Genomic DNA, 51,081 nt, shown 5'->3' on the forward strand with positions numbered 1-51,081 from the left:
CTTACCCATACTGGTACGAAGAGTTTTCTTGCTGTGACCGTTACGACTGTTGTCGGTAGCCTTGTTCTTAACGTCATACGGCTCGTATCCAAGCTCGGAATCAAGCTCTGATTCAAGGCTACCTTCCATAAATCCGGCAAGTGCCTCCTTGAAAAGTTCCTGAATATCGTCCATGCTCTGAATATTCGCTGCCGAAAGAAAATCACTTATTAGCTCTCTTCTTGCTCGCTGCTCTTCTGTTTCATTTCTTCGTCTTCTGCTCATAATTAAAACCTCCAAAGTAGTGTCTCTTCTATTATACACTACTTTGGAGGTTTACACAAATTTTTGGATAGACTCTTTCAAGCATCAGATCGACTTTGAAGGACGTGTGCCGAGTCTGAATATAATTTTTCACAATCGGTTTAATTTTCACCTATCTTCCTCTCCTTCAAAACCTCGCAGTTAGCACCGCACCTTTTTATTCCTTCATAAACAACATTTTTGTAAAACGAAGATTCATCAGCGAAACGACTAAACTGCTCATATGACTTCACAGTCACACAGACAGTTATATCGTGTTCAAGACTAAGATCACTGTCCAGCTTAACAATAGTCTTGCTTTGTTTGCGAATTTCCTCATCAGTCAGATCGACTGTCAGAAGAATATCAACATCGGATTCTTCGTCTTGATCTCCCCTGGCATATGAACCATAAAGATATCCGTTTATCAGTGCTTCACCAAAAACGCCTTTTACTCGCTCCATTGCTTCATCAAGAATTTCAAGAGCATCTTGTTGTGTATGCATATTAAATACCTTCCTGTTCCTCGCAGAACAGTCCGAACACAAAAAGTGCGGACTGTCCGTAAAGACCCGTTTCATCATCAGCAAAACTGCCACCGGTTGCAGATGTGTAGAATTTATCCATTGCTTCAATTTCGGTGATATGGTATTTTTTCGATACCATATTTACTATATTGGGAACAATAATTGACCTTATGTTTGAATGGTCAGAGATCAGATTATTATCATATTGTTTGCTGAATTCATTATCTAAATACTCATCTATAAACTGCATCAAATATTCCGTTCCCATACCATGCAGATCATCATAGTCATTTTCCAGCAGCTCGATCAGTTTTTCACGTTTAAAAAGCTGATATACCACATCACCGGTTTTGCCTGTATGTTTCGCATATTGTTCTATGCAAAACGTTATAAATGATATTATGTTCATTTATCTATCCTCTTAGCAGATAATGCTTTACACATTTCAAACCAACTTATAATATGCACATTCATTATTAACACATCATTTAACGCACGAGTGTGTTAGATTAAAAGTATTAAATCGCACTTCGAGCGTTAAATCAAGTCCTTTGTGATGAATTTTACGCACGATTTAACACACGTTTTTAAGTGAGTACCAAATCATGATATAATGACAGTCTTTTATCCGTTCCTGATATTCAAGTAAATCGCATGTATATTTTGATATTTTTATTTCATCACCAAGTTCAGTAGGTTATGTAACAACATACACAGCGATATCTTCAGAATAATTATTTATCAGCTCATTCAACTTATTATCATCACAGAACAGGAAGACAGCATTATCACTCATCCTTATTACAGAATCAAATGATAACACCGAAGCCGACTTGTGGTGTCAGCTTCGGGATATTTTTATATGCTGGTTTCTTTGAGCCGATAAGTTCTGTTGCGGTTGGCACCCTCGGCAACAACGATACCGTCTGCGATGAGGGAGTTCAAAAGATTTTTTACTCTTGTGGTTTTTACACCAAGAAGCTCTGTGAGCTCGGATGATCTGACATTTACATGATCTGTCAGATACTCGATAATAGTTTCTTTCTGTAGTTCAGTGACTTTCTTTTTATCGTCACTTTTTATCGTCACCTTTTTATCGTCACCGACGATAACAGTATCATCATTTGAAACGGAAAGAGACATAGTTATTCTAGCCGGCTCGAAATTCTCAGTAATTATCGGAGCTTCCCAGCCCTGCTTGTCCCAGATACTGTAAATATTGGGTATACCGCTGCCGGCACGCTCACCTATATCTATAAGGTTGAACATCTTGATAAGTGTGGTGTTTCTCGGGTCGGAGATACCGCCGCTTTTTGCGTCCTCAATGGCAATACGGAAATTGCCGGGATTCGAGAACGTGATAACGTCCTTTTTCTTGATTATTACAAGACCCTGCCTGCCGTAATAATCTGCATTGATTATGCAGTTAGCAAGCGCTTCACGCAGGGCAGTATGAACGGGTGTATCGTCAATGCGCTCGCCATTTTTGATCTTGAATGGAGTTTTAATATCCTGAGCAATTCGGTTGTAGACCTTAAAATAAAAGTCATAAACATTGCCGCTCCATTCACCCGATGATGAAACTATTCTGTCAGTCCAGCGAGTTGTATCATCAAAATGCTCCTGATAATCGAGAAAATAGTTCGGGAACTCCTTGACGATCTCGTACTCGTGACCGAACATCAGCAGACCCGCGACCGTCGGATAACGCTTTCCGTCTTTTCCCCTACTGACCGCTCCCAGCTTGTATAGGAAATCTTCGTCCTCCAAATCTTCCCAAACGTGACCGGGACGGGAGTGCCACATACGGATACGGTAGCTTCGGATACTGTCGTAATCGAAAACGTCCATATCCATGTTTTCAAGCACAAGCATATCCTGCGATCTGCTCGCCGCGTCGCGCATCATCGCCTGCACTTCGTCCTTTGTGCAGTGATAGTCGCCCTCGCCGTTGCGACGATAAGTCCCCGAGAGCGGATTACCGTCGATAAATATCGGCTTGTCTGGACGCTCGGCACGAGGCACCCTGATAACAACGATGGTCTTGCCGTCAACGTTCTCGGTCTGAACGTCTTTTTCAGTGAGAATATTTAAGCTGACCTTGTTCGGGTTATTTATTATCCTCCAAAATTCTTCGATAAGATATATCGGGTCGGGCAGTTCGACCGCATGAAGCGATTTATCTTTGAGTTCCTCGACGCCAAGCAGGATAACTCCGCCCAGCGTATTAGCGAACGCAGAGTATGTCTCCCAAATGCTGTTAGGCAGACCTCCGAGTGCTTTCTTGGCTTCTATACGGTTGTTCTCACGGTATTTTTCTAAGTGGTTTAGATCTATCATTTTGTCACCTGCTTATAATAGTTTCTTAGTTGTGGTTTTTCACAACTCGCAAGAATATACTGACATACCCTTGTACTTATACGTTAAAATCAATGATGCAGATCATAACAACGGACAAAATCACCTTGAAATTTTTCATGTTCCGCCTGTGAATTTGCAGGTATAAGTAGGAGGACTTTTTTATGAGCAGATATAAGAGTGAACAGACAGCATACGATCCACTGAAAAAGAAATACGTTCCGTTATGGCGCTTGGACACCAACACTGTGACCGTCACTCACTTCAACAGTGATACGCTTGCTGTCGAGAGCAAGACATACAGCACTGATTTCATCAGGTATCATCTTCATTTCTCTGACAGCCATTGCCCTGACAGGCTTCGCAGACTCGTCAACGATGGCAGGATAGAGCAGTACCTTGATGATATGGAACTGAAAGTCAGTGAAGCTATCTCCTGTCAGGTGAAGCTTTGGAAACAGACTGACAGCTGCTATCAGAAAGCTGTTCTCAGCGGTGATGCTGAGAAGATGCTCGGTCTTGAAAACTGCTTTATCAGTATGGCGAGAAAAGCAGTGTTTGAGTGTATGGTTTATATCTAAGAGCTAACGGCTGTGCCTTCGGGTGCAGCCGATTTTAATCATATCAGCTTAAAACGAATATCATCCTCCTAACATCTCTTCAAAAAAAGTTGTAAGCTCATTAATTTCGGGATTATTAGAAGAAAATAAAAAGTCAACTATAATGTTTACTAAATCACTTTCCGTTTTTCTAATCTGCTCTAATTCATTTTTAAGAACACCATAAAGTGTTTTCCCATTACTAATTTTGTCCAAATCAGTATATACAGAATTTTTTACATCTATAGCATATTTCTTTGTAATAACGTCTAATGATTTTTGCTGAAACAAATAATCATTTAATTCTCTGAACAAAGCTGTATCTACATTTTTGATTAATTTTTCCAACAAAAATTTTTCTAGACTTTTTACAGGTAAATAATGGGGTGGATTTGTGAAACCTATTTTTTCTTTCCTCATAAAACTGGAAACTTGATTCTTAATATCTCTATCCAAAACAATGAGGATTTTTGTTGTACTCAATGCCAAATTAGACCTTATGGTATCAAATGCAAATCTCAGAACTTGTGTCCAACCTCCAACAGAGATAACTAACACTCTCTTGTTGGAAAGCAATCTTTTTTCCCTGAGAATTTTATCGATAATCTTTTTAGCCAAATCATCCTCTACCATTATGATATAATCATGTCCATAGTTTGATGATTCGAGATTTCTTGTCGCATATACTGGATAGCATGGATTGATACTCTCTAATTTTCCATCTATATGACGTTGTAAATAATATATGTTTTCAGTGGAAATGCTCCTAATCAACTCAATAGAATGCGTAGAGAATAATACAACCGTATTATAATTTTCTGCAATATTATTTAGAAAAAAAACTAGTCTTCTGAGAGATGAAGAATGTAAGGCTAACTCAACTTCATCAAGGAACATAAAAGCTGGTGCTGTTCCACGTACTTCTTTCTGCAATCTTCTTTCTATTGAGCTTAAAATGGTCAATAATAGGTTTTCACCAGTTGACATATTTAATTGGCTTATCAATGAGCCTTTATTCTCATAATAATATGCAGGGCGCTTTAAGTTCATGCTTCTTGCTTCATCATTTTTCAGCATATAAAGTGTACTATAATAGTTTTCATCATCATGAAGTATGATACCTAAATTTTTTGCTACAAAATCAGAAGCTTCAATTAATTGCTCTTTTTTTATCGATGCTAATTTTCCCAACGATGAAGAGTATTGACTAAGAAACGTCGTAAATACGCGGGGTTTATGACCAGACAAGCAAGATTTACGACCAACTTACGACCGAATTGTTGAGGACACGTTTGATATGAAATTAATAATCCCGAAGCCGACTATTGTGGTTGGCTTCGGGATTTTTATGTTGCTTGTTTTCTTTGAGCAGATAGGTTCTGTTGCGGTTGGCACCCTCGCAACAACGGTACCGTCAGCGATATAGCAAAAGAATATGTAATTAAATATTATAAAGCAGACTCTAATGAATTGCTCCATAAGCCTGCTTTAATACATTTAGATATTCAATTATTTGGTAACTATATTAAGCAGCGACTGATAACTGTCAATAACATCATAAACAACATTATCACTGCTTATAGCCTTGAAATGCTCCCTTGCACAATGTATCTTGCCTTTTTCAATATCACGGAGCTGCATTGAAGACATGGAGCCTTTGGTCTCCGCAATGAAATAGATATGCTTGACCTCACCCTCATAGAAAGCTATCGCCCAGTCGGGATTGTACTTGCCGACAGGTGTGGAAATATAGAAACCGTTCGGCAGCTTGACATATACTGCAACAGCCTTGTTTGTATCAAGCTCCGTTGCGAAATCATGCTCATTAGTGCTGTCATAAACGATGTGATCGTAGAGGTGCTTCTGAGCTTTCATTGCATTAACATTCAGCTTGCCCTTTATAGTAGGCTCTGTGAACACTTCCGTGCCGTAATGGTCATCAAGAGCGTGATAGGTGATATGCTCAATAATAGCCGTCGCTTTCTGCTCATTGATAAGCTGGGCAGATTTGAGTATGAATTCTTCGGGATTATACTTGTACTGCTCAAAAACCATAGGTTGAATTCCAGTCAATATATGAACAATGTCTTTTCTTGTAAGACCTGTTTCTGCAACCAGCTTGCCGACAAGATCATATTTTACGCTCTTGTTTGCAGTGATAGCTCTTGTTTCGGTAGCAGACTCGTTTTTCTTCATGGATTCGCCCTTTTCAAGCTCCGCCTTAGACTTGATGCTTTCCATTGAGCCAGTTTCAATTTTATAGAATATCTTCTGAACTCTCAGCTTATCGTTCAAAACGTTTATTGCATTTTTGATAAGCTCCTCAGTCTCGAAATCAACTACATATACTGACTTAGAATTGATTTTCTCCCACAGTGCCTTAAATTCGGGCATAGCGAGCTTTTTATCATCGACTTTAAGCTCAACATTATTCTTACGGGCATCTTCGGGCTGAATTGCTTTTTCATCATAAATGCTTTCGATGATCTCTATAACAGCAGGGGCGCTGTCGGCTACTTCCTCTGCTACCTTGATCTCATTGTTAGCCTTATCTTCATAGTATTTGTCAGTAAGCTGTCCGCGCTTGATATAACCGTTGGAGATCATATCTTCATAGATAGCCTGTGCAAGATCGTCATCAATGACCTGAGTGTTGCCCTTATCATCGCTGATCTCTCTGCCTTTGAACAGATCAGCGGTAACAGCCTTCGGTCTGTATGCGACTGCTTCTGCAATTTCACTCTGTAAGCCCTTTGCAAAGCTGTCATAGCTTTCACTTGCGATAACCGTCAGAACATTGATATTATGTACTTCGTTTCCGAGTACACCAATGTCCATTCTGTCACCGTCCTCATTGACGCAAAGTCGCAGACCTCTGCCGACTTCCTGTCTCTTGCGCACTTCACTTGTGGACTGTTTCAAGGTACATATTTGGAACACGTTAGGGTTGTCCCAGCCTTCACGGAGAGCCGAGTGTGAGAAGATAAAACGAACAGGCGAACGCTTCGGGTCACGGTCAAGGAGCAGTTCCTTATTCTTCATGATAAGATCATACGCCGATACATCGTCCGAGGTCTGTTCTTTCTTGTCGATCTTACCGTCGGTCAGCTTTCCTTTTTTATCAACGGAGAAATATCCGGCATGGGTGCTGTTCGCAGAAATTGCATCAAGATAGCGTATATAATCGTCATTCTCGCCAAGCTCCATCTGATAATTATCAATAACAGCCTTGTATTCTTCCTCAAACATATCAGCATAGATACCGTTCACAGGCTGTCCCGATTCATCGTACTGCTTGTATTTTGCAACTTCATCTATGAAGAACAGCGACAGCACCTTGATTCCCTTATGGAAAAGCTGTCTTTCACGCTCAATATGTGATACAATTGTTTCGTGTATCTGGATACGGCGTATCTGTTCTTCGTCTATGCTGCCCATAATATCACCGAGGAACAGCTTTTTGCCGTTCAGGAACTCAATATGATCGTCCCTTGCGTCGATACGGGAAACAGTGTAACCGTTCTTGTATTCTTCAAGCTGCCCCGACTGGTCATAGAGGTTGAATCCTTCGTTGACGGTTTTGCTGACTTGACGGACACCTGTTTTCCCCTTGACATCAAAGCGGATAGTTGCAGTCGGGTTCGCTCCCGAAACGTTGATACTTTCAAGGAAAACAAAGCCCTCTGTACCCGTTGTGCCGCTTGCGCTGATACCCTTGACCGCTATCTTCTTGACGAGCTTTTTGTTATAGGCTTCAAGTGCATCAAGGCGGAATATCATGTTATAAATACTGTCCGACTTGTGGGTTGCAGAATAACGGAGAGTACAAAGTGGGTGAAACTCTTTCAGACGCTCCTTAGTTTGTTTGCCCTCGACCGACTGCGGCTCATCTATGATAAGCACGGGATTTGTCTTTGCGATAATGTCAATAGGGCGGCGGCTGCGGAACTCATCAAGTTTCATATAGATACGCCTTGCGTCCTTACCCTTTGCATTAAACGCCTGCGAATTGATTATCATGACGTTGATGTTACTGTCACTTGCAAATCGGTCAATCTCGGTCAGGCGAGCAGAATTGTAGATGAAAAAGCGTATCTTCTTGCCGTATTCCTCCGCAAAATGCTCCTGCGTGATCTGGAATGACTTATACACTCCCTCACGGATCGCAACGCTCGGCACGACCACAATAAACTTCGACCAGCCGTAAGCCTTGTTCAGCTCATACATGGTCTTGATGTAGGTGTAGGTCTTGCCGACACCTGTTTCCATTTCGATAGTGAGGTTATACCTGCCCTCCAGCTTGTCCGAGGGCTTTATCTGATTGGTGCGCTGTATCTTGCGGATATGTTCAAGGATAACACCGTCAGTCAGGGCAGGAATTAGCTTCTGATTTGACCAACCTATAAATTCTTCGTCGGTATCGGTCAGGCGAGTTTCCGCACCTCTGTCTATCATGTATGTAGGCGTGAGATAAGGCTGTCCTGCAAAGACGTCCACAACAGCTTTTGCGGCATCAGCCTGGAATTTCTGGTGTTTGAATTGTAGTTTCATAAAAAACTCCTTATAATGATCATTATTTTTCAAGTTCGATCATCATATTATCTAGCTTGTCATATAAATAGTCGGAAGGATCCTCGTTGTCTTTCTTCTTTTTTAACATTTTTACCATATCATCATTAGATAAGAGTATAATCAGTTTTCCTTCTTCGCGCAATACTCCTTTTGCTGCTTTATAGGAATTTTCCGTATCATTTCCTTCAACAGCAATTATAATCGCAACGTTCCGAAAAGCTTTGGAATATAAATATCTTGCTGTTGTGTATACTTCTTTCTGTGTAATTGGATTAGAGTAGTTCTTGTACTCAAAAATAATGTATTTGCTGTTAAAATATTCTTCAATAAAATGCCAAAATGCACTGGTGATATTCTCTCTTATTCGACAAACCGTATCAAAGCGATACAGATTATCATTTGATGTTTTTTGAGTACCCCATAAACACAAATGATCTTCAAACAATAGCATTAGTGCTTCACAACATACTTTTTCATATGTGGTAAAGTCTTTTTGTTGCCCAGATTGAAAAATTTTGATATACTCATCGCATTTTGATTCTACCTCGTTCGCTATCTTTTCTTGACTACCTAAAGCATTATAATCTTCTGAAACACTTGATAGAAGAGGGGGCTTGGGACTTAGCTGTTCCAATGAAACGTCAGTAAATTGTGCCAGCTTACTTTTCAGTTCGTATGTATTAGCAAAGAAAAGCAAATTTTCAATAGTCCATATATATATTATCTTATCGTTAACTTTTATCGAGTTTTCACATACTAAACATGATGTGGGAACTACTATAATGAATTCCTCTTTTATCGCGTGATTAAATGCCATCATCCTATATGCGGCATTACGAAGACTGGAGTTAGCAATTGAATTCGAGCGATAGTATTTTACATCAACGATATATCTGATGCCGTCTTTGCTCATAATAAAATCATAGGAAGCGGTACCACGGGATACTTCTATATTAAATCCAGCATTTTTGAATAGTTCGATTACATACGATTCAAATTCCCTATAATCGGGACGTTCGACAATTTTCATTTCAAAATCTCCTTTCAGATAACCTTCACTCTCGTATCGGGAGACAGCATCTTAAATATCTCGCTGACATTTATCTTTGACGGGCTGTCCGCAAAGCTGTCATCACGGAAAACAACTCTCAGCGGCTGACGTTTTGCGATAGTTTTTATCACGCTCTCGCTGATATTCTTATCGAAGCAGGCAATAAGGTCGCCGTCATTGTAGGTATGCACCGTCACGCCCTCTATTTGCTCGGAACTGTACGGCATAGAAAGCGGCAAGCCCCAGTCAAGCAGACATCCGAACAGCAAGTCAAGGTCATTCCTGTCATTTTTGATATTGCTTATAACACCTGCAATCGTAGTCTGCGTTGTTTCGGCGGGAGTATAATAAATGTCTTTCATATTTGTTTCATCGAGTTTCAGCACACGGAAACCTATATCAAGATCATCTGCAATCATTCTATTGCCATTTTTATATTCATCTGTATCTGTCCAGTGCGCACTTGAATTTTTGGTCTGTAAGTCACGGATAAGCAAGCCTTTTTCTGATAATTCTGCTTTTATTTTAGCACCTGCACGGCGGAGCCGCTCCTTGCCGATCTCACAGATATTCTTATAGCCTGCCTTATATGCTTCACTGTCCTCAGATGTTTTTTCGGGAACCTGAACCATGATGTACTTGCGTTTCCCTCCGTCTTCTGCGTTTAACTGCATAACGGCATGAGCGGTTGTTGCGCTACCACTGAAAAAATCCAAAACCACATCATTCTTTGAAACAAACATACTAACCAAGTATTTTAATAAAATAACGGGTTTAGGATAATCAAAGAATTTTCCAAAAGACCCTAATTCATCCAACTCAGCTGTAGCTTTTTGTGTGCCTCCTAAATTTGTAAGTACAGAAATTACATGACTTTGAAAATCACTTCTTTTCTTTATGCATTCTATAGCTCCTGTCTTAGAAATAGTAAATGTTGATTGCTGCCCCTTAGTATCAATAACATAATTAAAACCATTTGAGATAAACTCAAGTAATTGAGATTTTGCAGCCCATCCACTTGTTGCGATAACGCTGTTTTTTAATTTATAGTTTTCACATATAATATTTGTTGAATATTGTGGGAAATTAATACTTGATACATCAATAACCCCGTTTTCAAAATCACAAGGGAATCCTTCTGGAATTATAACGTCTGATATAGGATTTTTAGGTCCATTCTTAACAATTGTATTTCTAATAATGTCCTTTTTTAATTTGCTTGAATCAGAAATATTAGGATCTATTACAGGTGGGTGCAGTACTTTATTTTCATTTTTAGCATAAACAAGTATATATTCATGACAAACTTTAATCCTTGCTTGATTATCAAAATTACCATCTGTACGCCAGCATAAATTTGCAATTAAATTTGTACGTCCAAATACCTCATTACATACATTTCTTAGATTTTCAATCTCATAATCATTAATTGAAATAAAAATAACACCATCCTCAGTGAGCAAATTCCTAGCAAGCATAAGTCGAGAATAAATCATACTGCACCAATCAGAATGATATCTTCCTGTGGTGGCAGAATTTTCTCTTTTAAAATTCACATTTCCGTCTTCGTCAAAATATCCTATTCCTTCGTTATAATCCTCATTATCCATTATAAATGAGTCTGGATATATAAAGTCATGTCCTGTATTATATGGCGGATTAACTGTTATCTGGACTATTGAGACGAAAAACCACACATAACTGCACATTAACGTCAAGTACACAGTGTTCAGCGTTGAATCGCCGCATGGATTGTATCGCTTTATCGAGAGGGTGTCAAGGCTGAAATGCACGCAAGCGGCCTTGACACCCTCTCGATAAAGCGATGAGAGTAACCATGCGATTCAAAGCAGAAAAATGTGTTTAAGCATTTATAAATACCTAGAGTACTTATCATGATATTAGTCCAGATAACAATATATATTATCTTAATGCTATTAAGATAGCTTTCCTGCAAGAGTTTCAAAACTTTAAGATTATCGCCCTCGATATAGAGATTTTCGGTGGTGTCCCAGTTTACGCTACCGCTGCTGCAATAAGGGTTACCATCACTGTCTTTACCTGTAGGAACAGTTTCATCATTTATAACAGGACGCAGTGTCTTGCGGATAGGACGGTTAGCCTCAGCGATAGCCGCCTTTTTTCCAACCCATGTAAATTCGTATGCTTCATCGCCCTCGGCAACATCTTCCGAAAGCATAGCACGGAGCATATCAAAGTTTATCGCCTTTTTCAGCTTGCCATTCTCGTCAGCCGTTTCCGTTATGCAGTTTGGAAACAGGGCGGCGATCTTTTCAATGTTCGCCACTGTCAGATTCGGGGATTCCATTTTCATCTTATCCATAACAAACTCCTCCTCTATTCACCTATAAGGCTTTGACCCTGTTGTATAAAGATAATAATTCCGTAATGTCCATATCAAGTAACGGCTCATACATAAATGAATTAAGATGTATGTTTTCAGGTGTCATGATACTAACTTCATTTAAAATCATTTTTTTATCGTCTGTCCCGAACTGCTTATATCCATCAAAAAGTGTATGGGTTTGATTAGTTGCGCTATTGACGAACGATAAAAAGTCAGAACTTGTTCCTGTAACTTGATGTTTATCCTTGTCTTTCCACGACAAACTGTTTGAATATGCTGAAATTTGGCTTTTCATAAATATTTCAGCTTTATGTCTGATACCTATTGCAAGAATGATTTTATTCTCCAGTTCTGCGTCTGAAACCGAAATTTTATCACATTCAGTAAAAATAGCATCAATCACTTTAACGCTTTTATTGATTTCAGGCTTAAAATCATTTGCATCTATATATTCCTTGTAAATTGGTTCTATGTCAGCAAAAGTGATACTATAAGTATCGTGTTTTTCATGCAGTAAAGATGTCATATACAGAAAATCCTCACCTTGTCCGCATATATTTCTGTCTTTGCCGTATTCTATTAGATTTCTTACAAAAGGTATTAATGCAAGTACATATTTTAAACTTGCTTGATTAGCCCAATATTTAAAAGGTTGGTTTTGATATTTTTCCTGATATAGATTTATTTCATGATTTCCAAAGTTTGCAAACAATTTGTTAGTACGATCTATGTTCAAACGACTTGATACTGTTCGATAGAAATCATAATTGTGTGAAAGAATCAACAAATAGAAATTTGATTCTTTTGCCATTTCATATAGGTACTCAATAATTGCATATTTATTTTTGTAATCGAAAGAATCTGCTATATCATCAACAATAATGATGACCTCTTTACTTCTTTTCTTTAACTGCTCAATATCAAATATAATATTCAACAGATATAAGGCACGCTTCTCACCCTGACTAAGCGTATCAAGCTCATCAAGTTCGCTACGATTAACAGTTTTATGTTCTGAGCCGCGTGTGAAATTGAATTTAACCTGCGGAACGCTTTCGCCTATTACTGCGCCTTTTAAATTATCTACTGACATTGAGAATGGAACAGTAAATCTCTGGTCGAATATATCCAAAGCGTGTTTCCATTCAGTATCATCAACGCTAACAGCATCAATAGCATCAGATAGGAGTTTATATTTGCTTATCAGTTCGTTCAACAGACTCTCATTTTTCTTTAAATATGTTAACCACAGTATTTTACGCAACATATCCAGTTTATCTTTTGAAAGATACTCAATTATTTCAGGATGAGTTTCTATAATATCCTTCAAAGCGATACCTTTTGCATCACTTAGCAATTTTTCTATTTCCTGAAATGAAGGAGTCTGCTTTATTCGGTCTTCTATTTCTTGTACCTTACTGTCCAAAGAATCAATGTCTTTTATTTCTTGATTGCCAGATAATAGTATTCCATTGTTCTTTATAAAAAAAGAATCTTTTTGCAAAGATTTGCGAAGGTCTTTAAACTTTGGAAGCGTTAGCTTGCCCTTTTCAAGGTAAACAAAAGATTCATATATTTCATCTGACGATGATATAAAGCTTGTTATGCCATCTTGAAATTCTTTCGATTCAATTTTTTTCAGTATGGAAGGATCAAAAATTTCAGAATATGCAACACCTTCAAACGTTATTTCAGGACTTGGATTTTTAAGACTATCCAGGCATAAGAGTAAACTGTTTTCTGAAAGCCCTAAGTCTTTTATAATATAAGGCTCTAATTCATAGGTTGTTCTTCCTTGTAATGTTTTCTTTATCTTTACACCAGAAAGTTTTTCAAGTTCTTTTAACAGTTTATTTCTGACTTTAAATACCTCTTTGAGTTGTTCCTGAATATCTCCTTTTATAAGAAGTGCGGATATATCTGATTCATAAGAACTCTCAAAGGATTTAATGACAAATACTTGATCTTTATCTATAAGAGTACCATCTATTTTTACTTCTGTCGTGCCTCCTTTATCGAAAATCATATCACAAATATCATCTTCTTTTCCTTCCTGTAACAGTTTGAAGGTTTTAGCGAACGATGTTTTCATTAGTCCGTTTTTTGCATAAATTGAAAATACATTACTTCTTGAAAAATCAAATTCATGCTGTAATTTTTCAATTCCAAAACAATTTTCAAGCTTAATTGAAAGTTTTCTCATTATATTTTTTCGCTTCCTTTAACAATTCTTTTATCTGTTTGTTCAGCTCGACCTGTCGGTTAAACTGCTTTTCTTTGCGGACTTTTGCACGGAGCTTTTCAATGTCCTTTTCCAGCTTTTCCCGTGCCGCATTACGCTCGACAGTTTCTTTCAGACTCTCGTTATTCTCCTTTGCAAGCTCACCGCCTGCGACCTGACGGACAAGATTCTCATATATCGTGTCCATGTTCAGACCGTCTATCCGCAGGGAGAAAGATTCTTCCGTAACCCAATCGGTATGATAATAATTCTCGACCTTGAAAGCGGTGTTTGTGCTTTCTTCCTTGTAGCCTGTCCATATCTGATACTGTTCCTCAAATTCAAGAATGAATATCAGATGATAGTGGAGCTGTCTGTCCATTTGCCGCAGTACGTTAAGATCAAGTTCGTTCGTTTTCAGCTTTATCAGAAAGACCTCGACTTCCTCCACGATACTGCCTTTTTCAACATTCAGCGTATCGGCGGATAACTTATGCACCCAGCGTATCGAGTTTATCTGATCTATGAAACTGCGCTCCAGTTTCTTGTCAATGGTGAGTTTGTCATAAAACTTATTTTTCGGTACAAGTTTTCCGAAATAGGTGTTATCGGGTAGTCCGAACATTTTATTCACCGTCCTTTACCACAAGAAAACAGATAAGCTCAAAGTCCTCCAAGCCCTTAATATCCGAGATCAGCGCACTTGTGCCGCCCGAACCAAACAGGCTGTCAATATCGCTTTCGGCTTTCGTGTCAATGATAGAGTCGATAGCCATACTCAGCAGTTCGCTCATCTGCGACATATCTCTGCCGTCATCGGTCTCCTTGTTGAATACGGCACACAGCTCCTTTATCGGCTGTGACTTGCCCCTACACAACAGACGAACATCGTCAAGCAGTTTCTTCGGATTCAGGTAATCACAAAGCACCTCACCGTCATTGCCGATATAGACCATGTAGAACGGGTGTATGCGATTTTGGTTGCCGATATTCACACTGTCATTGACGTTTTTCAGCACAAATATCACGCCCTCACCAAGTTCATCGGTCGCAGGCACAACAGCATGAAGTCCCTTGGGCTTCTTTTCTATATCCTTATGTGTCTTGACATATTCCAGCAGATCAAGGCGATATTCGTTCAGTCCCAAATCCATGATAGAAATACCGTCGTTCATATCTTCCATGTCAACAACTTCGTTCATCATCTTCCGAAGCTGAGAGCTGCGGTATTCAAGATCGCCCTGTTCTTCTGCATTGATAAGATCGTCATCACCCGTGGCAGTCATGACCGAGATTTTCATTCGTGTTTCTACTCTTGATTTCAGATTGAGGTAGTCATCAAGATTCATATCGGGCCAGAAGTTCACAAGCTGTATGACATTGTTTTTGCTTCCGATACGGTCAATACGTCCGAAACGCTGCGTGATGCGGACGGGATTCCAATGTATATCGTAATTTACGAGGTAGTCGCAGTCCTGCAAGTTCTGACCTTCGGAGATACAGTCTGTAGCGATTAGAATATCTATCTCCTGCGTGCTTCCGGGCATAAGCACATCACGCCCTTTGGATATGGGCGAAAACAACGTCAGCACATTGTTAAGATTGGTTCTTTTCAGCTTAATAGTGGTCTTGCCGTCAACGCTGCCCGTTACAACAGCGGTTTCAAGCCCGAATTTTCTCTTGACATATTCGCTGACATTATCATACAAGTAATCTGCCGTGTCAGAGAATGCCGTGAAGATTATAATTTTCTTGTTGCCCGGATTGATAGGAGCGTTCTGCTTTCTGTCGATAAGTTTGAACAGTTCCTGCAATTTTGTATCGTGTTCTGGTGTAATGTCCTTTATCATCAGGATAAGCAGTTCAAGAGTGTCCTTATCCTTTTGGAGATCATCACGCCACGAACGGTAATCCATATCGGCAAGGTCAATTTTTACTTTTTTGCCAACAGTAAAATCAGTATTGCTGTCCTCGAAATCGAGATCATCATCGGACATCTCATACATATCAATATCAGAGGCACCATGTTTCTCATAATCGTTGATAGCTTTTATGGTACTATTTATAAGAGAATATATGCGCTGTAATGTAAGTGAGAACGAATTGACCGAGCTTTCCAGTCGTTTCAGAAGATTTATCGCCATAAGCCTACGGATACCCAACTCACGGTTCGACTGCCTGAAATTATCGCTTGTGTCCATATACTTTGAGATCTTACTTTCAAAGATATAGTGGGACGGCATATAGATGCATAGTGATAATTCTATCAGACTGCTGTATATCTCATTATAATTTATAGCATTGCTTAGGTCTGTAAGGCATGGAGTAAGTGAGATAGGTTTTAGCCTTTCGGGGAATTTACCTATCTTTTCACTGTTATAATATTTCTGTATATGTTTCCTTGAACGTGCGATAGTAACACTATCGAGCAGTTCAAAGAAATCAAAATCAAGCATACGAAGGAGAGAATCGGTTATACGCTGTTCCTTTGGATAATCACTCCATTCGTTGAATACTCGCTGTGCCTGACGGAATATTTCCTCAATAGATCTGCTGGTATTCAGCTTTTCACTGAGGGTATCTGAATATCCTTCGTAAGCAAGTGCGAGCTGATTACGAAGATCTGTAAAGCGGTTATTAACAGGTGTTGCCGACAGCATCAGTACTTTAGTTTTTACACCTGCACGGATAACCTTTTCCATTAACCTCTGGTATCTATTCTCCCTTGTATTGGAATGTGTGCCGATACCGTTTCTGAAATTGTGAGATTCATCTATAACTATCAGGTCATAGTTGCCCCAGTTCAGCCTGTCGAGATCAAGTCCGTTGGAATAACCTCCGTCATGGGACAGATCGGTATGAAACAGTACATCATAATTCAGGCGGTCGGAGGCTATTGGGTTATTTACATAGTTATCCTTGTATGTATTCCAGTTTTCAGCGAGCTTTTTCGGGCATAATACAAGTACAGTCTTGTTGCGGTTCTCATAATACTTGATGACTGCAAGAGCCGTGAACGTCTTACCAAGACCTACGCTGTCTGCAAGAATACAGCCGTTATACTTTTCAAGTTTATTGATGATAGCAAGAACAGCATCTCGCTGAAAGTCATATAACTTTTCCCATATTTTGCTATTCTTAAATCCTGTGGCTTCATTAGGCAGAACATCCTCAGAAATATCCTCAAGAAACTCACTAAAAACATGATACAGCATCATGAAATAAATAAATTCGGGTGAGTTTTCATTATAGGCGGTGCTAATACTCTCTATGACCGTTTCAGTAACATCTTCGAGCTTTGCCTTATCGTTCCACAAGTTTTCAAAAAGAGAAATATACTGCTGTGCAAAAGGTGTATCAAGACATTGTACCATGTTATATGCATTGTTACCTCTGTCACAGCCTATATCTGTTGTAGTAAATCCAGATATAGGTGAATAAGCAGAAGCTTCAGACTGATTATCGACAGTAACAAATCCTATCATACTATCACCGCTGATGTTAGAACGGAATTTGACCTTTTTACGTATCCATTCAGCACATTCTTTCGCAATAGCTTTCTGAGTCATCTCATTACGAAGTCTGATCTCAAACTCTGTTCCATAAAGTCCTGACTCTCTATTCATTCGGGGAATATAAAATTCACGCTTCTCTTTCTTCGCAGACTCCTTAACAAAAGTTGGCGATGTGAATATGAAACGCAGTTCATATATACTATCGAGTTGATTTTTCAGTTCTTTGTAAGCATACATGGAAAAGCAAGAGGCAGCAATAGTCATTTTACTGCCTTTCTTTATGGTGTTTATAAGTTCATCTTTCAGCAATGTGCTTATATTATCTATGATTTTCATGCCGGATGCTCCTCATCACAAAATAAAACTAGTAATATTATAACATAAATCGGCATATTTTTCAAGATTAATCCGAATGCATTTTGTTATTTTTCTATAATTTATTAAGCGTTTTCCCATCCGAGTCAATCCGTACTTTAGGGATTTGTGTAGACATGTAAGAAACAATTACACTTGTTGTCAAGAAAACAGGTGGTAATAATAGATATATTTTTTGAGATAGCTTCATCCACCCATATTCTCAACTAACCCCACAAAAACAAAGCTTTTAGACCGTTTACTATAATCATATCCTATCTTTTTCATTTGATGGTATATAGGCAGTCGTACTATTTTTTCAAATTCCATTCCCTCATAAAGGTTTGATTCCATCAATATTTTCTCGATCTCGGAACTCTGATCGTATGTATCTTCATCATCCTGCAAGATATCAGAACATATCCTGGGTATAATTCCGCGAGTGTCAAAGAAAGGTATTTTTCCTATACTATCAAAACACAAATCCGCAGATCTTGTATCATCTCCCGGGAACAAGTAACCACCGCAGACCTCACATTTAATAACAAGATGCTTATCAGAATCGAACCATAAATATGAATCAGCATCGTCATCAACTGTTGGTTTACCATATACATGAGCTTTCATTGACGTGTTGATAGTGCGGCGAGATAATTCTCTGCCGCATATTTTGCAGTAAGACACCAGATCATACGAACCGGCTTCGCAACAGGTTGCTCTTTTTTCATTTTCAATTCTGATCTCAATAATATGTTTATGCTGTAATACAGTTGACCTTTTAAGCATAACGTTTTACCTCCTTTTTTGTTACTTCTATTATATCTCTTAGTGTGATTTCAGGCTTAGGAAATAGCAACATCTTCTTTCGGGTTCAGTCACTATTATACTATATAATCATCGTTTTGCGGTCTGTTTATTTGGACAGCATTGTAAACTTTTTGCCTTTTTGGGGGTAAAGAGATAATCAAGGCTTCTGTATACAAACCAGCAGAAGCCTTTGCCATACGAGCGTATGCTCTATTATCGGGGAGGTCTCGGAGGGTACTCCCTCTGAGCAGGTAGTACCGCGCAGCCTATGCAAAACCCGCCTTTGGTCGGGATTTGTATAGCCAGCGGTGCTACCTGCCTATGCTGCCATTTACGCAGCATGAACATTTTTTGTCGCGCGTTTTCACGGCTGACATTACAATCGAATAATATAGCACAACAGCGATACCGAAATGCACTTTGTTCGGTACCGCTGTTTTTTTATGCCTGTTTTTCATACCATTTTTGCAACAAATTAGTATTAGGCGCGTATGCGCCGACGCGATTTTTGGTATCAATGGAATTTTGCATCATAAAATTAATCCTTTTTCGCTCCTTTTTCACTCAATGACAAATCGAGGATTCTGTGGTATATTAAAACCCGACGGGAGGCATCAGGGCGATGCTATAACCGTCTGAATATGAAATGGAGGGATCTCAATGAGAGAATTGAAGAACGGAACGAAGATCATAGGCGTTGACCACGGCTATGGAAACATCAAGACTGCGAACACGATCATGCCCACGGGCATCACGGCGTATCAGACTGCTCCGACCTTTGAAGGTAATATCTTGCAGTATGATGGGGTGTATTACCGAATCGGGGAAGGTCACAAAGCATTTATCGCTGACAAGTCGATGGACGAGGACTTCTATCTGCTGACGCTTGCGGCCATCGCGCAGGAACTGAGATGCAGCTACTGCACCGAAGCCGATGTGCATATCGCTGCGGGACTTCCGCTGACGTGGGTAAAGACCCAGCGCGAGGATTTCCGCAGGTACATAATGAAAAACAAAAACGTGAAGTTCACGTTCAACGACGTGGCGTACAAGCTGCACATTGCTGGTTGCTCGATCTACCCGCAGGGTTACCCGGCTGTGGTGGACAGACTTTCACAGCTGACGGGCGTGAACCTGCTTGCGGATATCGGCAACGGCACCATGAACATCATGTTCATCAACAACAAGCGCCCCATTGAGAGCAAGTGCTACACTGAAAAGCTAGGTGTGAACCAGTGCATTATCGCTGCAAAGAACGCTGTCATGGACAAGTTCTGCACGAAGATCGACGAGAGCATTATCGAGCAGGTGATAAGAACTGGCAAAGCCGATATTTCGGAAAAGTATCTGAACTGTATCACAGAAACAATCAGGAAATACTGCGCTGAACTGTTTCAGACCCTCGCGAAATATGAGTACGACCCCGAGCTGATGAGGCTCTATGTTACGGGAGGTGGAGGCTGTATAATCAAGAACTTTGGTCAGTACGATATCAGCCGAGTGACGATAATAGACGATATCTGCGCGGCGGCAAAGGGCTATGAAACTATCGCATACGAACAGCTGAAAAAGGAGGGCTGATATGAGAAATATCAAATGTACCACGTTACGGTTCAATCTTGACAAACCTCTTGACAGACAGGCGTGGGATTATCTGCAAGGCATGGATAAGGACGAGTTCAAGTCATACAGCCGGGCTGTCGCAGTTGCTGTGACGGAGTATTTCAAGAATTATTATCGCAAGAAAGATGACCCGTATTTTGAGACCCGCGAGCGTGAGGATAAGTTTGTAGAGCGGATCGTTTCTGCGGTTGAGACTGCTGTCGAGAAAGCTCTGCCTACATTCCTTGCGGCTTGCTTCACGAAAATGGTCATGCCGTACAACACGGCTGCGCCAACAATAAATATCACAAATACAAATGAGAATAACGTGTCAGCCGACGATATTGATTTCGATTTTGTCGGCGGGTAAGGAGGTCTAATGAATAGAAACAGGGATATACAGATTAACATAAGGCTGACCGAAAAGGAACTTGATATGTTCGAGCGCAAAAGAGCAATCAGCGGTATGAGCAAGACGGACTTTTTCATGAAGCTAGTGCGAGACTCTAATATAAAGGTATACCGCTTTGATGATGAGGTCAAAGGGATAATGCACGAGCTGAGAAAGATCGGCGTTAATCTGAATCAGGTGGCGTATTTTGCAAATACTTTCCAGAGCGAAAAAGCACAGGTCGCGCTGAGATATTATGAGAAAAGTTTTTGTGAGGCGATGGACAGGCTTTCGGCTTTTCTTGACAAGCCCCTTGTGGAGGACTAATGCCGTTCGGGAACGTCAATGTGGATTACGCGCCTTGCAAATCAGTCGGAGCGCTGAAAGCTTCGGCGGATTATATGCTCGGACAGAAAAAGGAGCAGATTGAAAGCGGTGTGAGAAAGACTTCCGAGGGGCTTTATACTGCCCTGGGCTGCAACCGTGATAATTTCGCAAACGGCATTTTGGTCACGCGTAAGCTGAACGGTAAAAGCTACTCTAAGCACAAGGCGAATACTATTCTTGCGCATAAAATGTCGATCTCATTTCACCCGCTGGATAATGTCGATCACAAAACAGCCTTTGAGATAGCGCAGGATTTTGCGGAGCATTTCATACACAGCAAGGGCTATGAAGTTTTGTTTGCGGTGCATACAGATACCGACCATATTCACGTGCATTTTTTGATCAGCAACTGCAATATGGAAACTGGCAAGTCGTACAGGCGCAGCCAGCATGATCTTTATGAGATGTCGGAATACTTTGGGAAGAAATGTCTGGAGCATGGATTTACGAATTCGGTTCGGGAAGGCTTTTACAATCACGATATGTCACGTCAAAAAGACAAGCTGACATTCGGTGAAGCGCAGATGAAAAAGCGAGGTGCAGAGAGTTTTAAGGACGAACTGCGTGAAGTAATAAGAATAGAAATCACTGACCCGAACAACCGCACTTTCGATGATGTTATTCGTAGTTTGAAAGAGCATTACAATGTGGAGTGCAGGGTCGCGGGGAATACGGTGTCTTATAGGCATCCGCAGTATTTGGACAAGAACGGAAAGTCGGTTTCTGTTCGCGGAAGCAGGTTAGGAGATCTATATACGAGAAAGGGGATAGAATATGAGCTTACAAAGAAATATCGAGAATACTCCACAGCGGGAACTTTCCGGGCTGTGGGAGAACGTGATGAAACTGAAAGCAGAGGAACGTCAGACGGCAGAGGACAAGTACCAGACCGCACTGCTGCTCGCAACAGTAGACAAGATGTGCGCGGTCTTGACGGATTTTATGAAAGATACGCAGACAGAGCTGCGGAAGATGAACGAGAATCAGCTGCGGCTGTTGGACATCCAGGAGCAGTATCGTCAAAGCGTAAGAAGAGATGCCGCTAAGGTGCTGAATGATAATCTTAACAATATCATCAAACAGCAGAACGAGATGTTTGACAAGCTTCTTGAACACAGCAAAAACGCCGTTTCGGAGATGGAAACGGCGGTGGAAAAGAGTGCTGAAAATCTTAATAAGGCAAGTCATTCGGCAGGACTTGTCGGATTATGGTATAGCCTTGCGCCCGTCGCGGTCATAGTGCAGACGGTCATTCTGCTGTGGCAGTATTTTCACTGAGCGCAAGGTATGACGGTAGGTTTGTTATTCCCCCATGATTGAAATACTTGACCGCAAGTGCAGCTTTCTCGCGGAGATCGTCATCGGACATCACATCGCGGTATATCTTGAACGCACGAATAAAATACTGCTCGGCGGTTTGGATACCGCTTATCTGAGAAGTGATCCCGGCTATGTCGAAAAGGAGGTCGGCGTAGTCGGAGGTCATCTCGGAGTTGGTCGCTTTTACGAAATCAGCACATTTTTGCAGCGCGGTTATCGCTCGGCGGGCTTCACCCGTTTCCGCGAGAAGTCGGGCGTAATTTCGGGACATGAGAATAACATCATGGGTCGGAGCGTTCACCTCGGTGATGATATGCATAGCTTTCTCCATACTCGGCTTGGCGAGGTCGGTCTTGCCGTCCACCTGATACAGATAGCCGAGGTTCATGTGAAGATTGGCGGCAAGCAGAGGGTTATCCGTCGGGTCGCACATATTTATAGCACGCTTTTCAAGGTCGATGGCTTTCTTGTAATTTCCGTTCAGTAGACCTTCGCAGGAGGCTTGGTTGTTCAGCAGTAGGGCGCGATCGTTTGGAGTGCCAAAATTATCATCGGAAAGGGGATTAGACATAACGCTCACAAGTTTTTTCATACCACTTGCGTAACGATACTTTTCCATATAGGCGAAAGAGTCCTCAAGAAAAAGCAGATAATCGGATTTATCGCAGACCGTGATCTTATCTGCTATGTTTTCCGTAATAGCAAACAGCGTGGAATAGTAAGGAATATCATTGCCATGTTGCAGGCAGGTGCGGTGGATATTATCAAGCAGAGGGCGGCAATTTTCGGTATCAGGTACAAGGTCGGAAATGATTATTTCCTGAACAAGCGGATACAGCGCGATCTTGTCCATTTCGGGGTTCTGAATGAAGCCCAGCTCGGTCAGGTCGTTGATCGTGTCCATGCTTTCAAGGCTTATCAGCTTGGCAAAAAGTCTGCCGCGGATACCGTTTGCAGGAATAAAAGTCGCATAGCGCATTACCGACTGCATTTCTTCGGACAGCGCAAAAAGCGAGAACAGCGTCTTGATGTGGTTGTGATAAGTTGCCTTTTTGGTGTGACCGTCTTTCGTGATGGATATTTTGTCGCTCGCTTCGGGCGCGGCAGTGCTTTCGGATAACTTGGAGAGGACTTCGTTCGGTTCAAGGATCCCCGTCTGCAATAGCCTTGCTGATAGTTCAACCAACAGAGTGTGTCGGTGTACGGTTTCGATAATATGCTCGACTATTTGCCGCTGATTTGGGGTATCGGTATAGAAATACGCGGCAAGTGATACCAGACTTTCAAGGTCGGCAATTTCGTTCAGTTCGTAAGTATATCCGACTTCAAACTTACTGCGGGTAGTGAACAGCACTTTGCAGTTGTATTTCATCAGCAGGTCAAGCTGCGGCTCGTTCGCGGCTGTGGTATTGAAATTGTCGATTATAAGCAGCGTGTCGGGTTTGAGGGAGCGCAGAAATCGGTTGTGCTTTTTGAAGCGGGTGGTGTTATCGTCAGACGGGAGATCGTCGGCAAAATCCATGTCCTCAATGAGCGTTTTCAGGCTGTCGGGGTAGGAGAAATACAGAATGTTGGTGTAATCTTTTTTGTGGGCCTTGGCGTAGGTTTTTGCGAACTCGCTTTTGCCTATGCCCACAAGACCCGTGATGAAAATCTTGCTGTGCTTTTCAAGCAGAGAATGGAGTGCTTCAAGCTCGGAATCTCTGCCGCAGAAATGCTTGCAGGGGTTAGGAACAGAGCCCGACATTATGACTTCGGCAGCAACAGGTGACAGCGTTCCGCTCGTAAGGAGTTTCGTTTCACGTTTTTGAAATTTGCGCTCCATTCCGAAAAGCATTACTGCGGAAATGAAGTCTGCCGCGTCAGTAGAATTCTGCGGAGTATAAAGCTCCGTGAGTTCGTTTTTCTTTTGGTCGGATACAGAAATGTCGTTCATCAGCAGATCGTAGATCTCCTGCGTCGCTTTATTCAAGTCGGTCATCATCGGGAAAATCTTTTCTTCAAGGTCGGAGGCGAGATATTCTGCGTAGCCGTCCTGCAAATAGAAGCGCGTTATTGTGGGACTGATTGGGTCTTTGCCCTTGAACCAGCGGTTTACTCTGCTTTGATCGAAGTCGAAATCGTCATTTTCGTTGGCAAACTCGTTGAATAGCCGGAACAAAAACTCAGACTGGCTGAGAGCTTTGGCTTCGCTTATGTATTCGGTTATGATATTAATGATCGAGCAGAAATCACAGCGGGTCATGGGGTGCCTCCTATAAGATAAATGTTAAGAATAATATATCACAGATCGGAGGTTTTTGCAATATTTTGCAGTACAGTTTTTAGGACTTTAATGATTTTTGGGGTTGTCAGACTGAATAAAGCCGCGGCAGCTTGTCGATAGTCACGGCAAGCTCGCTGTTATAAACTTCTCGGAGATGATCGTAAGAGGTGTATTTCTCACCGAGACAGAATTCGCGCGACCATGTCATAAAATACGACCATGCGGCTTTCTCGCTTATTGTCGCTTCGACATCGGGCAGCACACCTGTCTCGGCTATTGCAGAGATCTTTTGAGAAGTAATTGCTGTCAGTTCGTCAAATTCGCTTTTGTGCGATGTGTATTCATGAGCTGGAGGGTACATATCCCGCGAGATAATATCAACGAAGTCGTCTCCGGGGTAGCCGTCTTTAAGTGGGGAATTCCATACCCATATCAGATTATGGAGCCCGCATTTTTCAGTGAAATGCTCAAACATCAGCCGATAGAGCCGCTTTGCAGTCTCCGCACCCTTTGCACCCCACCAGAACCATGTTCCCTCGGATTCGTGGAACGGTCTCCAGAGTATAGGTATGTGTTTATCATTGAATGGGCGAATGAGTCCCGCCATGTAATCCATGTCGGACAGTAGTGCAGTGTTTTCAGGCGTGCCGTGAACAAGCGCCTTTTCGACATCGAAGTTGGTGTTCTTAGAAAAGAACGATTTTGAATGTCCGCCAAGAGGGGAGAACCAGTGCCATGTAAAGGTGATAAGTCCGCCTCGCGCTGCCCACTCCCACGCTTTTTGCAGGGTGCCGCGGTTCAGTTCGATCTCCGTGATACATTCATCATCGGTGTCGAGATAGTTGATGTTGGGCGAGTACGACAGAAGCTCAAAACCCAGCAGCGCGGGCTCTTTGCCTGTCACATCAAGGATATTGTGCAGTTCCTCCTGTGCCATCGTCTGTGTGTGCTGACCCGTTATCATCTTTTTGCCGTTGATATCTGCAAGGTATCGCAGGACATTTTCTACTTCGGGTATAGCATTTTTGTCGGCGGGGTTATAGTAATTCATATCGTATCACCTAATTTATGGAATAATCACAAAGCACACTTCCCGCGGCAGGGGAATGTGCTTCGGCAGATGTGTTTATGCGGTTGCTTTTACCATCGCTGCAAGAGCCTGAACATCTTCTATCGAGAGGTCGGTCGCTTTCGCAATGTCCTCTACGGAAAGAAGATCCATTTTGATGAGTCTTATTGCGATCTGGTATCTTTCCTGACGCTCTCTTTCAGCGCCTATTTCTTCCATGATCTTGCACATTTCTTCTCGACCTTCTTATGTGTTTTTGAGCTGGTCAACTCGGTCAGCTAAATCCTTATAATACATATCCTGCGGCAGGCTGCACTTGAAATCGTGCATCAGCTTGTCGAGGGGCGCAATAGTATCATGTCGGTCACTTCTCGCGTCTGAATACATAATGATCGGGCTTCATACCGCCATAGATATAATCGCCCATTTTCCATTCCAAAATCAAGTATTCCGTACCATTGATCTTCTTTATTTGATACGTCGCAGCAGTCGTTCTGTGCAGATTCAGAACATATCCCTTTGTCCACTTATCATACCACGTTGTATCCATATAGGATTGAATAAGGCTGCCGTCAGAGAAAAACTCTATTGATCTCAGATACAGGTCTTGTGAGATTTCATTTTCATTGAAATCTGCGGCTCCCTCTAAAAAAGTGACCGATCTCCATTTCCCCAAAACAACATGATCAGGAACAAATGGTAAATTGATATCATCATGCCGACCGAGCGTTTCTTTGTTGTAATGAAGGCTGTCACGCTTTATAAATACTTCGGTTTTATTCTCTAAATGAAGAAACAAATACTGTTTATCATCTATTGACCTGATCTCATATTTATAGGAAAGTATCGGTTCGTCACCGCCGTAGTGTATCAGAAGTACGCCCTTTGTCCAGCCCTCATATATCCAATATGGTTCTCCGTCGGGCAGAAAATAAAGGATATGAAATTCGCCGCTTACATCATTCAGATCGGTTATTGAAACAGCCGATGTGCTTTCTGTCCACCCGATATTCTCCCATTTTCCGATAACTGCTTCATCATTTATGAAGTCAAGTCCGTTTGCTATTTTCATAATAATCGCCTGCCTATATTATTTGAAATCCTTACACTCGCCCACGATAATATTATACCACACCCCGCCCGCACCGTCAACCATCAGAACCATTACTTCACAGAAAGGAAAAAATAGAAATGGAAATCAAAGTCAACATTACATTCACAACCGATATATAACAATCTGAAACATGGAGGTAATATTTTTTGAACAAAAAGACAACAATAGAAGTTCCCGTATGGGAGAAATCCAACCTCACCCTCGAAGAAGCCGCAGCGTATTTCAATATCGGCCAGAATAAGCTGCGTGAGCTTACAAATGAAAGCAATTGCGGCTTTGTTATTTGGGTCGGCACTAAAAGATTAATTAAACGCCTGAAACTGGAAGAATATCTTGCAAAGGCTTATTCTATATAAATATGTAGTTGACATTGGGGCGCGTCCGGTGTATAATATAGTAAACAGTATTGAAATTGCTGCTTTACGAACGTCGCAAAAGCATATATTCGACTTTTACTCGTTCTCAAAGCGCAATTTCTAATGCCGTTTACTATAATAACATCAGACGTGTCCTCTATGTTATGAAAGAGAGGTTTATCATGGCAATAGAGAGACGCAAGGATAACAAGAAAAGAGTCCTGAAAGAGGGCGAATATCAGAGGTCAAACGGGTCATTTGAATTCAAGTGGCGTGACAAGATGGGCAAACGCCATTCGGTGTATGCCAAGACACTCGATGAGCTTCGTGAGAAGGAACTTGATGTACTTAGAGATACGCTTGACGGCATAAACGTGGACGTGAAAAATCTCACGATAAACGATCTGTACAACAAGTGGAAAACGCTGAAAAAAGGCTTGAAGGACAACACCTTTTCCAACTACAAGTATTCCTATGAGCAGTTTGTGGAGCCGAAGTTCGGCAGGATAAAGCTGACCGACCTTAAACGCACAGATGTGAGAGCGTTCTACAATTATCTCGCTGACGAGCGGCACATAAAGGTCAACAGCATCGACTGCATACATACCGTACTCCATCAGGTTCTTGGGTTGGCCGTCGAGGACGACTATCTGAGATACAATCCTTCCGACAACGCTTTGAAAGAACTGAAACGTGCGCACAGCAGCGACTTTGACACAAGGCGGGCACTGACACTTGAAGAACAGCAGATCTTCGAGAACTATCTCGCAGGCTCGGCTAAATACGCGCACTGGCTGCCGATATTCACGGTTATGCTGTGGACGGGCATGAGAGTGGGTGAGCTGACAGGGCTTCGCTGGGAAGACGTTGACTTTAAGGAAAACACGATAAGCGTAAATCACACGCTGGTGTATTTCAGTAGAGGCAAGCAGAACGGTTGCACGTTTGCGGTGAACACGCCCAAGACCGAAGCAGGCAAGAGAATGATACCTATGCTGCCGAAGGTGAAGGAAGCGCTTTTGAAAGAAAAGGCATTTCAGGAGAAAGTCGGCATCAGCTGCAAGGCGGAGGTTGATGGGTTCAGCAATTTCATATTTGTCAACCGCTTTGGAAGTGTTCAGAATCAGAGTATGCTCAACAAGGCGCTGAAAAGGATAATTCGCGACTGCAATTACGAGCTGCTTGACAAGAGCGGAGGTAAAGAGATCACGACGCTGCCTAATTTCAGCAATCATTCGCTGAGGCACACCTTCACAACGAGAATGTGCGAGGCGGGAGTGAATATCAAGGCGATGCAGGATATTCTCGGACACGCCGACGTTGAAACGACTTTAGGGATATACGCCGATGCGACAAAGGATTTAAAGTCGAAAGAGATAAGAGGTTTCGAGGAGTATTTCAAGTCACTGACCGAAGAAGAAAGCGAGTGAAAACTTACGACCAACTTACGACTGATTTACGACCGACTGTAAAGAATTACGAAGATCTATGTAAAACGAAAAATGCAGATTCCCCTAAAATAAAGGGTTTTGAAGGGCTGCGGAGAGTTATGAATTGTCGGGGATGTTTTCCCGACAATGAATACTCAATATCTTTAAATCGATTTCCAAAAACAATACTGCCTTCATAAAATCCTGTGACACCTAATGACTGTCCATAAGATGGTTTTTCCCACTTCCCATCTTTTTCTTTGATTTCTCTTTTCTTCCCCTCAAAATCAAATTGTATATATGCACCATCTCTAGGATTTCCAAAATAATCGTAAAATGAAGGAACATAAAAAGCTGCTGCAGCGCACGAAATAACCGTACTCTTTCCTGAACCATTCTCACCAGTTAACGCATATAAACCTTTTACCGTAGGTATTTCAAATTCAAAATCGTCAATATTTTTTACATTGTGTATCTTTACTTTTATAGACATAATTCTTACTCCTTTTGGGCATATATAAAATCTTTATCACACTTTAGGTTTGGGTAATATGTATATGGAGCTTGCAATACTTGAATCATAATAGCTTACTCCATTATCTCAAATCATTATAATCTAAAGTTGCTATAAATACAGCAACATGTAATCCTCGGAGACGTGCTATTCCTCAACAGTACACTTCACAATAATATCTCTGAAAGCCATACTATCCACCACCGACCTGATCGCTGCTTCGAGCATCGTATCCCTATCTACACGGCTCCAATCCAGCGAAAAACGATAGTGCAGTGCCATACAGCGTATCAGCTCTCGAATGCTTCGTCCGTTGCCTTCACGGAACGGATGAATGATATTCAACTCAGACATGATATAGGAAAGACGCTCGATTTGGTGTTTCCTGTCGGTTTCGTGCAGCATATTATCATTGTGTAGTTTTGAAAACACCTTATCGAGTTCCTGATTTATCAGGTGAGGAGGAAAGAACAATGTATCGCCTTTACTGATCTGCTCACGGCGGATATGTCCCGCAAATGGGTAAATATCCTCAAAGAGAAAACGGTGAATATTGATAAGCTGTGTCTTGGTGAATCTCCCTTTGATGGGCGATTCCATAAGGATATACTGTTTCAGTGCGGTGATTTCCTCCTCCGCCTGTTTCAGCTTGTCCCTATCCCGGATGTTCAGCTTGTTTTTCAGCACATCGGAATCAGGATAGCAGTAAAGTGATTGTACTGTGGTGTATACATCATATTTTGAAAACATTACTCCGCCCTCTGGTATTTTGCTTTCAGCTCTGCCATTATCTGTTGTAAATTTGCCTGACCACTGGCATATCTGTCGAGATTGTGTCTGCTTGCTTCGCTCAGTGTAAGTCCTTCGATAGCCATAGTTCCGGCAACGCTGCGGATCATCTTTTTGTGTTGTTCGGAGCTTACAGGCTTTCTCTGTGCTTGTGGTTTCATAATCATACCTCCTTTGCGAGTCTCGGATACTTCTTCATATATTATTATATCATCTTTATGCCGAAAAAGCAATAGCATTTCCCGGTTTTACGCCATTTGAATGCGAATTCTGTCTACCAATCCCAAATCAGCCGGCAACCACTTAACACTACCAAGCTCATCCTTTGTAAGCCATCGCCCCTCCTGTGCTTCTAGCAGCACCAACTCCCCTTCTATGATCTCACACCAGAAGCAGTCCATAGATAGGTGAAAATCGGGATAATCGTATTCTATAGTTTCTATAAGTTCGCCAACTCTGATCGTAGTATCAAGCTCTTCACGAATCTCTCTTACTAAGGCTTGCTGCGGAGTTTCACCGGGTTCAATCTTTCCGCCCGGGAATTCCCATTGACCTTTGTATTCGCCATATCCTCTTGCCGTTGCGAAAATGCGTGTTTTATCCTGCAGCGAGTCGCATATCACGGCTGCTACAACTTTTATAGTTTTCATATCATCCCACCGTCAACTGATTTGTTTTCTTCAGATACTTCGCTGGTATAGGCTTGCGAAGCTTCCACACAACGTTCATCGGCTTAGAGCCTTCCGACTTAACATAATCTGCTAATCCTAAGAACGTATAAGGTGCAGCACCTAATTTGTTGCTCTTGTATTCACGGACAAATATCATAACGCTTGTACCCATTTCACGATGATGTATGTAGCGCTGACCTGTCTTGCTCTGGGGAGTTGTAGTGCTCTGACTCTGCCAATGGAACAGTTCACTGTTTATAGAATAATCGTTATACATGGTTGTGGGCGAGTAGTCTTTGTCCGACTTGTTGAGCGTTACAAAGAACAAGTCTACTTTCTTGTCATCAAGATATTTACAACCCTCACGAACAGTATCGGGCTTCATGAAGTCCAGCGCCACAAGTATCTGATCTCTTGTGTAACTACAATGCACATCCAGAGGACAGTCATAATCCACCTGCACAGGCTCGTCGATGAAGTCTATCTTTTCATATTTATAGTACAGCAGTTCAAGTATCTCCGCCAACATAACAGGAGATCTAGCAATCTTCCTAAAGCCTTCAAGCAAGTCGCTGAAACCGCAATTTTCATAAGACTTCTGCCATATGGTGAATTGCAGCATCTGCCACATTCTCCGCTGTACGCCGTCAAAATCGTCGATAGTATACTTGTCTATCTTGGGAAGATAATCTGCAACAAGTTCAATCAGTCGGTGCGAATCGATATATGAAAGCCTCGGAAGTGCTTTTGTGATAATTTCCTCCATATCCTCTGAGAAGTCTTCTTTGACACCTGCCTGCACACACAGTCTTGAAAAACTGTTTTTCGTACCGTAAATGGCACTAAGGTCAAGATTATAGTAGCTTAGGAAGTTGGCAAGTGTAAGCTCTTTTCCGCTGTCCTCAGTGAAGCTAGCAAGACGCTTTACGATAGCACTCTTGTTGCCCACAGCCTGCGTGATATTATCGAGAATATACTTCTGAGCCATCTTCTCCAGCTTTATATAACAGCCCTTCGGCAAAAGCGGAAAACCGTTCTCTATTTCATCTTTGACACTTCTCTGAGTGTTGCCCAACAGTGCCGCAAACTTAGACTCAAAGTTATATTTCAAATGCGCCTGACCGATAAAATCAAGAACCGTCAGACAGTCCTTGCCCTCGCTCAAACGCAGACCACGTCCCAGCTGTTGCAGGAACACCGTCAAACTTTCGGTAGGACGAAGGAACATGACAGTATTGACTTCGGGGATATCCACGCCTTCGTTGTAAAGGTCAATGGTGAATATGAATTTTAACTCGCCCTTTGCAAGCCTTGACTGCGCAGAATCACGTTCATCTTTCTTGCTGTCAGCTGTCAGAGCGATTGACGGGATATTATTCTCATTGAAACGCAGAGCCATATACTCGGCGTGTTCTTTTGATACGCAGAAACCCAGTCCCTTGACCTTTTCGATGTCCGCAACATACTTGTTCAGCTCTTTCAGGATCAGCATCACACGCATATCGTTGCCTGTGTAGACATTAGAAAGTGCTGTCCTATCGTATCCTCCGCGAGACCATTTTATATCGTGCAGGTCAACATCATCAGACACTCCGAAATAGTGGAAAGGACACAGCAGTTTCCTGTCTATGGCTTCGGGCAGACGAATCTCAGCCGCAATTCTATTGTCAAAATACGGCAGTATGGTCTTGCCGTCCATACGCTCGGGAGTAGCAGTCAGTCCGAGAAGTATCTTCGGCTTGTAGTATTCAAGAAGACGCTGATATGTAGGCGCAGCGGCATGATGGAACTCGTCTACGATTATGAAATCATAAAAGTCGGGGGAGGTCGTTTTATCGAGTGCCTGCGAATTGAAAGTCTCGATAGAGATAAAAAGCTCATCAAGGCTTGTGGGCACTACTCCGCCATAGAAAAGCTCACCAAAATTCGCATCATGTAGCACTCCGCGGAAGCATTTGATACTCTGCTTCAAAATCTCTTTTCTGTGTGCCACAAAGAGAATTCTTGCACGCCCGTTCTGCTGTCGGAAACGCTTGTAATCGAAAGCAGAAATAACCGTCTTGCCTGTACCCGTTGCAGCAACCACAAGATTCTTGTAGTGATGACGTATCTCGCGCTCGGCTGTCAGCTTGTCCAGTATCTCCTGCTGATAGGAAAACGGACGAATTTCAAAGCTGTAGTCGGTGCTGTCACCCTGGTATTTTTCAGCTTTGAGAGCCTGCATAAGATGCACTCTGTCCTCGGCTGAATACAACGAAAAATCAGTGCTGTTCCAATAGTTCTCAAAAGTCGCATTGATCTTGCGAATGGTGTGTGGCTGATCGTGAGCGGTGATTTTCAGGTTCCATTCAAGCCCGCTGGTCATTGCGGCATTAGACATATTCGACGAGCCTACATAGGCAGTCGTGAAGCCTGTGTCACGATAAAATACATAGGACTTTGCATGAAGCCTTGTTCTTTCGGTATCGTATGATACCTTGATTTCAGTATTCGGAAGCTTGCTAAGTTCCTCGACTGCTTTAACATCTGTAGCACCCATGTAGGAAGTTGTGATAACACGAAGCTGCCCACCGCGATTGGTGAATTCGGTGAGCTCGTCCAAAATAAGCACAAGTCCGCTCCACTTGATGAAAGAGACCAGCATATCTATCCTGTCGGCAGAAACTATCTCCTTTTTCAGCTCGGTCATCATCTGCGGTTCGTGTCCTGCACCGGTGAACAGTGAGCTTGAAGCGAGTGAAGTTTCGGGGCGTGTCATTGTGATGCGTCCACGTACTGCGTCAGCATTGTTCTGCATATTGGCAACAGCAAGAAGCTGCTGTGCGCGTTCATCAACGCTCAGACCATCGAACTCATCATCGCCTGTAAGCTCGGTAACAGCCGATACTATTTTATTAGCAAGACCCAGCTGTCCTTCGATATCATCACCTGCAAGACGTGAAAGTCCCTTCTCGATGACCTCGGAGAGATACCCTGCCAGCACCTGCGGAGCTTCCGCCTTGTCAATATTGCGCTTATCGATAAGCTGTGCGGAATCATCTATTCTATCTGATAGGTCTTTGTTTATGACTTGTTCGTATAGTCCGGGTTTTAGCATGGGGGCACCTCCTAGATCATTGCTTATTTTTCTTTTTTATTTTTCAAACCGCCCATAGTAGTTTTCCAGCTTCTCATCACAAATATCAAGTATCTGACTGATCTCATCATCGCTCAGGTTTTTCCAGACAGTAGGCTCGACCTCGATGATACCGAGCGTTTTTGTATGGCGAAGCATCTGCATATCCTCAAAACGTTTGAAAGGATTGGACAAGATGTTCCGCTGGGCTTCCTTGTCGGTATAACCGCCCTTTGCAAATATGCTGTTGGGCTTCTCGACTACAAGTCCTGAATTTCTGCGGTTTTCATAGTAATTGCTGAAGAATGAGGAAATATCGTCAATCTTGACTCTGCCTTTCTCATCGGCACTGGTAAAGATCGCTTTCAGCAGGACAGGCTTGTACGAATAGCTCATATCCATCTGCTCGACCATTTCCATGAACAGCTCCTTGCGGTTGCTGTCATTTATCAGCTTCCAGCCGTTTGTTTTTGCGGTAGCTTCAAGGGTTTCTTCGGTGAAGTATTTTAGCTGTTTGTGCTCGCTCATGGGAACTATCAGGTCGGGGATTATCTTACCTTCACGGATATACCGCTCGACAGTTTCGGACTGCACATCCACACGGCGGATAAACTCCATCTGCGAGATCATGCCTGCTGCTTCCTCCTGCCAGTTGAAAACATCGACAGCTTCGTAATCAGTCACATTTACGGGATAGTCTATAAGTGCGATCGGCTTCTCGCCTTTTTCGTATAATTCTTCTTCGGCAGCACGGTCTTTTCCGAGAACAGTCTGTCCTGGACGATATGCTTTCAGTTTAAACAACCTATGAATGGAATATGGCATATTATACTGGCTGGCATTGTCCACAAAGTCGAACACCATGAGAAAATCTTTGCCCTCGGCAAGTCTCATACCACGACCAAGCTGCTGAGTATACAACACCTTTGACATGGTCGGTCTTGCCATGAAAAGAACCTCTGTCTCGGGACAGTCCCAGCCTTCATTCAGAAGATCACAGGCACACATAGCCTTTATCTCGCCTTTCTGGAACTTTGCAAGCATCTCTTTGCGTTCCGAAGACTTCATACTACCGCTGACGGCAGCAGCATTGACTCCGCGCTCTCTTATCATCTCCGCTATCTGTTCGGCGTGCTTTACGCTCGCACAGAAAATCACAGTTCGCTTGCCGCTGACATATTCCATGAATGTGTCCACAATCAGCGTGTTGCGTTCGGGAACGAATATCTTGCTTTCAAGGTCACGGATATTGTACTGGACGCTGTTGAAACGAACTTTTGTCAGGTCGATATTCGTATGTATGCGGATACAACGCACAGGCACAAGTTCGCCGATCTCCACAGCAGTCTGTATGTCCAGCTTGTGTGCAGTGTTCTTGAATATCTCGATGATATCTTTATCGTCTGCACGTTCGGGAGTAGCTGTAAGTCCAAGAGTGAACTTCGGCTTGAAATACGCAAGCACCTTCTGATATGTATCGGCAGAAGCGTGATGTGCCTCGTCGATTATTAGATAATCAAACTCGTCCTCACGGAAAAACTCTAAATTCAGCGCAACACTTTGGATACTACCGCATACGATAAATGCGTCTTTCTCCTTGACGGCATCACCGAACTTACCGACAGATACATCTTCCCATAAGGTCTTGAATGTCTCATAAGCCTGATTTACAAGCTCGATGGTATGTGCGAGGAACAGCGTCCGTCCGCCGAACTTTTTAGCGTCGCTGACAGCGGTAACGGTCTTTCCCGTTCCTGTAGCGTGGTAGAGCAGAGCGATTGTTTCATGGCGCATACGCATTTCTTCAAGCGACTTCAATGCCGCCAGCTGATGTTCTTTCAGCTGTAGATTCTCGGCATTGATCGTCTTTGCACGCTGTGTTGGCAGATAATCAGCTATCTCACGAAACAGTGGGTGAGAACCGAGGAAGATACGCAGTTCGTCCTTTACAGTATCAGGCTGCACTTGCAGCTGACGAACTGCCCAGCGGTAAACGTCCCAGCCATTAAATATCATGCTGTTCTGTTTCAGCAGGTCGTCATAGAATTTATTGCGTGACACGGCGGAAGGATTATGGCTTGCCTCATCGTCAATCTCGATTGCGATACGCTTGCCGCCATTTTCAAGAAAGAAATCTGCATAGCGGTCGTTCTGATAAATATCGGTGAAATGATACTGCGGATACAGAAATGCCGCTTTTTCCGCACCGAAAGCATCAGAGAAAAGTTCAATGAACAAATTTTCCGGAGCACTGCCGCTTGGCGTTACAAGTCTTTCACTCATTTCCATCCTCCACATATTCAAGGTATATCTTATCCTTGAAACCACCGCGCTTTTCGACCTTAGCCTTACGGACAGCTTCAAGCCCCGATACCGTCCACCCTCTTGCTTCTGCTATTGAGTACATAACTTCGAGCATATCAGCAAGCTCCTCGATGCTTTTATCAGCCTGATACTCGGCACACTCCTCGTTCAACTTTTTGTCAAGCTCGGTTATGTATTCATCTTCAGAAAGCGTATGCGTTACGGGCTTTTTGCCTGCATTTTCAATGATCTCGGGTATCTTGTCACGGACGAGTTTGTTATGTACTTTCATATTTACTCCCTGATATTTGATTATAAGTCGTCATCCATAGCTTCCTGTTCAAGTTTACAGTTGTTATCAAGCATATACATGACTATTTCTGAAAATTCGCTGTCCAACAACGAATTCAATCTTTTGGTATCATTGTCTGTCAAAGGTTTTGTATATTCATTAAACCGCTGTAATTCTTTTATTCCCATCCTATATGGCTGAAAATCTATCTCTGTCTTTTTTCTCAAATGCAGAAGTATATAAAATCCCCCGGCATCAATATCCCCGTAATGATAATATGAAACATCGGGATTGTCGAAATATATTTTCTTTATAAAGTTTCGTCTGTGGGAATTATGATATCCTCCCAGATATACAGCAAATGTATCTTCATCAATATATGCGTTGAAAGTTGTAAGATTTTCTATGGTCATAACTTTTGTTCCATTGACTTTAATACTGTCAATGCTTTTTAGTATTGCTGAAGAAACTGCAATATCTCCGGTCAGCTTAGAAAGATCTATGATCTGTCCGCTGATTTTCAGAATAGCATTTCCTTTTATGTAAACGTGACCCGGATTTTTAATGATATTTAGATCTTCCAGGATAGTTTCCTCCTCAGGAAAATCTCCATATTGAAATAACAACCTTCTGACCTTATTCTTTATTGCTTCAAATGCTTTGGAATCACCCAAAATTTTAATTGAAAAATCTCTTATGTAAGTTTCCTCTTTAACTTCTAAGATATTTGCTACAGCTTCAAGCAGGCTCTCATATTCCAAAAAATCACCATCAAAAAATTCAGCTTTCTTATTCTGTGCCAATCGTTCGACCTGTGCTTTGCAATATTCAGAAAGTATCTCATTTCTTTCTGAATATCTATCAAGCAGTTCTGAGATTTTTTGGTTCACCTCTTGCTTGGGTGTCCTTGACAGATACTTATAGACATCATCGATCATTTGATCATTGAGCTTTACCGAATCTATAACACCATTCTTTTTCCTTGATGCTACAACAAAGCCTTTTCTTTCCAGTTCTTCAACGGTCTCATTTATGCTGTTAAACAATTCATACTCTGCTTCATCATAATACTTGGAATACAGTTTTGAAATCTTAACGGTAAAAGTCTGTCCACGCTTATTATCGCCTACAAAACTCTTGCTGCGTTCATATTTATCCAAAAGGCTATCGAGTATTGTTCGTTCATATTTCGTCATAGGAGAATTCCTCCGCAATACTGTTATGTTCGTCATCTTTAAAGATCATTATGATATTATCTGCATGCTCGCCTATCAATTCTAGCCTTGAAGTCGGAGCAGCAAGTATAACTTGAAGATCTTGTGCTTTAAAAAATGTCAGCATACTTGCTATACGTTCTTCATCCATTTTGTCAAATGCTTCATCAAGCATAATGACCCTTATAGTCTCACCTATGCTGTAAAGCTGTACAAAAGATGCAGCTATCGCAACATAATAAGGTGTCTGTGTTTCACCGCCGCTTTTCTCACGGTATATCTTAGAGAATTTCTGCGTTTTTCCGTCTTTGGAAACAATATCAATATCATAATCAAGATAACTTCGATAATCGGTATACTCATTTATTACGTCATCACCATTTTCATCAGATACAGTCAACTTTGAAAACAGTTCATCCATTTCATCGTGATATTCTTCATCAAATTGAGTTGAAAACAAATTGAAGCCACCTATATTCACTTCTGATGTTATCATATCATAAAGACGTTTTTTCTTTTTATCAGGAGCCCAGTCAAATCGATATGAGTCATTTCCATAATATATAGGTTTTAGTGTTTTATTTAATTCCTTAAACAGAGTTTTTGCCTTCTCAATGTTTTCGCGCATTTTTGCAAGAAAACTCTCTTTGAACTCAGTTTCACAGTTTTCTCTTATGGTACGAAGTTTATCTTCATAGCTAATTAAATCATGTCTTGTAAGGTTATTATATTCTTCTGTGTAATCAGGCATCATATTTATACCCGTTCCGAATTCACCATCCTTATACTTTGTCTGTAAAGCACTGAGTTTTCCAATAGCATCCGTTTTCTGATTTAATAATACTGCCTTTCTTGGCTGATAATTATTATATATAGTACCGGCAGTTTTCGTCTTTTTATGATCTTCAAACTTCTTGTTTGCCTCCGCCCGAGCTGATTCTTTACCATTACAGAGTTTTTCTATCTCAGACGAAAGAATTGCTTTCTCTTCCATGCGCGTTCTTATTTGATCATTTAATGATTTAATTACAAACTCACCATTAAGTATTTTCTTATCAAATCCTTTCAGTTCTTCGCTCTTTTCATCAAGTTGGTTTTTTATTGTTTCCGCGTCCATCTGCAATTTCAAATACGTCGGATCGTTTTCTGCTTCTTTCAGATCTTTTTTCAACTTCTCTAAATCATCATTAACTTTTTTTAGGTCAACAGGTGAACCAACAACGTCCTTCAATATTTCAAAATTACAATTGTTTATACTTGCCTGTACTGTATCATATCTTACTTTCTGCCCATCAAGTTCTTTCTTCTTTACCAATAATTTTGCATGTTCTTCCTTCTTTATCTTTAACTGCTGAGCAAGGGCATACTTACCTATATACGGCATATAATATGTTTTCGGATCTATCTTTCTGAGTGCATTTCCCTGATACAACATACAACCTTTGGTAATAGCTATACTATGCTCCTTTAATTGAGAAACGCTTTCACACATAGTTACTCTCCCAAGAAGGTAATTTACATATGCACGAGCATAGATATTCTCACTTTTAACAACACTCGCCAAACTTGTATCAGCATGAACTATTTTCGTATCCAGTTTAGCTGTATTAACTATTGCCGCTGTATGTATCCTGGATTTGTTTCTGTCATATACTTCAGCAGCAATATCATAATACTGTGGTTCAACTATAATATAAAACTTTTGCGTGTTAAGATAACCTTCTATCGCATTCTGCCATTTTGTATCTGATATTTCAAGCAGATCGGCAAGTATATGCACATCTGATGAAATACCTCTCGCAGAAAACTCACTTTCAATCAAATCTCTGAGTGCAGTGATATTTCTATCATATGTTATTTTGTTACGCTCCAGGTCACCGATCTCTTTTGATAATGTTTCAAGCTTTTCATTAACATCTTTAAGCATAACGTTTGTTTCTGTCAGCTTTTCCTGTATTTTTTTCTTGGCTTCTTCAAAGGCACTCTCCAGTTCAATTACTATATTATTTCTATGTTGAGTGTCAGCTGTATCATTATCTAAAACAACAATATTGCCACAGTCGTTCTGTGTTAATTCGAAAACAAAACGACTGGCTGCACTTATCCTATTTAACTGAGTTTTCAGTTTTTTCACTTTCTCAGATAAAAGCTCTTTGTCTTTTTTCTTGTTGGAAATATCGGCTTTTATCGTAGCTATCATCTGAGCTGTCTCGCCGGATTTTATCGCAGACAAAATATCGGTATAGCGCTCATTCAAAGTGTTTATATCATCTTTAAGAGCCTTCGACTGCCCACTATACTGAGCTATATTTTGTTCTTCCAGTTTTATCGTTTTGGTTTTATCAGTGATTTCATCATCTTTTGCTTCTTGTTCCGCCAGCTTTATCAATATCTCTATAACAAGTATCTGGTAATCAAAATGCATTATGTCATTATATTTATCCTGTATGTTTTTGAGATCATCGACTTGCTTCTTTACTTCTTCAACGACCAACTGCATTTCCTTAAGATTTCTTATATTCTCTCTCAGTGCAGCGATATCTACATTCCTTTCAGGAAGTATAAACTGCGACACGAAACTCTTGACATCTTTCATGGGTTTAAAAGCAAGTGATCTTGAAAGTAGTTCAAAAAAATTATCCTGCAAATGTCCAAGACGAGCCTTGAATCTATCCTTGGCCTGTGTAGTCTGCATAAAGCTGATCTTTTTTCCATTGTTTTTGAACTGCTCATCTCTGGAAGGTTTATTATCAGTTATAAATGAAAGTTGTTCAAGTCTTCCTTCTTCGCAGAACCATTTTTTCTTTGGAACACTTTCGAGGTCGGGAGAATCGATCTTCACACCCAGAATGAAATATCGCTGCTTAGCTTCCTCATATATTTCAAGGGCTACATATGAGATAACAGCACCTTTACGAATAAACTCATTTCCTTCTTCACCGGTTTTGCCGCGAACATAATTCTTCAGATTTCGTTTGCTGTCCGTATTGGCTGCAAGGTTGAATCTTCTACTGTTTGTAGTAAGAATCAGCTGCATTGCATCAAGGATAGTTGATTTGCCTGCACCATTATCACCGGAAAAAAGATTTGTATTTTTAAAATTTATCGTTACATTATTGAAATAGTGCCAGTTTATCAACCGAAGTTTAGTCATTATCTTCTTCGTCTGCAATGTCATCGCTCTCACCGCCCTTTACATATTTATCAAGCTTACTTTTAGCATCTTCGTATAGTTTATTCAGTTCTACTCCATCAAAAGCCAGCATGATCGAAGGAAATATCTGCAATCTTGTTTCCGGATCACCCATATCCGAATCAATATTTGAAATGATATGATATCTTTTAAACATACCTAAAACAGATCGCATATCGACTTTTTTCAATCTATCACTTTTCAGACTGCGATATCTTTCATAAAGCTCATCTACCTCAATTATCACTTGTTCATTCTGAGATAGTTTTTTCTTTTCTTCAATATAGATAAGTCGTAAAAAGAGCAGAATAATACTGTCAAGCAATCTTAATCTGATACGTCCTGTTCCAAAGCTGTTATCCAGTGCAATCAGACCTAGCTCCTCGTTTATAATAATATCATATCCCAGCAAATAAAAGAATGCTTTAAAAAGTTCTTTTTCTTTTAGGATAAAATAATAGCTCATTTTAGTGTCAGCACATTCTTTCAGAATAAAGCATTCATTAAGCAGCTTGTTTGCATTTTGTCTGAATTTGTCCTTTGAAACAGATCCCAGAATCTTCTCAAAACGTTCTTCAAGCTCCATATCATTTCACCCGCTTTTTAATTATAAAATCATGAAAGGTAAAGCCACGCTGGCTGATAACATTTTCTTTTGGTATGACCACAAATTCTGATCTTTTATCACGAGCATATATACAAATAAATATCAATCTTATCATATCTCGCTTTGAAGACATCTCTATTTCTGAGGCACTGACCTCAGAATGATTTTGAAGAATAGCGTTAACAAAAACATTAATGTTTTTCCTTGAAAAACGATGTTCATTTTTCTCCTTGAGTATTGCACGTTTCCTCTTTATTTCATCATCAGATATCAATTGTTCAGAGAATATTTCATCGACATCATTCATTCGCTCCGTGATACTTATTGGTTTCAATGATTCACCATTTATAAAGCTTTGTGGGAACATATTGAAGATCTTGCAGTAATCATCAGGCACATCATCATAAATACCGCGGTCTTCTTCCTCATCAAATGCAGTTGACAGTGTTCTTAATATCGTTGAGAGCTTTCCTTCAATATTATTGGTATTTAAGAAGGCCAGCTTCGCTCTGCTAACAGCACTTCTAAGATACTTAGAATGTTTCCTGACGATTTCCTTCTCAATTTCATCATACGAATTAAAATAGCCTATAACACAGCTTATCATTTCTATTACTTTTTCATTTGCTTCATTTTTATCATTTTCACTCTCGATATTCTGATAACCAATTACTGCTCGCTGCATTATTGATTCATCGCTTAACAAATCACGCAAGCGACTCTCGATAATATTTCTGAACCTCGAAACATTATCATTGGTTTTCATTCTATGATAGGCTTTTGATCCAACTTTATCATTGTACTGAAAGAAGTGCTCCATAAGTTCTTACGATGATTGCCCATCGGTCAGTTCATCTATATATTTCCTTATGCTTGTATTTAGTTTTTTTAACTCTGTAAACAACGAAACTGTTCTATCGTAGACAGGCTTAATAATTTGAGGATATGGTCTATCAAGTAGTTTTTCATTTGTCAGCAACGAATATATAGCTGATATCTCACTTTGATATTCCATCTCATTATCTTCTGTTATTGTAGCAAATGCCTGCATCAAAGTGATGGAGTAGTCCGGCATTACTATCTTCGCTTGACCGTTATTATCATACTCATATTCTATCCAACCATACCATTTTAGTTTTCTCAAAAATGCATTTGCTTTAGATCTGGAATCCTGAAAAACGTCCTGACTTTCCTCAAACTGAATATCATCAGAACTATTCTTCTCAAAATAGTCGGTCAACCGGACTACTAAGATTTCCTTGTCTATTCCATAGGATAATTCACTTCGATATGATCTATATATGATTTCAAGACAATCAATAAAAATATTCTGATACTTTCCGGTCAGAGCTTTAAAAAGATCATTCCCGACTATTTCAAACAGATTCATTTTTTCACCTTCCAGAGATAATCGAAATGCGACATATAATCATTTCAGTATCCCTCTCACCCATTCCAACAGACCATCTGACTCAAACACAACAAGCTCCTGCCAGATACCGCAGTAATACAGTCCCTCACCTTTTGCAGAATTCTTCTTGTTTCCATAGACATGTTCAGGCATAAGGAAATCATACTCGTTCCATGTAGCTCTACCCTTGCCTTCCATTGTCAGAACGCGGTCTTTTCGGAAATCCAGCGTGCCGTATCCTTTCATGTTACAATCAAAAGAAAGTGTTTTCGTAGGCAGATACAGTGCATTAGACGTGGTTGCAAGTCTGTGTCCAGACGAATGCGGGTGCCAGTTATATTTGGCTATCTCATCGGGAGCGGTGAGTATTTTCCCCACTTGCATGTAACCGTATATGATATTCATATCAGCGTGTGCATAGAAATCATCACCTTTTCTTCTGACATAGCGATAACCTTTATCTGTACTCTCAACTTGACGAAACCAGCCAAAGAAAAGGAAAACATCACCGACTTCAACTCCTGCATTTTTCAGCACTCCCTGTGCTGCACCTATCTGTCCGAAAGCGGGAGACCAATTTTCTATCGGAGTGACACGGTTATTTTCTCTAATATCGGGGTCAATATGACACCCATCATACGATTTATTTGGGTGCAAGTCTGATAATATCTTTGAATATGTAGTATCATTCCACCGCAAGTCGGAAAAACAGTCCGTATCATTTGACGGGATAGGCATGGACAAAAGTGTGCCATCCGGCATTATTGGACTTGCACAGCCGCCGTTTGACGAATCAAAGCCTTTTCTTGATAAGATTATTTTCATTTGCAGCCACCACACCTATTCTTAACCGGTTTAGTCGGAGTATGCTTTTTGCCGTCACGATATTTTTGACACTCCGCTACTATCTGTTCTGCTATATCTCCTGTGCAAAACTTCGTCTCGCGAAATCTTGCACCGTATCTATCCACAAGCTCATTGTATACAGCATCCCTACCAAGATATATGAAATCATCGGACAGCAGAACATACTTACCTGCAATATCACGGATATTCTGTTTCTCGTCAACATGAACTCCCTCGTTCCAGAGATTATGATTTCTTATGAGTTTACCGTTCGACAAGCTGTAAATATCGTCCGTCCTGCCCTTAGAAATGGCGCTGTAATACTCGGTCATTGTAATGATATTTGTTATCTTTGCAAGGTAAAGAAAATTGCTCTTATGTGTACCAAGCAGATACACCTCATCGGTCTTGTAGTCTGCACTGTCACGGCAGCTGCCGACACGGTAGCGTAGTCCGGTATGTATAGGCTTACCGTTTCTTATCTGTCCGCCCTTGCAACAGGCAAGGGAGAGTAGACCTTTATCTATGCAGGGCGCTAGACCTGAATCGGAGGTCAGGCGGTAGATGTAAACATATTTCATTACTTTTACCTAATCAAAATTCCATTCATCATCAGGCAATTCAGCAAGCAGTTTTTCTCTTGCCTGCGCCTGCCCCTTTATCGTACCTTCAAGGCTCTTTTTATACATAGTATCCCCATCAGCGACCATATCATATAAAAACGATTCAGCTTTCTGATAGCATATAAGTGCATTTTTATAATTTTGCTCCACACCGATACCATTCAGGAACATCTTTCCCAGTCGAAGATACACGGGACCAGCAAAAATTTTTGCTGCATCATCCGTCATAGTATCAAGACAGCGCATATAGATCAGAAAGGCTTCCTTCTCGTTTTTCTTGACATAATACCCGTTGAGATACATATCACCTATCTTGTACAGCGAGATCAGATGACCGTCAAAAGCTCCGAGAGCAAAATAATTGAATGCCTTTTCGTAGTCGGGCTTGTCCATATTTCTGCCGTAGTAATAACAGTATCCTAGATTCTCCTGCGCCTGCCTACTGCCGTTTTCAGCAGCCATATTGTAATAATATAGCGCCTTTTCAAAACTCTGCTCAAAGCATCTGCTGCCGTTATAATACTGTGCTCCGAGGTCATTCATTGCATCGCAGTTTCCGTCTTCAATTGCAGTTTCAAACATATCTGTGATAAACTCCATAAGTACATCGGGAAATTCATGAGGCTTATCGCACTCAACCAACGTCGATGCTATATCATAAGGTTCAGCGGTTGCAAAGCCCTCATCGTCCATTATGCCTGCAAGAAAACTGTGCGTTTCCGGTAGTTCTTCTGCATCGAGCATTGAGAATATTTTTTCGACTTCTGTTGTGATATAATCTGAATTCTGCATACTTCTTGCCTCCTAGTCTTATTTTTCATCAAGCATCCATTTTCGCTCAAATAATGCATAAAACACTGTTTCCAAATGGAATGATTTAAACTTGCATATCGTTTGCCATTCATTTTGTGCCGATTAAAACAATGTAACATATTCACCTATTAGTATAGCATATTTAAGTTAAAATTGCAAGAGAGTGCACAAACAAAATTATCTTTATCGCAAATTTGGCTCGTGCACTTGCCTTGATAATAATGATACTCAAGTTAACAGCGATTGTCAATTCGTAACCGCTAAAAAATCAAACACAACAAAAATATAAGCAATACAATGCCCAATAATTTTTTTCAAATGGGAATGTTATCTTCCTGCGGAGGGTCTCTGCGTTTGAATGCATAATCATCGCTGTCATCATTAAACATTTCAAACTCCAGGAGATCATCTCATCCATTGTTATTAAAATCCATATCAGCACCTCCAGTTTTTTTGTATTTAGAATATTATATCATACAATTTATATTTTGTGGTAACTTTTTTTGGACTAAAGCCATTTACGGCATTTAAAACTAAACAAAAATAGTCGTGTAGAATTATACATACAAAACAATTCGCAGCAAATGATCTGTATTTAATAACATAGACATTATAAATAAAATCCATCCAATAAAAATAGGCAAATCGCAGAAATTAAAAATAATTTCTCGATTTGCCTTAACATTTTTACTTCAATCCTATGTATATATGAAAACAAAAATTATTTGCCAGAAATAATTTTTCCTCAGCACATATATTTATCTATATCCAACGCAGACGAAATGTTTGTCAATACGGAAACAATAAACTCTGTCAGCAGGATTATTATTCTCATCCGCCATAAGCAAATTGCTTATAGACCTTACATATTTTTCGATGCATTCTCACCCATACAAAATTTACAGAGTGCCGTACACTCTTGCCACACAAAATTTTTTATTCCTACAAACTTTTTGAAAAAACAAAATTTGCATTTAACAAAACGGCCTGCAAGTGTGCAATACTTATGGAAGGAGTTTTTTCATAAACATCTAGATATGATTTTTATCTGTGATATGTTCGATGATCAAATTGATTTCAAGCAAATCAATTTTGATAACGCCTCCCCCATCGGAAACAAAAATCATTGCTTTCCTGATAGATGATAAAACATACTGCTTTGTAAAATAAGATCAGAATCAGAGTAAACCGCTTGCTTTTATGTCGCGCTTTCATTCTGTAATAATTATACAGCAGACCGGAATGATTGTCAATATTTTTCGAAGCATTATACCCCGTGCATAATCAACAGAAGGGGACTTTCTCGCTATGCTCACAGCGCATCCGCTGCAATCGCCACTATGCATACTTGCCCATTTGGGGTAATCGAAGAGAATCGAACTCTTATTATCAGAGCCACAATCTGATGTCCTTCCATTAGACGACTACTACCTGGTGACGGATAGGGGGATCGAACCCGCTATTTAGAGATTGAAAGCCTCTTGTCCTGACCTGTTAGACGAATCCGCCATATTATATTGGTGGGTAAGGTAGGACTCGAACCTACAGCGTTTCTATGTCACGGATTTACAGTCCGCTGCCTTCACCAATTCGGCGCACTTACCCATATATCGCCACTCATATTCGAGTGACGATTATTATTTTATCTATCGGAATATCAAACATATCCGCAAGTATTATCAGGTTGTCGATGGTAGGAACAGCGTCCCCACGCATCCACTTAAATATTGCCTGCGGAGTATTGAAACCGCAGCGAGCCTGTACATCGGATATTTTGAAACCTTTGGATTTGATGATATTCTTTATATTATTACCTGTTGCCTTTACGTCGATTATCGGCATCGTGAGCAACTCCTTTCTCTGTATTATGATAAAACAAAAACACCGCCTGCTTACATACAGACGGTGTTTATCATTTGTATGGATCACAACACAAAGAAAGTGTTCTCCGAAATGACTATCCACTACGTTTATCTGTATGCAACACAAATAGAGCCTCTTCACTCTCGTGATAGAAACTTTCTTCATAGTGTTCGCTATACAGATAGACCATAGTAAACTGTCTCATTTCAGGTAACTCCTTTCAAAATAATTCTTGTTACAGAGGTCGCTTCCAACCGTTCCTGTTCTGACTACACCTGTATTATAGCATAGCTTTTTGAAAAAAGCAAATAAACTGTAGGTATATTTTATAGAGATTTAATTAATGCAAATTATCGAACGCAGTTTATGTTGTACTTGCTGTTTTGTATCACAGTTATTAACTTATTATATGTAAAATATTGAATTTTGGATTAATCTATGATATAATAAATGGTATAATTATATCTTAAACAAACGACGGATATCATTAATGTATGATAACACTGTTTATACCTATGTATTTATAACTCAAAAGTAATTGAAGTATAAGAGTTAACGTATGGATATTAATATGGAAATAGAAAAAATAGTCAAATATCGAAATGCTTCTCTTCTTTTTAAAGATCGGAAAAACGAATTTGCTCTTGCATCCATTATTGATAGGATTAAAAATGATTATAAAAATTATAATTTTAATTTTTCAGAATTTGAGAATATATCATTAAAGCAAATGGATAAAGTGCGCCATATAAAAAAATATAAAGATTTTTCAACTGAGGAAGTTTTATGTATATATTTGAAAAGAGTTTTAGATAGAAAATTTCATATAAAATACCCTAACCGTAATGAATATATGCATTCATTATTTGATATGATTAGTGCATTGTCGAAGATGAATGATTTTTCAATTTATAGATTTGACTTCAAAGACTTTTTTAATACAGTTTCAAGTGAATATGTATTTAAAAAATTTATATTAGCTTCTTCGCTGGAAAGGGATCAACTTGATTTATTGGAAAAATTTGTTAAAGAAACAAAATATGCATATGCTGGATTAAATACTTCAAATATAATTTGTGAGATAATTGCTAAACACTTTGATGAAATTTTAACACAAAAATTTAAGCACTATGGTCTTATTTTTTATCGTCGTTACATTGATGACGGAATTCTTATTTTTAATACACGAATAGACGAAGCGAAATGTCTCTCTATTATAAATGAAACTATTAATGAAGTGTTTGATGATAAAGGTATAAATGTAATCAAACGTTGCAAGACAAGAATAAATGAATCTAAGTCAAAATACATTTCTATTCGCGACATGAAATCGAATATAGGCAGTATCACACTAAATGGGGCAAGCAGAAAAAAACTTGATGAAAAAGAATTTGATTTTTTGGGATATGAATTTAGAATAATATCATGGCTTTATAAGAAGAAAATGGGGCTACGTTTTGAAATAGTCTTTAAGTATGGAATAACACAGCAAAAGATAGATAAATACACAAATAGAATAAAAAAGATTATAGATGATTATATAAAAGACAAAGACGTTGAATTATTAAGACATAGGCTAAAAGCATTTACCCACAGAACGGTTTATCAAGTTCAAAGAAATAATTCTATGATTTGGAAATCGAAGGGGTTTATATCAAATTATACTGAATTAAGATATAGAACGGATTCACTTACTAAAGAAACAACCACTTTTTTAAAAAAATCAATTCTTAATTATTGTAGAAGAGAATTTAGAGGTAAATTACCTTATTTTTTAAAAGGAAAAGAAGATGAATCAATATACAGTTTGATGAATAATTTAGAGAACAATCGAACCCTTCTTTTTGTTGAACCTATTGGCATTAATCAAAGTGGATTAGAAAAACTATGCAAGCAAATAGGAATAGAGACGTCAAATAAAAAATATGAAGACTTAGTTGGAGAATATTTGATTAAGGTTAATGTTGGACATTAAAAATCAAAGTGGTATCGAGTTGCCTCAATACCACTTGACCGGTGCTAAAAATATATATAGCTCCTAAGTATGATCATAGCTAAAGCCGTACTGATCATACCGCTGATGTGTGCAGTTATGTAATATAGCTGCTGTCAGATAAGTACTATACTGACATAAATATTATATCATAAAAGAGAGGAAAAAGCAATGGGTTCGAAAAATAATATTGAACGTAACAAAATAGATTATATTTTAACTGACATTATGCCTGTTGAAACTTCGGAATTGTTCTCATTTGGAAAGTTCTATGAATACCTTTCAGAGCATCATAAAGAATTGAATGGTATTCTTGAAGAATTACTAAAGTTAAAGGCCAGGAATGTTTATATGTTTAATGGAGGAATATGGGCTTCAACTCCCTTAAAATACAATATTTTAAAAGGCGTTAACGGAGCAAGAGAAATAAATATAGTTCAGCCGAGTTCTGCTTTGAATATCTATTTTTTTATTGAATGTTATCAAAAAGAAATTCTTGATTATTTAGAGAACAATAATCGGTTTTCTTTACGATATCACAGAAAGAATAATGATTTATATTATCGGTGCAAAAGTCAAAAATTAACAGAATACTTTTCTAAGACATCACGAAAAGTGAATAAAAGTATTATACAACAGACTGGAGCGTATTTTAAGATACATAAATTCAATTCTGTTTCGTCTTTTACAAACTCAAGACTGTGGCAGCAATGTAATTTTAAATACAGATACTTTGCAAAAGTAGACTATAAAGCATGCTTTGACAGCATTTATACTCATACATATAAATGGATAATCGAAAGGAACACCGTTGATTCAAAGGATGCAAAAAACAGCAACATGTTAATTGTTATTGATAGAATTCTACAAAACATTAACGGAAGGTCTTCTAACGGATTAATCGTAGGTCCTGAGTTTTCAAGAATGATTGCTGAAATACTGCTACAGAGTATTGATAAAGGGGTCTTTGAAGATCTTCAATTAGAAGGTTTAATTATGAAAAAAGATTATCGCGTTTTCAGGTATGTAGATGATATTTATATTTTTGCAAACAATTCAAATGATATAGATCGTATTGTGAAAACTATCGAGAAAAACGCTCAAAAGTACTTGTTACGCTTAAACGAACTTAAGTATTTTACAACTGAAACACCCGTGTTGTTAAACAAATGGATAGAAAAAACACGAATATTAGCTGATAAAATTGCAGCGCTTTTTCATAACAAAAAAGATTTACGTGATAATGATGAATGTGATTATTTAGTAAAAAACGGCTACATCTCATTAGAACGATTAAAAGATGAATTCGCAATTCTGATGGTTGATTATCCCAATGACAGACGTTATATTGTTTCTTTTATTTTGAGTACATTACTTAATAATATTAGTAACAAAAAAGATGGTTATAAATTATTTGATACTAATAAAACTGGACGAGCATATATTTTACTCGAGTTAGCTTTTTTCGTATACTCTTTTTGTCCATGTTTTGAGCATTCTCAAAAGATTATATCAATGATAGTATATTTTGATGATGAATTAAAGTTTAAAGATGATGAAAATAATCACAATAAATTGGTTAATCTCATTAGAAGGTATGCTTTCATTTTTGAAAAAGCAAATCTTAATGATATTTGCAATTGGTTTATATTCTTCAATGAATATAATATTTCTCTTTTAAAAAACAGTGAGGATGTAATTTATAATAGGATAATCCAAGAAAACAATCCTATATTATGGGCGAATTATCTTATATATAGCAGGTACAATCTAAAGTATAATGGTGAAGTTTTAAATAAGTTGGAAGAGGTTATTAGTAATAATATTATGCAGATGGTTGCCGATGAAACGCTATTACAAAAGGAATTTTGGTATGTTCTCATTTTTGTTAATTGTCCGTATATTTCAACATCATTGAAAATAAAATTGAAAGAAAAAGTGAATTTAATTCCTCATTTAGGTAATGATGTTGAAACGAAATCTGGCAAATTGATATACGATTTTATTAGCACTAACCATCTTAATCTCTTTTTCTACTGGGGATATTACAATTTTGATGCATGTAAGCAATTGACATTTAGAACATATCAAAGGACATTGTTTAAACAGTATAAAAACAAACGCACAGTAGAATTATATGGTAGTTTAGATTCATAATGTAGAGAACAGCTCACTGTTTATGGAATAATCGTGAGTCTATCCTAAAATTTGTGTAAACCTCTGAAGTAGTGTATAATAGAAGAG

41 protein-coding genes, 3 tRNA genes and 1 pseudogene are annotated in these 51,081 nt (G+C 39.8%); 10 read left to right on the forward strand and 35 right to left on the reverse strand.

Features of this window, described 5'->3' with window-relative positions:
- The 4 genes from BMY75_RS15380 to BMY75_RS18540 form a co-directional block, all read right to left on the reverse strand.
- Window positions 1-264, reverse strand: a 264-nt coding sequence (locus tag BMY75_RS15380; protein ID WP_170844294.1) for a transposase, incomplete at its 3' end; no start/stop codon positions are given.
- 140 nt (window positions 265-404) lie between these two features.
- Window positions 405-788, reverse strand: coding sequence for a nucleotidyltransferase domain-containing protein (locus BMY75_RS15385; protein WP_074835577.1), 384 nt, complete (start codon window positions 786-788; stop codon window positions 405-407).
- Between the two features lies 1 nt (window position 789).
- Complete coding sequence (locus BMY75_RS18535; protein ID WP_242940262.1) at window positions 790-1,218, reverse strand: DUF3791 domain-containing protein; 429 nt, start codon at window positions 1,216-1,218, stop codon at window positions 790-792.
- Between the two features lie 449 nt (window positions 1,219-1,667).
- A complete protein-coding gene (locus BMY75_RS18540; RefSeq protein ID WP_074835580.1) occupies window positions 1,668-3,149 on the reverse strand; it encodes an RNA-binding domain-containing protein in 1,482 nt (493 codons plus the stop codon).
- A 182-nt stretch (window positions 3,150-3,331) separates the two neighbouring features.
- Here BMY75_RS18540 and BMY75_RS15400 point away from each other — a divergent pair, with 182 nt between their 5' ends.
- Entirely contained in the window at window positions 3,332-3,748 is a 417-nt protein-coding gene (locus BMY75_RS15400; RefSeq protein ID WP_074835583.1) for a hypothetical protein, read from the forward strand.
- A 60-nt stretch (window positions 3,749-3,808) separates the two neighbouring features.
- Here BMY75_RS15400 and BMY75_RS15405 read toward each other — a convergent pair whose 3' ends face one another.
- From BMY75_RS15405 to BMY75_RS15445, 9 genes are all read right to left on the reverse strand, one after another.
- Window positions 3,809-4,957 (reverse strand): AAA family ATPase, encoded by a 1,149-nt coding sequence (locus BMY75_RS15405; protein ID WP_074835587.1) that lies wholly within the window; start codon window positions 4,955-4,957, stop codon window positions 3,809-3,811.
- A 318-nt stretch (window positions 4,958-5,275) separates the two neighbouring features.
- On the reverse strand, window positions 5,276-8,317 hold the full coding sequence (locus BMY75_RS15410) for a type III restriction-modification system endonuclease (RefSeq protein WP_074835590.1): 3,042 nt from the start codon (window positions 8,315-8,317) through the stop codon (window positions 5,276-5,278).
- Between the two features lie 22 nt (window positions 8,318-8,339).
- Entirely contained in the window at window positions 8,340-9,368 is a 1,029-nt protein-coding gene (locus BMY75_RS15415) for a restriction endonuclease (RefSeq protein WP_074835593.1), read from the reverse strand.
- Window positions 9,369-9,382: 14 nt separating this feature from the next.
- Entirely contained in the window at window positions 9,383-11,098 is a 1,716-nt protein-coding gene (locus BMY75_RS15420) for a DNA methyltransferase (protein ID WP_074835596.1), read from the reverse strand.
- 53 nt (window positions 11,099-11,151) lie between these two features.
- Window positions 11,152-11,733: a hypothetical protein gene (locus BMY75_RS15425; RefSeq protein WP_074835598.1), complete on the reverse strand. Its 582-nt coding sequence runs from the start codon at window positions 11,731-11,733 to the stop codon at window positions 11,152-11,154.
- 22 nt (window positions 11,734-11,755) lie between these two features.
- Window positions 11,756-13,960 carry an ATP-binding protein gene (locus BMY75_RS15430; protein ID WP_074835600.1) on the reverse strand — a complete coding sequence of 735 codons (2,205 nt, stop codon included), beginning with the start codon at window positions 13,958-13,960 and terminating at the stop codon, window positions 11,756-11,758.
- Window positions 13,941-14,603 carry a DUF4391 domain-containing protein gene (locus tag BMY75_RS15435; protein ID WP_074835603.1) on the reverse strand — a complete coding sequence of 221 codons (663 nt, stop codon included), beginning with the start codon at window positions 14,601-14,603 and terminating at the stop codon, window positions 13,941-13,943. Before BMY75_RS15435 ends, BMY75_RS15430 begins: the two co-directional genes overlap by 20 nt.
- Before the next feature lies 1 nt (window position 14,604).
- A complete protein-coding gene (locus BMY75_RS15440; protein ID WP_074835606.1) occupies window positions 14,605-17,829 on the reverse strand; it encodes a helicase-related protein in 3,225 nt (1,074 codons plus the stop codon).
- 225 nt (window positions 17,830-18,054) lie between these two features.
- Window positions 18,055-18,633 (reverse strand): hypothetical protein, encoded by a 579-nt coding sequence (locus BMY75_RS15445; protein ID WP_074835609.1) that lies wholly within the window; start codon window positions 18,631-18,633, stop codon window positions 18,055-18,057.
- A 681-nt stretch (window positions 18,634-19,314) separates the two neighbouring features.
- Here BMY75_RS15445 and BMY75_RS15450 point away from each other — a divergent pair.
- Genes BMY75_RS15450 through BMY75_RS15470 form a run of 5 tightly spaced genes read left to right on the forward strand, consistent with a single transcriptional unit; the run spans window position 19,315 to window position 22,312 of the window.
- Window positions 19,315-20,235 (forward strand): ParM/StbA family protein, encoded by a 921-nt coding sequence (locus BMY75_RS15450; protein WP_074835612.1) that lies wholly within the window; start codon window positions 19,315-19,317, stop codon window positions 20,233-20,235.
- A gap of 1 nt (window position 20,236) precedes the next feature.
- Window positions 20,237-20,626 carry an adenylate cyclase gene (locus BMY75_RS15455; RefSeq protein WP_074835615.1) on the forward strand — a complete coding sequence of 130 codons (390 nt, stop codon included), beginning with the start codon at window positions 20,237-20,239 and terminating at the stop codon, window positions 20,624-20,626.
- Window positions 20,627-20,635: 9 nt separating this feature from the next.
- Window positions 20,636-20,974, forward strand: a complete 339-nt coding sequence (locus BMY75_RS15460) for a plasmid mobilization protein (protein ID WP_074835617.1) — start codon at window positions 20,636-20,638, stop codon at window positions 20,972-20,974.
- Window positions 20,974-22,080 carry a relaxase/mobilization nuclease domain-containing protein gene (locus tag BMY75_RS15465; RefSeq protein WP_074835620.1) on the forward strand — a complete coding sequence of 369 codons (1,107 nt, stop codon included), beginning with the start codon at window positions 20,974-20,976 and terminating at the stop codon, window positions 22,078-22,080. Before BMY75_RS15460 ends, BMY75_RS15465 begins: the two co-directional genes overlap by 1 nt.
- Window positions 22,031-22,312 (forward strand): glutathione S-transferase family protein, encoded by a 282-nt coding sequence (locus BMY75_RS15470; protein ID WP_207646281.1) that lies wholly within the window; start codon window positions 22,031-22,033, stop codon window positions 22,310-22,312. The genes BMY75_RS15465 and BMY75_RS15470 overlap by 50 nt, the downstream gene beginning before the upstream one ends.
- On the opposite strand, the gene BMY75_RS15475 is transcribed toward BMY75_RS15470, so the two are convergent.
- The 4 genes from BMY75_RS15475 to BMY75_RS15485 all read right to left on the reverse strand — a co-directional run bounded on the left by BMY75_RS15475 (window position 22,284) and on the right by BMY75_RS15485 (window position 26,761).
- Window positions 22,284-24,599, reverse strand: a complete 2,316-nt coding sequence (locus BMY75_RS15475) for an ATP-binding protein (RefSeq protein ID WP_074835626.1) — start codon at window positions 24,597-24,599, stop codon at window positions 22,284-22,286. The two genes, BMY75_RS15470 and BMY75_RS15475, sit on opposite strands and share 29 nt — an antisense overlap.
- Window positions 24,600-24,705: 106 nt before the next feature.
- Window positions 24,706-25,671 carry a glycosyl hydrolase gene (locus BMY75_RS15480; RefSeq protein ID WP_074835629.1) on the reverse strand — a complete coding sequence of 322 codons (966 nt, stop codon included), beginning with the start codon at window positions 25,669-25,671 and terminating at the stop codon, window positions 24,706-24,708.
- A 75-nt stretch (window positions 25,672-25,746) separates the two neighbouring features.
- Window positions 25,747-25,908: a hypothetical protein gene (locus BMY75_RS18105; protein WP_207646282.1), complete on the reverse strand. Its 162-nt coding sequence runs from the start codon at window positions 25,906-25,908 to the stop codon at window positions 25,747-25,749.
- 145 nt (window positions 25,909-26,053) lie between these two features.
- The gene (locus BMY75_RS15485; RefSeq protein ID WP_074835632.1) at window positions 26,054-26,761 is read right to left on the reverse strand and encodes a hypothetical protein; all 708 of its coding nucleotides are present in this window, start codon (window positions 26,759-26,761) and stop codon (window positions 26,054-26,056) included.
- A 188-nt stretch (window positions 26,762-26,949) separates the two neighbouring features.
- Here BMY75_RS15485 and BMY75_RS15490 point away from each other — a divergent pair, with 188 nt between their 5' ends.
- Both BMY75_RS15490 and BMY75_RS15495 read left to right on the forward strand, forming a co-directional pair.
- A complete protein-coding gene (locus BMY75_RS15490) occupies window positions 26,950-27,159 on the forward strand; it encodes an excisionase (protein WP_074835635.1) in 210 nt (69 codons plus the stop codon).
- A 182-nt stretch (window positions 27,160-27,341) separates the two neighbouring features.
- Window positions 27,342-28,589: a tyrosine-type recombinase/integrase gene (locus tag BMY75_RS15495; RefSeq protein WP_074835638.1), complete on the forward strand. Its 1,248-nt coding sequence runs from the start codon at window positions 27,342-27,344 to the stop codon at window positions 28,587-28,589.
- A 46-nt stretch (window positions 28,590-28,635) separates the two neighbouring features.
- On the opposite strand, the gene BMY75_RS15500 is transcribed toward BMY75_RS15495, so the two are convergent.
- The 18 genes and pseudogenes from BMY75_RS15500 to BMY75_RS15590 form a co-directional block, all read right to left on the reverse strand.
- Window positions 28,636-29,082, reverse strand: a complete 447-nt coding sequence (locus tag BMY75_RS15500) for an AAA family ATPase (RefSeq protein ID WP_074835641.1) — start codon at window positions 29,080-29,082, stop codon at window positions 28,636-28,638.
- Between the two features lie 168 nt (window positions 29,083-29,250).
- On the reverse strand, window positions 29,251-29,853 hold the full coding sequence (locus BMY75_RS15505) for a Fic/DOC family protein (RefSeq protein ID WP_074835644.1): 603 nt from the start codon (window positions 29,851-29,853) through the stop codon (window positions 29,251-29,253).
- Window positions 29,853-30,053, reverse strand: coding sequence for an antitoxin VbhA family protein (locus tag BMY75_RS15510; protein WP_074835647.1), 201 nt, complete (start codon window positions 30,051-30,053; stop codon window positions 29,853-29,855). The genes BMY75_RS15505 and BMY75_RS15510 overlap by 1 nt, the downstream gene beginning before the upstream one ends.
- An 87-nt stretch (window positions 30,054-30,140) precedes the next feature.
- Complete coding sequence (gene mutT / locus BMY75_RS15515; protein ID WP_074835650.1) at window positions 30,141-30,542, reverse strand: 8-oxo-dGTP diphosphatase MutT; 402 nt, start codon at window positions 30,540-30,542, stop codon at window positions 30,141-30,143.
- A gap of 1 nt (window position 30,543) precedes the next feature.
- A complete protein-coding gene (locus tag BMY75_RS15520; protein WP_074835653.1) occupies window positions 30,544-33,660 on the reverse strand; it encodes a DEAD/DEAH box helicase in 3,117 nt (1,038 codons plus the stop codon).
- A gap of 36 nt (window positions 33,661-33,696) precedes the next feature.
- Entirely contained in the window at window positions 33,697-35,961 is a 2,265-nt protein-coding gene (locus tag BMY75_RS15525) for a DEAD/DEAH box helicase (protein WP_074835656.1), read from the reverse strand.
- Complete coding sequence (locus BMY75_RS15530; RefSeq protein WP_074835659.1) at window positions 35,954-36,274, reverse strand: nucleoside triphosphate pyrophosphohydrolase; 321 nt, start codon at window positions 36,272-36,274, stop codon at window positions 35,954-35,956. The genes BMY75_RS15525 and BMY75_RS15530 overlap by 8 nt, the downstream gene beginning before the upstream one ends.
- A gap of 20 nt (window positions 36,275-36,294) precedes the next feature.
- Window positions 36,295-37,470, reverse strand: a complete 1,176-nt coding sequence (locus BMY75_RS15535) for a Wadjet anti-phage system protein JetD domain-containing protein (RefSeq protein WP_074835662.1) — start codon at window positions 37,468-37,470, stop codon at window positions 36,295-36,297.
- Window positions 37,457-40,642, reverse strand: coding sequence for an ATP-binding protein (locus BMY75_RS15540; RefSeq protein WP_207646283.1), 3,186 nt, complete (start codon window positions 40,640-40,642; stop codon window positions 37,457-37,459). The genes BMY75_RS15535 and BMY75_RS15540 overlap by 14 nt, the downstream gene beginning before the upstream one ends.
- Window positions 40,635-41,267, reverse strand: a complete 633-nt coding sequence (locus BMY75_RS15545) for a DUF4194 domain-containing protein (RefSeq protein ID WP_074835667.1) — start codon at window positions 41,265-41,267, stop codon at window positions 40,635-40,637. The genes BMY75_RS15540 and BMY75_RS15545 overlap by 8 nt, the downstream gene beginning before the upstream one ends.
- 1 nt (window position 41,268) lies before the next feature.
- Window positions 41,269-42,678: pseudogene (locus tag BMY75_RS18545) on the reverse strand (Wadjet anti-phage system protein JetA family protein).
- A 39-nt stretch (window positions 42,679-42,717) separates the two neighbouring features.
- Window positions 42,718-43,524, reverse strand: a complete 807-nt coding sequence (locus BMY75_RS15555; protein WP_074835670.1) for an Nmad3 family putative nucleotide modification protein — start codon at window positions 43,522-43,524, stop codon at window positions 42,718-42,720.
- Window positions 43,521-44,126 carry an Nmad2 family putative nucleotide modification protein gene (locus BMY75_RS15560; RefSeq protein ID WP_074835673.1) on the reverse strand — a complete coding sequence of 202 codons (606 nt, stop codon included), beginning with the start codon at window positions 44,124-44,126 and terminating at the stop codon, window positions 43,521-43,523. The genes BMY75_RS15555 and BMY75_RS15560 overlap by 4 nt, the downstream gene beginning before the upstream one ends.
- 9 nt (window positions 44,127-44,135) lie before the next feature.
- A complete protein-coding gene (locus BMY75_RS15565) occupies window positions 44,136-44,960 on the reverse strand; it encodes a tetratricopeptide repeat protein (protein ID WP_074835676.1) in 825 nt (274 codons plus the stop codon).
- Window positions 44,961-46,338: 1,378 nt separating this feature from the next.
- A tRNA-His gene (locus BMY75_RS15575) sits at window positions 46,339-46,412 on the reverse strand.
- A 1-nt stretch (window position 46,413) separates the two neighbouring features.
- Window positions 46,414-46,490: transfer RNA gene (locus BMY75_RS15580), tRNA-Glu, on the reverse strand.
- A 9-nt stretch (window positions 46,491-46,499) separates the two neighbouring features.
- Window positions 46,500-46,586 (reverse strand) — tRNA-Tyr (locus tag BMY75_RS15585).
- A 12-nt stretch (window positions 46,587-46,598) separates the two neighbouring features.
- Window positions 46,599-46,823, reverse strand: coding sequence for a helix-turn-helix domain-containing protein (locus BMY75_RS15590; RefSeq protein WP_024860008.1), 225 nt, complete (start codon window positions 46,821-46,823; stop codon window positions 46,599-46,601).
- A 580-nt stretch (window positions 46,824-47,403) separates the two neighbouring features.
- Here BMY75_RS15590 and BMY75_RS15595 point away from each other — a divergent pair.
- Together BMY75_RS15595 and BMY75_RS15600 are read left to right on the forward strand one after the other, a co-directional pair.
- Window positions 47,404-48,819 carry a reverse transcriptase domain-containing protein gene (locus BMY75_RS15595; RefSeq protein ID WP_074835682.1) on the forward strand — a complete coding sequence of 472 codons (1,416 nt, stop codon included), beginning with the start codon at window positions 47,404-47,406 and terminating at the stop codon, window positions 48,817-48,819.
- A 189-nt stretch (window positions 48,820-49,008) separates the two neighbouring features.
- Window positions 49,009-50,994: an RNA-directed DNA polymerase gene (locus BMY75_RS15600; protein ID WP_074835685.1), complete on the forward strand. Its 1,986-nt coding sequence runs from the start codon at window positions 49,009-49,011 to the stop codon at window positions 50,992-50,994.
- The last annotated feature ends 87 nt before the right edge of the window (window positions 50,995-51,081 follow it).

This window comes from Hominimerdicola alba, from assembly GCF_900109655.1.
Classification (GTDB): domain Bacteria; phylum Bacillota; class Clostridia; order Oscillospirales; family Ruminococcaceae; genus Hominimerdicola; species Hominimerdicola alba_B.

Bases quoted from the DNA above. Each gene is read 5' to 3' on its own strand.
- BMY75_RS15385 (WP_074835577.1), bottom strand. From the start codon at position 788: ATGCATACACAACAAGATGCTCTTGAAATTCTTGATGAAGCAATGGAG.
- BMY75_RS18535 (WP_242940262.1), bottom strand. From the start codon at position 1,218: ATGAACATAATATCATTTATAACGTTTTGCATAGAACAATATGCGAAA.
- BMY75_RS18540 (WP_074835580.1), bottom strand. From the start codon at position 3,149: ATGATAGATCTAAACCACTTAGAAAAATACCGTGAGAACAACCGTATA.
- BMY75_RS15400 (WP_074835583.1), top strand. From the start codon at position 3,332: ATGAGCAGATATAAGAGTGAACAGACAGCATACGATCCACTGAAAAAG.
- BMY75_RS15410 (WP_074835590.1), bottom strand. From the start codon at position 8,317: ATGAAACTACAATTCAAACACCAGAAATTCCAGGCTGATGCCGCAAAA.
- BMY75_RS15415 (WP_074835593.1), bottom strand. From the start codon at position 9,368: ATGAAAATTGTCGAACGTCCCGATTATAGGGAATTTGAATCGTATGTA.
- BMY75_RS15420 (WP_074835596.1), bottom strand. From the start codon at position 11,098: ATGTGCAGTTATGTGTGGTTTTTCGTCTCAATAGTCCAGATAACAGTT.
- BMY75_RS15425 (WP_074835598.1), bottom strand. From the start codon at position 11,733: ATGGATAAGATGAAAATGGAATCCCCGAATCTGACAGTGGCGAACATT.
- BMY75_RS15430 (WP_074835600.1), bottom strand. From the start codon at position 13,960: ATGAGAAAACTTTCAATTAAGCTTGAAAATTGTTTTGGAATTGAAAAA.
- BMY75_RS15435 (WP_074835603.1), bottom strand. From the start codon at position 14,603: ATGTTCGGACTACCCGATAACACCTATTTCGGAAAACTTGTACCGAAA.
- BMY75_RS15440 (WP_074835606.1), bottom strand. From the start codon at position 17,829: ATGAAAATCATAGATAATATAAGCACATTGCTGAAAGATGAACTTATA.
- BMY75_RS15445 (WP_074835609.1), bottom strand. From the start codon at position 18,633: ATGCTTAAAAGGTCAACTGTATTACAGCATAAACATATTATTGAGATC.
- BMY75_RS15450 (WP_074835612.1), top strand. From the start codon at position 19,315: ATGAGAGAATTGAAGAACGGAACGAAGATCATAGGCGTTGACCACGGC.
- BMY75_RS15455 (WP_074835615.1), top strand. From the start codon at position 20,237: ATGAGAAATATCAAATGTACCACGTTACGGTTCAATCTTGACAAACCT.
- BMY75_RS15460 (WP_074835617.1), top strand. From the start codon at position 20,636: ATGAATAGAAACAGGGATATACAGATTAACATAAGGCTGACCGAAAAG.
- BMY75_RS15465 (WP_074835620.1), top strand. From the start codon at position 20,974: ATGCCGTTCGGGAACGTCAATGTGGATTACGCGCCTTGCAAATCAGTC.
- BMY75_RS15475 (WP_074835626.1), bottom strand. From the start codon at position 24,599: ATGACCCGCTGTGATTTCTGCTCGATCATTAATATCATAACCGAATAC.
- BMY75_RS15480 (WP_074835629.1), bottom strand. From the start codon at position 25,671: ATGAATTACTATAACCCCGCCGACAAAAATGCTATACCCGAAGTAGAA.
- BMY75_RS18105 (WP_207646282.1), bottom strand. From the start codon at position 25,908: ATGGAAGAAATAGGCGCTGAAAGAGAGCGTCAGGAAAGATACCAGATC.
- BMY75_RS15485 (WP_074835632.1), bottom strand. From the start codon at position 26,761: ATGAAAATAGCAAACGGACTTGACTTCATAAATGATGAAGCAGTTATC.
- BMY75_RS15495 (WP_074835638.1), top strand. From the start codon at position 27,342: ATGGCAATAGAGAGACGCAAGGATAACAAGAAAAGAGTCCTGAAAGAG.
- BMY75_RS15500 (WP_074835641.1), bottom strand. From the start codon at position 29,082: ATGTCTATAAAAGTAAAGATACACAATGTAAAAAATATTGACGATTTT.
- BMY75_RS15505 (WP_074835644.1), bottom strand. From the start codon at position 29,853: ATGTTTTCAAAATATGATGTATACACCACAGTACAATCACTTTACTGC.
- BMY75_RS15510 (WP_074835647.1), bottom strand. From the start codon at position 30,053: ATGAAACCACAAGCACAGAGAAAGCCTGTAAGCTCCGAACAACACAAA.
- mutT (WP_074835650.1), bottom strand. From the start codon at position 30,542: ATGAAAACTATAAAAGTTGTAGCAGCCGTGATATGCGACTCGCTGCAG.
- BMY75_RS15520 (WP_074835653.1), bottom strand. From the start codon at position 33,660: ATGCTAAAACCCGGACTATACGAACAAGTCATAAACAAAGACCTATCA.
- BMY75_RS15525 (WP_074835656.1), bottom strand. From the start codon at position 35,961: ATGAGTGAAAGACTTGTAACGCCAAGCGGCAGTGCTCCGGAAAATTTG.
- BMY75_RS15530 (WP_074835659.1), bottom strand. From the start codon at position 36,274: ATGAAAGTACATAACAAACTCGTCCGTGACAAGATACCCGAGATCATT.
- BMY75_RS15535 (WP_074835662.1), bottom strand. From the start codon at position 37,470: ATGACGAAATATGAACGAACAATACTCGATAGCCTTTTGGATAAATAT.
- BMY75_RS15540 (WP_207646283.1), bottom strand. From the start codon at position 40,642: ATGACTAAACTTCGGTTGATAAACTGGCACTATTTCAATAATGTAACG.
- BMY75_RS15545 (WP_074835667.1), bottom strand. From the start codon at position 41,267: ATGGAGCTTGAAGAACGTTTTGAGAAGATTCTGGGATCTGTTTCAAAG.
- BMY75_RS15555 (WP_074835670.1), bottom strand. From the start codon at position 43,524: ATGAAAATAATCTTATCAAGAAAAGGCTTTGATTCGTCAAACGGCGGC.
- BMY75_RS15560 (WP_074835673.1), bottom strand. From the start codon at position 44,126: ATGAAATATGTTTACATCTACCGCCTGACCTCCGATTCAGGTCTAGCG.
- BMY75_RS15565 (WP_074835676.1), bottom strand. From the start codon at position 44,960: ATGCAGAATTCAGATTATATCACAACAGAAGTCGAAAAAATATTCTCA.
- BMY75_RS15590 (WP_024860008.1), bottom strand. From the start codon at position 46,823: ATGCCGATAATCGACGTAAAGGCAACAGGTAATAATATAAAGAATATC.
- BMY75_RS15595 (WP_074835682.1), top strand. From the start codon at position 47,404: ATGGATATTAATATGGAAATAGAAAAAATAGTCAAATATCGAAATGCT.
- BMY75_RS15600 (WP_074835685.1), top strand. From the start codon at position 49,009: ATGGGTTCGAAAAATAATATTGAACGTAACAAAATAGATTATATTTTA.